The organism is Ketobacter sp., from assembly GCF_003671495.1.
GTDB lineage: Bacteria > Pseudomonadota > Gammaproteobacteria > Pseudomonadales > Ketobacteraceae > Ketobacter.
Genome location: NZ_RCHN01000009.1, coordinates 173015 through 219341 on the forward strand (window position 1 = coordinate 173015; position 46327 = coordinate 219341).

Annotated in this window: 37 protein-coding genes and 1 pseudogene (1 of these 38 only partly in view); 26 read left to right on the forward strand and 12 right to left on the reverse strand. The window is 54.3% G+C overall.

Annotation, left to right across the window (positions count from 1 at the left end; translation table 11 throughout):
* The 14 genes from D9N14_RS04225 to D9N14_RS04290 form a co-directional block, all read left to right on the forward strand.
* Positions 1-1945: the end of a filamentous haemagglutinin family protein gene (locus D9N14_RS04225; protein WP_290577250.1), read on the forward strand. 9503 nt of this gene lie to the left of the window's left edge; the window shows 1945 of its 11448 coding nt (coding positions 9504-11448); its start codon lies off the left edge, out of view; its stop codon occupies positions 1943-1945.
* Between the two features lie 127 nt (positions 1946-2072).
* Complete coding sequence (locus tag D9N14_RS04230; RefSeq protein ID WP_290577252.1) at positions 2073-3950, forward strand: DUF2341 domain-containing protein; 1878 nt, start codon at positions 2073-2075, stop codon at positions 3948-3950.
* Positions 3951-3954: 4 nt separating this feature from the next.
* Positions 3955-4359, forward strand: a complete 405-nt coding sequence (locus tag D9N14_RS04235) for an ExbD/TolR family protein (protein WP_290577254.1) — start codon at positions 3955-3957, stop codon at positions 4357-4359.
* Between the two features lie 21 nt (positions 4360-4380).
* Positions 4381-5019 (forward strand): hypothetical protein, encoded by a 639-nt coding sequence (locus tag D9N14_RS04240; protein WP_290577256.1) that lies wholly within the window; start codon positions 4381-4383, stop codon positions 5017-5019.
* Between the two features lie 15 nt (positions 5020-5034).
* On the forward strand, positions 5035-6846 hold the full coding sequence (locus D9N14_RS04245) for a putative porin (RefSeq protein WP_290577258.1): 1812 nt from the start codon (positions 5035-5037) through the stop codon (positions 6844-6846).
* A 36-nt stretch (positions 6847-6882) separates the two neighbouring features.
* Positions 6883-7482 carry a hypothetical protein gene (locus D9N14_RS04250; protein WP_290577260.1) on the forward strand — a complete coding sequence of 200 codons (600 nt, stop codon included), beginning with the start codon at positions 6883-6885 and terminating at the stop codon, positions 7480-7482.
* A gap of 76 nt (positions 7483-7558) precedes the next feature.
* Positions 7559-8170, forward strand: coding sequence for a hypothetical protein (locus D9N14_RS04255; protein WP_290577262.1), 612 nt, complete (start codon positions 7559-7561; stop codon positions 8168-8170).
* A gap of 337 nt (positions 8171-8507) precedes the next feature.
* A complete protein-coding gene (locus D9N14_RS04260) occupies positions 8508-9014 on the forward strand; it encodes a hypothetical protein (RefSeq protein WP_290577264.1) in 507 nt (168 codons plus the stop codon).
* On the forward strand, positions 9004-9630 hold the full coding sequence (locus tag D9N14_RS04265) for a hypothetical protein (protein ID WP_290577265.1): 627 nt from the start codon (positions 9004-9006) through the stop codon (positions 9628-9630). Before D9N14_RS04260 ends, D9N14_RS04265 begins: the two co-directional genes overlap by 11 nt.
* A gap of 179 nt (positions 9631-9809) precedes the next feature.
* A complete protein-coding gene (locus tag D9N14_RS04270) occupies positions 9810-10379 on the forward strand; it encodes a polysaccharide biosynthesis/export family protein (RefSeq protein WP_290577267.1) in 570 nt (189 codons plus the stop codon).
* Between the two features lie 103 nt (positions 10380-10482).
* Positions 10483-11601: a hypothetical protein gene (locus D9N14_RS04275; protein WP_290577269.1), complete on the forward strand. Its 1119-nt coding sequence runs from the start codon at positions 10483-10485 to the stop codon at positions 11599-11601.
* Positions 11602-11638: 37 nt separating this feature from the next.
* Positions 11639-13384, forward strand: a complete 1746-nt coding sequence (locus D9N14_RS04280; RefSeq protein ID WP_290577271.1) for a GumC family protein — start codon at positions 11639-11641, stop codon at positions 13382-13384.
* 47 nt (positions 13385-13431) lie between these two features.
* A complete protein-coding gene (locus D9N14_RS04285) occupies positions 13432-14205 on the forward strand; it encodes a CpsD/CapB family tyrosine-protein kinase (RefSeq protein ID WP_290577273.1) in 774 nt (257 codons plus the stop codon).
* Positions 14202-15287: a TIGR03790 family protein gene (locus D9N14_RS04290; protein WP_290577275.1), complete on the forward strand. Its 1086-nt coding sequence runs from the start codon at positions 14202-14204 to the stop codon at positions 15285-15287. The genes D9N14_RS04285 and D9N14_RS04290 overlap by 4 nt, the downstream gene beginning before the upstream one ends.
* A gap of 2 nt (positions 15288-15289) precedes the next feature.
* Here the strand turns inward: D9N14_RS04290 and D9N14_RS04295 are convergent, their stop codons facing one another.
* Positions 15290-16465, reverse strand: a complete 1176-nt coding sequence (locus D9N14_RS04295; protein ID WP_290577277.1) for a glycosyltransferase family 4 protein — start codon at positions 16463-16465, stop codon at positions 15290-15292.
* Positions 16466-16542: 77 nt separating this feature from the next.
* Here D9N14_RS04295 and D9N14_RS04300 point away from each other — a divergent pair, with 77 nt between their 5' ends.
* Positions 16543-18090: an asparagine synthase-related protein gene (locus D9N14_RS04300; RefSeq protein ID WP_290577278.1), complete on the forward strand. Its 1548-nt coding sequence runs from the start codon at positions 16543-16545 to the stop codon at positions 18088-18090.
* A 35-nt stretch (positions 18091-18125) separates the two neighbouring features.
* On the opposite strand, the gene D9N14_RS04305 is transcribed toward D9N14_RS04300, so the two are convergent.
* Complete coding sequence (locus D9N14_RS04305; protein ID WP_290577284.1) at positions 18126-20072, reverse strand: hypothetical protein; 1947 nt, start codon at positions 20070-20072, stop codon at positions 18126-18128.
* 142 nt (positions 20073-20214) lie between these two features.
* On the opposite strand from D9N14_RS04305, the gene D9N14_RS04310 reads away from it, so the two are divergent.
* The gene (locus tag D9N14_RS04310) at positions 20215-21300 is read left to right on the forward strand and encodes an EpsG family protein (RefSeq protein ID WP_290577286.1); all 1086 of its coding nucleotides are present in this window, start codon (positions 20215-20217) and stop codon (positions 21298-21300) included.
* A gap of 19 nt (positions 21301-21319) precedes the next feature.
* Here D9N14_RS04310 and D9N14_RS04315 read toward each other — a convergent pair whose 3' ends face one another.
* From D9N14_RS04315 to D9N14_RS04335, 5 genes are all read right to left on the reverse strand, one after another.
* Positions 21320-21994, reverse strand: a complete 675-nt coding sequence (locus tag D9N14_RS04315) for a sulfotransferase family 2 domain-containing protein (RefSeq protein WP_290577288.1) — start codon at positions 21992-21994, stop codon at positions 21320-21322.
* The gene (locus D9N14_RS04320; protein ID WP_290577290.1) at positions 21991-23136 is read right to left on the reverse strand and encodes a glycosyltransferase; all 1146 of its coding nucleotides are present in this window, start codon (positions 23134-23136) and stop codon (positions 21991-21993) included. Before D9N14_RS04320 ends, D9N14_RS04315 begins: the two co-directional genes overlap by 4 nt.
* Positions 23137-24288 carry a glycosyltransferase gene (locus tag D9N14_RS04325; protein ID WP_317622571.1) on the reverse strand — a complete coding sequence of 384 codons (1152 nt, stop codon included), beginning with the start codon at positions 24286-24288 and terminating at the stop codon, positions 23137-23139.
* Positions 24289-24488: 200 nt separating this feature from the next.
* Positions 24489-25718: an oligosaccharide flippase family protein gene (locus D9N14_RS04330; RefSeq protein ID WP_290577292.1), complete on the reverse strand. Its 1230-nt coding sequence runs from the start codon at positions 25716-25718 to the stop codon at positions 24489-24491.
* Positions 25684-27036, reverse strand: a complete 1353-nt coding sequence (locus D9N14_RS04335) for an ArnT family glycosyltransferase (protein WP_290577294.1) — start codon at positions 27034-27036, stop codon at positions 25684-25686. Before D9N14_RS04335 ends, D9N14_RS04330 begins: the two co-directional genes overlap by 35 nt.
* 187 nt (positions 27037-27223) lie before the next feature.
* On the opposite strand from D9N14_RS04335, the gene xrtD reads away from it, so the two are divergent.
* The 4 genes from xrtD to D9N14_RS04355 all read left to right on the forward strand — a co-directional run bounded on the left by xrtD (position 27224) and on the right by D9N14_RS04355 (position 34829).
* Positions 27224-28825, forward strand: coding sequence for a VPLPA-CTERM-specific exosortase XrtD (gene xrtD / locus D9N14_RS04340; RefSeq protein WP_290577296.1), 1602 nt, complete (start codon positions 27224-27226; stop codon positions 28823-28825).
* Between the two features lie 31 nt (positions 28826-28856).
* On the forward strand, positions 28857-30500 hold the full coding sequence (locus D9N14_RS04345; RefSeq protein ID WP_290577299.1) for a glycosyltransferase family 4 protein: 1644 nt from the start codon (positions 28857-28859) through the stop codon (positions 30498-30500).
* A gap of 76 nt (positions 30501-30576) precedes the next feature.
* On the forward strand, positions 30577-32970 hold the full coding sequence (locus D9N14_RS04350) for a tetratricopeptide repeat protein (protein WP_290577301.1): 2394 nt from the start codon (positions 30577-30579) through the stop codon (positions 32968-32970).
* Between the two features lie 89 nt (positions 32971-33059).
* A complete protein-coding gene (locus tag D9N14_RS04355) occupies positions 33060-34829 on the forward strand; it encodes a hypothetical protein (protein ID WP_290577303.1) in 1770 nt (589 codons plus the stop codon).
* 80 nt (positions 34830-34909) lie between these two features.
* Here the strand turns inward: D9N14_RS04355 and D9N14_RS04360 are convergent, their stop codons facing one another.
* On the reverse strand, positions 34910-35707 hold the full coding sequence (locus tag D9N14_RS04360; protein WP_290577305.1) for a sterol desaturase family protein: 798 nt from the start codon (positions 35705-35707) through the stop codon (positions 34910-34912).
* Between the two features lie 195 nt (positions 35708-35902).
* On the opposite strand from D9N14_RS04360, the gene D9N14_RS04365 reads away from it, so the two are divergent.
* Positions 35903-36622, forward strand: a complete 720-nt coding sequence (locus tag D9N14_RS04365; RefSeq protein ID WP_290577307.1) for a TetR/AcrR family transcriptional regulator — start codon at positions 35903-35905, stop codon at positions 36620-36622.
* Positions 36623-36629: 7 nt separating this feature from the next.
* Here D9N14_RS04365 and D9N14_RS04370 read toward each other — a convergent pair whose 3' ends face one another.
* Positions 36630-37970: a DEAD/DEAH box helicase gene (locus tag D9N14_RS04370; protein ID WP_290577309.1), complete on the reverse strand. Its 1341-nt coding sequence runs from the start codon at positions 37968-37970 to the stop codon at positions 36630-36632.
* 183 nt (positions 37971-38153) lie between these two features.
* Between D9N14_RS04370 and D9N14_RS04375 the strand changes: the two genes are divergently transcribed.
* Positions 38154-39662 carry a flavin-containing monooxygenase gene (locus D9N14_RS04375; protein ID WP_290577311.1) on the forward strand — a complete coding sequence of 503 codons (1509 nt, stop codon included), beginning with the start codon at positions 38154-38156 and terminating at the stop codon, positions 39660-39662.
* Positions 39663-39707: 45 nt separating this feature from the next.
* Positions 39708-41612, forward strand: a complete 1905-nt coding sequence (locus D9N14_RS04380) for a DUF3892 domain-containing protein (RefSeq protein ID WP_290577313.1) — start codon at positions 39708-39710, stop codon at positions 41610-41612.
* A gap of 18 nt (positions 41613-41630) precedes the next feature.
* On the opposite strand, the gene D9N14_RS04385 is transcribed toward D9N14_RS04380, so the two are convergent.
* Positions 41631-42731 carry an SGNH/GDSL hydrolase family protein gene (locus tag D9N14_RS04385; protein WP_290577315.1) on the reverse strand — a complete coding sequence of 367 codons (1101 nt, stop codon included), beginning with the start codon at positions 42729-42731 and terminating at the stop codon, positions 41631-41633.
* A gap of 154 nt (positions 42732-42885) precedes the next feature.
* Here D9N14_RS04385 and D9N14_RS04390 point away from each other — a divergent pair.
* Positions 42886-43410 (forward strand): annotated as a pseudogene (locus D9N14_RS04390) (type II toxin-antitoxin system death-on-curing family toxin); the annotation flags it as partial.
* A gap of 48 nt (positions 43411-43458) precedes the next feature.
* On the opposite strand, the gene D9N14_RS04395 reads toward D9N14_RS04390, so the two are convergent.
* Positions 43459-44070 (reverse strand): hypothetical protein, encoded by a 612-nt coding sequence (locus tag D9N14_RS04395; RefSeq protein ID WP_290577318.1) that lies wholly within the window; start codon positions 44068-44070, stop codon positions 43459-43461.
* Between D9N14_RS04395 and D9N14_RS04400 the strand changes: the two genes are divergently transcribed.
* Entirely contained in the window at positions 44069-45157 is a 1089-nt protein-coding gene (locus D9N14_RS04400) for a peptidase M42 (RefSeq protein ID WP_290577320.1), read from the forward strand. The two genes, D9N14_RS04395 and D9N14_RS04400, sit on opposite strands and share 2 nt — an antisense overlap.
* A 21-nt stretch (positions 45158-45178) precedes the next feature.
* Here D9N14_RS04400 and yeiP read toward each other — a convergent pair whose 3' ends face one another.
* Positions 45179-45745, reverse strand: a complete 567-nt coding sequence (gene yeiP, locus D9N14_RS04405; protein WP_290577322.1) for an elongation factor P-like protein YeiP — start codon at positions 45743-45745, stop codon at positions 45179-45181.
* Between the two features lie 218 nt (positions 45746-45963).
* On the opposite strand from yeiP, the gene D9N14_RS04410 reads away from it, so the two are divergent.
* The gene (locus D9N14_RS04410) at positions 45964-46173 is read left to right on the forward strand and encodes a helix-turn-helix domain-containing protein (protein ID WP_290577325.1); all 210 of its coding nucleotides are present in this window, start codon (positions 45964-45966) and stop codon (positions 46171-46173) included.
* Positions 46174-46327: the final 154 nt, after the last annotated feature.

The window sequence follows — 46327 nt, forward strand, 5'->3', positions numbered from 1 at the left end:
CCGCGGCATCCTCTCCATCGGTAACGAAGAGAACCGCAACCTGTCCACCAGCGGTACCTCTGTTCATGTATATGCAGGTACCGGCAACACCATTTACTCCGATACCTATAACCAGGACGGCTACGACACCCTGGTGGGCGGCGCAGTGGACTCCAACCGTAACATTGCGCTGTTCAATCAGTTGCTGGGGTCCCAGAACCTGGAGAACGCCAGCTTCATCGATCTGGCGTACCGATTGCTGCGTTCCGGTGGCGACGATCTGGATGCCGGTTTGTATAAAACCTTCGCGGACGTGCTGAGCAGTGCCACCGGCAACCGCTATGGGGCGGGCCCGTCCCAAGCCAGCCTGAACGCCATGCTGCGGGATTATTCTGCACTGGAGACGTCGTTGCAGCAGCGGTTGGCGGTGAACTATGTGAAGCAGGTGGTCATGAAGAACCCCGACCAGTTGCTGGCCGGTGCCGGTGGCCTGTTCACGGTACCGGAAATCGGTGATGCCGGTTTGCAAACCGGGGCACAGCGCAGTGAAATGTTCCAGGCCTATTTCGATCAGGTGGGCAGTTTCATCGCGCTGGATTATCTGCAGGGTGCCAACCGGACTCCAGATTTTCTCGCCACCAATGGCAACCTGAGCCTGGAGCAGATTGCTCAGCTGCCGGCCAGTGAGCAATTGCAGTTGGCGGTCAGTTCGTATCAGCAACTGGATCATGCCAGACAGTTGCTGGTGGCCGAGTCCATCATGCTGCAGCACAATGCCACATCGGCGGAAGAGGGGGCTGCCGCGGGCAGCGCGGTGGCGAATTTCGAACGTGGCTATGTGGCACAGCGCAGGTTCTTTGGTTCGGACTTCGACCTGGCTCTGCGCGGAATGACACTCAAGTCATCGTTGATCGGCATTGGGCAGAATCAACCGGGCACCCTGCGTCGGATGATCACGCTGTTGGAAGATTATCGAAGGGGCCTGCTGGATCGGGGAACCCTCGATCAGCAGCTCAACCGTATCAGTCAGTTGGATTTTTCCGGGCTGGACGATCAGCAGGTGAGTAATCTGCTGCTGGGTACCGAGCAGATTGAGGATTTCAATTTGGGTGGCCCAGGCTCCGCCACAGTGGCATCTCTGAATGCATTGCTGCAGAGCTGGCAGCAGGACAGCGGAGTCAGTTTCGCCTATCCGGCCGCTGTGACCTCCGGCGGCAATATCGATATGCGCTTCTCCACCATTCAAACCCGTTCCGGGGGTGACATCGCACTGTTCACCCCCGCCGGTAGCACCGATGTGGGGGTGTCACAATCCCTGGTGGATGCGTTGGGCTTCGATAAATCCAATGGTGAGCTGGGCGTATTCTCCCTGGCCAAGGGCAACATCGGTGCGGTGGTGGCGGATGCCTTCAACGTCAACGAATCCCGGGTGATTCCCGCAGCCGGTGGTGACATCAACCTGTGGTCGGTATTTGGTGATATTGATGCCGGTCGCGGAGCGAAGACCGCGGTGGCGGCACCGGCCACTACGTTCGATGTGAACCGGGAAACCGGGGCCGTCACCTTTATTGTGCCACCTACGGTGGCCGGTAGTGGTATCCAGACCCGGGCCAGTCGCGCTTCCACCAGTAGCGAACTCAGCAACACCGAGCGTTACTTCACCATTGCCGAAGGGGTGGGGTCCATCGCCCTGGCAACGCCGTTGGGTATTGTGGATGCCGGCGAAGCGGGCATTCAATCCGCTGGTGACCTGTTCCTGGGGGCGGCCAAGGTGAGTGGGGCGGACAACATCAGTGTGGGCGGGATCTCCACCGGTGTTCCCACCTCCACCAGCATCAGTTCTGACGTGGGTGGGCTTGGTTCGGCAGTGGATGCTGCCACCAATGCCATTCAGGAAAGTGCGGAAAAAGCGGCGGCGGCCCAGGCGGCACAAAGCACCGCCTTTGTGACCATTGAGTTGCTCTGATCATCGGGGCAGCTCAATTCTGTTTGATCAGTCAATTTTGTTCAATTAATCAACTTTAGCGGAAACCCTGTAACCATTTTGTTACAGGGCGCTGGTTAAATGAGGCGCTCGCAAATTCGGGGGATTTATGCGCTCAGTCGTTCTGATGTTTTTGTTGTTTATGTTGCCTGGAATGGCGTCCGCCTGGTGGAATGAGGAGTGGCCTTACCGGGTGGGCTTCACTGTGGACAGCGCCACATTGTCGGATACCGGTGTGGGGTCTGAGGTTGAGGCGGCGGCGCTTCCCGGCGATGGCGTGCCTGTATTGATTAGGCTGCATTCCGCCAATTTCGGAGATTTCTTTCTGGTGAAAGAAGACCTGTCGGATCTGCGCTTTGTTGCCCAGGATGACAAAACACCCTTGAAATTCCATGTGGAATCCTTTGACTTGCTGAACCAGTTGGCGTTCATCTGGGTGAAAATGCCTGTGCCCCAGGGCGCCGCAGCCACGCCACAAAAAATCTGGATGTATTACGGTAATACCCAGGCAGTAGCCGGGCAGGACGCCGCCGGTACTTACGGGGTCAACAAGGTAGGGGTCTACCATTTTAATCCGCTGAACCCGGCGCCGGTGGATATGTCCGCCTACCAGAATTCGGCGGTGACCGGTGATGCCCTGGTGGTGCCCGCATCATTGATAGCGGGTGGTTTGTCGTTGTCCGGCAGCGGCGCGCTAACCATCGGCCAGTCCGCCACCCTGGCCATTGATTCTGCCCAGGGCCACAGCTGGTCCCTCTGGATCAAACCCACCGGGGATCTTGCTGCGGGTAAGCGTGCTGTCATTGTCAGTCAGTCCGATGGCAATAATACCCTGGAGCTTGCCTTAAATGGTGCGTTGCCGGAAGTGACGGTCATTCGTGCCGGCACCGTCGCCACCCTGAATTCTTCACTGCCTGTGAGTGCGGATCGTTGGCAGCATCTCAGCCTGGTGATGTCTGCCACCAGTATCAGCCTGTACCTGGATGGGGAGACGGCTGCAAGCCAACCCCTGACCGCACCGTTCACCCTGGGCGGACCGCTGTTGCTCGGTGCCAAAGCCGACAACAGCCAGGGCCTGGTGGCCGAGCTGGATGAGCTACAGATTGATCGCACCGCGTTATCCCAGTCGTTGCTGCGCTTTGCCGCCAAATCACAGGGTGTGATGAGCACCCTGGTCGCGGCCAGCAAAGCCGAACAGCTGGGCAATGCGGCTGGCACCTCTTACTTCATGACCATTTTCCAAAGCACCGGCGACGAAGGCTGGGTGGTGATCTTCCTGTTGATGGTGATGGCGGTGATCAGTTGGGGCGTCATGTTCCTCAAAGCCCTGTTCATCAGCCGGGCCAAGAAAGACAACGAAGCATTCCTGCAACAGTATCGGCAACTGGATAATCGCCATTTCGATTCCCTGGATGTGGTGGACGATGATTCTGCGGATGTGGCCAATGAGTCCCAGGTGTTGTCGTTGTTCGGCAAGCACGATCACTTCCAATCTTCGCCGCTCTATCACATTTACCACAAAGCACTATCGGAAGTGCGTAACCGGGTGGCGAGAAGTCGTGAACAACGGGTGGCCCTGAGTGCGGACGTCAATGCCGACGCCAATCTGTATCTGGCAGAGAGCGCAGTGAACTCCATCCGCTCCGGGCTGGAAGCCTATGTGGTGCGGGAAATACAAGCGTTGAACCGTAATATGGTGTTGCTCACCATCGCCGTATCCGGTGGACCTTTCCTGGGGCTGCTGGGGACTGTGCTGGGGGTCATGATTACGTTTGCTGCCATCGCTGCCAGCGGTGACGTGAACATTGCGGCCATTGCTCCGGGGGTGGCGGCGGCGTTGCTGACCACGGTGGCGGGTCTGGTGGTGGCGATACCGGCCCTGTTTGGCTACAACTGGCTGGCCACCCGCATCAAGGACATGGTGGCGGATATGCACATGTTCACCGATGAGCTGGTGACCCGGCTGGCGGAAAAATACAGCGAGTGACGCCATGAAATATCTTGATGACAGTAAGATTTATGATGAAGTCAACGTCACGCCGATGTTGGACCTGTCCTACGTGCTGCTGGTGATTTTTATCATTCTGACCACCGCTACCGTGCAGGGCATTAAAGTCAATCTGCCCAAAGCCAGTGCGGCGCCCAGTCTTGCGGAATCCAAAACCAAGGCCATCACCATCACTGAGGACGGAACCATTTATCTGGATACCTATCCGGTCAGTATGGGAGAACTGGAATCCCTGCTGCGTCAGTACAAAGCGGTGACACCGGATCTGCCGGTGATCATCAAGGCGGATGCCATGATCCAGTACCAGAAGGTGGTGGATGTTCTGGACCTGATGGGAAGGTTGGAAATTTACCAGCTGGGCCTGGTCACGAAAAAGGTCGTCAAATGACGAGTCGACGACTTTAGTCCGATGAATAAGCGCGTTGTTAAATACGTTCCCGTGTTGATCGGGCTGGTGCTGGTGTTGCTGTTGGTGGCCATTGGCTATCACTTTGTGTCCGGGCTGAAAGGCCCCGGCGAACAGAAAAAAGTGGTGCAACAGATCACCGTCATCAAACCGCCACCGCCGCCTCCTGAACCGCCACCACCACCGGAAGAAGAACCGGAACCGGTGGAAGAGGAGCTGGAGGAGGAGATTCCGGATGATCCGGAGCCGTTGCCGGACCAGCCGTCGGATCAACCCGCCGGTGAGAACCTGGGGCTGGACGCAGACGGCGTGGCCGGAGGCGATTCCTTCGGCCTGGCGGCCCGTAAAGGGGGCCGGGGACTGTTGAGCGGCGGCGGTTTTGGTGCCTATCTCAAATCAGAACTCAATAAAGCCGTTACCGCAGACGAAGAGCTCAAATATCTGGATTACGTTGCCGTGGTGAGCCTGGATCTGGCGGAGGATGGCCGCTTCAAAACCGTGGATGTGAAGTTGGAGCGTGGCTCGGAGCGGGCCAAATCAGTGTTGCTCAGCCTGTTCCAAAAAATGGGTGGGCTGGGGCGCCCGGTACCACTGGAAGAACGGGACAAAATGTTCAAGCTAAGAATCAGCTCAGAGCTGTAATGTAAAGAGATCATCATGAGCCAGTTACGAAGTTTCAAAAGACAGTCTAAATTTTCCCGTTTACTGCCGCTGTTGGGGGTGGTGGGGTTGCTGCAGGGCGCTACGCTCACAGCCGGTGAACTCACCGAAACCGATTTGCTCAATATGCTGTTGGACAATGACATCATTACCCGGGAACAGGCCCAGCAGCTGGTGGATAAGGTACATCAACGACGGGGTGCACCGCCGACTGCAAAGACCGGGATGGCCGGGATGGAAAGTCGGATCAAAGCAGCGGACATTATGGATATGTTGCGGGATGAAGGCCTGATCAGCGAGCAGAGTTACCAGCAGATGCAGGAGCGCTTGCGTCAGCGTGAGACCGCCATCAAGGCCGGTAAGGGTGACGACGCAGCCGCCGGTGATGTGCGGGTGCCTTACCTGCCGGACTACATCCGTGAGGATATGGAGCAGAGTATCCGCCAGCGGGTGGAAGTGGATGTAGTGGAGAAGGTGAAGGACGAGGCGGTTCGCACAGCCCGCGTCTACGGTTGGGGCATCAAGGAAGCGCCATCCTGGGTACACAAAGTCAAAATTTCCGGAGACGGTCGTCTGCGCTACCAGGCGGATATGTTCCCCGACGACAATGCCATGTACGGCTACCCGGATTACGTGGCCATCAATGAAAGTGGTGAAGAAGTCTATGACAACGTCAATGACAACCGCTACCGCTTTCTCACCCGTTTCCGCCTGATGGTGAAGGCCCAGGCGACGGATCGCATCGAACTGGGTATGCGCATCACCACCGGCAACGAAGGCAACCCTGTTTCCTCCAACCAGACCCTGGGGGACTTTTCCTCCAAGTGGGATGCCAATTTTGATCTGGGGTATCTGAAATACACTTCCCTTGAAGAGGAAGTGGAGCTGTTGGGCGGGCGTTTCAAAAATCCGTTCCTGCATACGGATCTCGTCTACGACAGTGACATGACCTTTGAGGGTATCAGCGGAAGTTATTACTTCCTGCGGGAAAGTTCGCCTTTCAGTGATGAAAACAGTTGGGACCCGTTCGTGACCATCGGTGCCTTCCCCCTGCAGGAGATTCACTCTTCCATCGCGAACCTGAGTGAAGATGCTGCCAAGCTGGTTTCGGAAACCAATGATCGGGATAAATACTTGTATGCAATCCAGTTGGGTACCCACTATGAGTTTTTGAACACCAGCAAACTCTCGATGGCGTTGAGTTATTACCACTACGATCAGATTGAAGGCAAACGAAACCCATATGAAGGTACCGACGCCACCTATGAAACGGCCTCGCCGTACTACCAGGTGGGGAACTCGGTATTCAACATCAATCACCCTAACGATGACCCACAGATCGGGTTGGCGGCCAGCTACAAGCTGGTCAACGCTACGGTGAAGTACACGATGGCGGATTTCTTTCCCACCTATGTGTTCCTGCAAGCGGACTATGTGAAGAATATCGCCTTTGATCAGGAGGAGGTCTCAGCCTTGGTGGGGCGTGAAGTGCCAGACCGGGATACCGGGTATCAGTTCGGCATTGCGGCGGGAACGGCTACCCTGAGTTACATCCGTGATTGGCGCGTTTCTTTCACCTATCGACACCTGGAAGGGGATGCTGTATTGGACGCCTTTGCCGATTCCGATTTTTTGTTAGGGGGGACGGATGCGGAAGGCTACATACTGGAAGCCAACTATCTGCTCTATGACAACCTGGTGAGTTCCCTGAAATGGATCAGTGCCGATTCCATTGATACGGACCCCGATGATCAGCTTTATAACATCAGCGTGGATACCCTGCAGCTGAGTCTGCAGGCGTCGTTCTGATTGAGTAACGTTGCTTAAGACGAGTGAGAGTGTGTTATGAAAATACGGATCACAGTGGTGATGTTGGCAGCATTGACAGTAGCTGCCTGTGCCGGACTGGGCACACCGAAAGGCGACCGCAGTCTGGAACGCAATGGTGAGGCGTTCGTGCAACTGCAGGAATTGAAATCCCAGTTGCAGGCGCAGGGCAAAATGAATCCTGAGCTGATGAGCAAAACGCAACAGCAGCTGCAGGAACAGGAGAGTTGGTTGGGATTGGGTGATTACTACTATTTGGAAGGCACCCAGTACTTTCTCTCCATGGCAGCCGGTGGTACGGACCAGGCCAACTATGAGAAAGCCCAACACAGCCTTAGTCTTAGTGCCCAATACTACCAAGATCTGGATGAGGAGTGGTTGGAAGCACAAAGCATCTGGATGTTAGCACTCACTAATATGCGAGCCGGAAAGCCGGAGGAAACCTGCGGCTATTACCACAAAACACTCAAGTTGCTGAAAAAGCCCAGTGGCCAGTTGTCGGAGTTCAACTACGAACGCGATAAGTTCCAGGCACCCCAGGAGTATGTGCAGGGGGTAATGGGGGAAGCTTGTGCGATCTACCAGGCGCAACAGGCTGTCGCAAAAAATTCACAATAAATTTTCAACACCGAGTGATAGGGTGGTCAACGGCATAGCCGGTGGCCGGAGATGCCCAATCAGGGGGGAGTAAACCATGCTCAGAATGATGTTGGTCTTTAGTCTGTTACTGTCGGGCTGGGCCAGTCCGGTGCAGGCAGAGGATCGGGCTCTGCAAAATGCGCTGGCGAAGGCGCAATATATGCTGCGTCAGACCACTGCCGAAAAGCAGGAACTGCAGCAACAGCTGGACGCCGTCCGCAAAGAACTGGAACAGCAAAAAGAGCAGGCGGCCAGCGCCCTGGCGGCGAAAGAAAAATCCACAAGGAAGCTCGGGGATAAGCTGGATCTGTACAATGAGAAGTATACCGAACTGCAAACCCAGTATCTGGATCTGCTCAGTTTGTTGCGGGAACAGCAATCCATCAATGCGGACCTGGACGAGAAATTGGCCACGGAGGTGGCGCGGTTTGATCAGTGCCGCAATCACAACCTGGAGCTGTTTACCCTGAACCAGGAAATCCTGGGCAAATATAAGGACAAAGGCTTCTGGGATGTGGTGGCAAAAAGTGAGCCGGTCACCGGATTCAAACAGGTGGAGATCGAGAATATTATCCAGGAATACCGGTTTGAGAACGAGGATCTGTTGATCGATGGGACCCTGATCTCGAAGAAGACCAATCCCGCCCTTGACCGTGCAGATAACTGATCGGCTGCGGCCAATACATTAACTTATCCTTCATAATCAGAACGCCGACGACCGTCGGCGTTTTGCGTTTCTGACTGTCAATTTCTGCCCTTCCTTTTTCATCCAACCTGCTCTGAAAACCACCCGATGCTGAACTGAATCCGGTGCAGTGATCTGATTCTGCTCAGTGCATCATTTTGGTCACAAATAGGGAATCACTTTGTAATCGTTTTGTATTCGAAAATTAACCTATCACGCCGGGAAAATTGCTACCTTATGTGTGCGCTTGGTGCGGGGGAAACACCAGCATTAACGACGCATTTGAGACCACGTTTTAGTTGCTGAGGATATTAAAATAATGAGTCAGAAGAAGAGCGTATCGTTGAGGTTGAGTGAGTCAGACATTGGCAAGTTAAAAGAGATTTCTGCCCGATTGGGAGTGAAGGAAGCGGATCTGCTCCGATTTACCGTGAAGCAGACCCTGGAGAAATTGTTACCTTTCCGGGACAGTGAGGCCAAGGGCGTCGACCTGATCCCCACGTTGATCGAATGTGGCAGCGAGCTTACCTATTACCTCGACCTGGACAGTGCCGACCTTGAGCGTATCGTCAACGGTGACCTTGAACAGTTGGATCGCCGGGTTGACCCCGAGGATTTTGATATTCTGGCGGCGGCCGGTGTGCCGTCACCGTACTTCACTTACAAAGTGTCTGAGTTGAAACAGATCAAGGCAGACACATCAAAATTGATCAATTCGCTCAAAGCTTATCTTTACGACAAATATTTGGGCGAAAAGATCATGGGTTACCAGGAAGAACCGGTCGAACGTTCAGTGTGTTTAGGAGACAATCAGTATGTACTTTAATGCAAGAATTCAGGGCTGCGTGCTGGCGCTGTCCATGCTTTTGTCCAGCGCTATTCAGGCATCCACGCTCACCATTTCCAGTCACGAGCCTGCCATGTTCAACTCCGGCTTGTCAGTAATATCCCTGGGTGGGCAGTCCGGATCGAAAATCGAACTGGCAAGTTCACCCCAGGTTGCCCCGGCGGCAGTACAGGCAGGGCAGGTGGTCTATGAAAGCGTGGAGTTTGTGGATGGCTACGATTACAGCGTGGTGCGGTTGGATGATCTGGCCCAGGGCACCTATCAGTTGACCTTAACAGACTTTGCGTTCCCGGAAGCATTGACCCAGTTGGGCGTCACTTTCACCACCGCGACGGAAACCCTGGGGAGTATGATGTTGGGTGGCGGCAGTATCCTGCAGGATTCCATTACCTTCGATATCACCGAGCATGATTCCTATTATCTGGCGGTATTCGGTCGTGCCAACGGTGCCTCGGCATTGGGGCTCTACGGCGTGGAGCTGAAGAATCTGGTGTCACATGTACCGCTTCCTGCTTCTCTGGTGTTTCTGTTGTCCGGCCTGGCAGTGCTCTCCTTCAGCCGGTTGAAAAACAAATCGTTCCGAAAGCCCATCTAGAAAAGCCCAGCCTACTGGAACAGTGACTGCGTTCGATTTCTGTTTCAGTAGGTTACCTGTCCATTTCCTGCAAGCTAACCGAAACATAAACTTCATATTAGGCCGGTACAGTAGGCTACCTTGGCAAACACCTGCCAACCTAGGCAGGTCTGATAGTAGGCTTTGAGAGTAGGCTTAATGTGTTAGTTCATCGTATACAAATGCTGGGATTTCTGGTTCTGGCACTGATTTCATATTCTGTAAATGCGGACACCGCCTCCGCACCGGCGAGCCCGGCGTATCAGGTCCAGCCTGGCGATATTCTGGAGATCTCCGTCTGGAAGGAACCGGATCTTTCCAAGGAGTTGCTGGTGCCGCCGGATGGTAATCTGGCCTTCCCCCTGATCGGCCATCTGCAAGCGCAGGGTGCCACCATCAAACAGTTGCAGGCAGACATCGCAGAAAAGCTGTCCCGTTACATTCCCGACCCCAGCGTCACCGTCTCACTGCTGAAGGCGGCGGGCAATCTCTATTATGTGGTGGGCAAGGTGAATCGACCCGGACAGTATCCCATGGTGGGGCCGACATCGGTGTTGCAGGCCTTGAGTATGGCGGGTGGTATGACCACCTACGCCAGTGAGAACGGTATCAAGATTATCCGCAATGGCAAAAAGGAAGCCATTGCTTTTCGTTATGGTGACATTGAAGACGGGGAACAACTTCAGCAGAACATTTTGTTAGAAAGTGGTGATGTTGTTCTGGTGCCATAGCAGGAGGCTCATCCGCGTTGTTCCGTTCGTACTGTTGGCGCTAGGACTGAATAAGGCCTATGGGGCAGCCCAGTATTACGGAGGTGATATTGGTGTCTCCGCATTGAGCGACGACAATTACGGGCTCAGCACCTTCGCCAAGAACGACGTATCGGGCACCAGTGTCCAGGCGCGGGGCAGGGTGCGCTGGGAGACGGAACTGAGTGAACTGGACCTCAGTGGTCGCCTGGTGGATGAGAACCTGAATGAAGACGATGTCGACGAGAATGACGTACTGCAGGTGATTCTGCAGGGAAACCGCAGGTTGGAACGGGGGAGAATCACGTCCCGGGCTGCGGTGATTCAGGACACGACTCTGGCGGACGATGCACTGAGCTCGGGCGTCACGCTGGTGGATGTGGGTCGTGATCGCTACAGCCTGGCGCTGTCCGGCGAGTACTTTTTTACCGAAACCCAGGGCGCCAGTGTATCCGCTTATGGTGAGGCGGTGCGGTTTGAGGAGTATTCGCCAACGTTGTCCGAATACGACTATACCTCGCTGGATGCCCGCTATCTGTGGGCCATGCACGAAACCCTGACCGCCTACATCAGTGGGGTATGGAGCCGAATTGAATACGAAGACAATGTGCGCCTGGATCTGGTGTTGAACGGAAGCTTTGTACCCGACCGGACGAATATCGAAAGCGGCAGTCTGGGCGTGAACTGGACCCTGGCGGACAAGTGGTCCCTGGATGCGAGCCTGGGTTATCGGCAAACGGATTATTTCGGCCGCTACTATTTCATCCTGTTCCCGGCAACGGTGTACACGCTGGAAACGGAAGAGGAAGGTGACGGCAGGATCAGCAATCTGTCGTTACAGTACCAGGGGGAACGCACCCTCTACACACTGAGTTACTATCAGGAGATTCTGCCCAACACCTCCGGCCTGCTCATTGATGAGCGCCGCTTGGAAATGGTGGCAAATACCCGCCTGAGCGAGAATGTCCGCCTCAATGTGCGTGCCTACGCCAGTGAGCAGAGAAGCGAGATTGACACGGATAATCGGGACAACATTGACGTGGCCTATGGCCTGATGGGGTTCGATTGGCGGTTTCGGAAATCCCTCAGTGTGCGGGGAAGCTATCGCTACATTTATCGGCGCTACATCACGAGCAGTAATGACACTGAGTCGAACCGGGTGACCCTGGGACTGTATTGGACACCAACACCATTTGAATGGTAGCGGATTTCAGGAAAACTGAACAACAGGTAGAGAGACATTGGAAGCAGCAACGGACAATCAGCTGGATCTGGATGAACTGATACGCATAATTCGGCGCCGCATGAAGCCGGCGCTGATTGCTCTGTGTGTGGTATTCGCACTGAGTGTGGCTTATGCCATCATCGCGGAGCCCACCTATCGCTCTGAATCCACCATCCTGATCGAGCAGCAGGAAATTCCCCAGGATCTGGTGCGTTCCACCGTCACCAGCTTCGCGGACCAGCGCATCCAGATGATCATCCAACGGGTGATGACTTATTCCAAGCTGGTGGTCCTGATCAAGAAATACGATCTTTATGCCGAAGAGCGGGAAAAGGAACCATTAGAGTCGGTGATTGAGCAAATGCGGGACGACATCCATCACCGGATGATCAGTGCCGACGTGGTGGACCCCCGCAGTGGGCGGCCCATTGAGGCCACCATCGCCTTCAATATCGGTTACGAAAGTCACAGCGCCAAAACCGCCCAGCTGGTGGCCAACGAACTGACCTCCCTATTCTTGAGTGAAAACATCAAGACCCGGCAGGAAATGGCGGATGATGCTGAGGCGTTCCTGGCGGAAGAGGTGAAGCGGCTGGAGCAAAAAAGCCGTGAGCTGGAAGCCAAACTGGCGGAATTCAAGGAGTTGAATCTGCGTAAATTGCCTGAGATGACTTCCCTCAATATGAGTTTGATGGACCGCACGGAACGGGAGTACTTTGACCTGAGCCGCCAGATCCAGTCGTTGGAAGAGCGTCGCGTGTTTCTGGAAGCCAGTCTGGCCCAGCAGGAACCCAATGCCGCGGTGGTGGGGGCGGGGGAACAGTCAGCATTGACCCCGGCAGCCCGGGCGCGACTGCTGCAAAACCAGTACATATCCTATCTGGCCATGTATTCCGAAAATCATCCGGATGTGATCCGCGTCAAACGGGAACTGGAGAATCTGGTGGGGGATGGGGATTTCCCCAACGAATCCGCGTTCATCGAAAAACAGCTGGATCTGTACGAGGCAGAGCTGGCAACTGCGCGTAACAAGTATGGTGAGGAGTATCCGGACGTGCGCCGTCTGGAATCCGTCATTGCGGCATTCAATGCCAAATTGAAAAAGCTTCCTGCCGACAAAGGTACTGATCTGCGCAATGCGGATAACCCGTCTTATGTGCAACTGGCGACGTCCCTGAAAACCGTGGATGTGGAATTGAGCCACCTGAAGTCCAGCCGGGCCAAACTGCGGGAAAAACTCGACGAGTTGGAAGTGTCACTGTTACAGGCCCCCACCGTGGAGCGGGAGTACCGGTCCCTGTCCCGGGATTATGAAAACACCACCCGCAAGTACCAGGAATTGAAAGCCAAGCAGTTGGAAGCCGGGTTGGCCAAATCCCTTGAGGACGAGAGTAAGGGGGAGCGCTTTACCCTGATCGAGCCGCCCTTGATGCCGGAAAAACCCATCCGGCCGAATCGCATGCTGATCGTGATGGCCGGGTTTATCCTTGCAGTGGCCAGCGCTGTGGGTATGCTGTTTATACTGGAAAAGCTGGACCGCACGCTGCGTTCACCCAACGCTGTATCCAGGCATCTGGGGCGGGCGCCATTGGCTGTGATTCCGCATATCATTACCTACAGTGAGGCCAAAGCGGTCAAGCGGGGGCGTCTGTATCTGGCCGGGGGCCTGGTGATGGCGGGGATGATGTTGGCCACCGCCATTCATCTGGCCTGGATGCCGTTGGATGTGCTTTGGTACGCCGCGTTGCGCAAGCTGGGTTAATCACCGGTTAACAGAAGTCCCCCAGGAACCTTTGTGAGGAGAAATGTATGGCCTATGTTCAGGAAAAGACGACCCTTGACATCAAGGGCAGTCGTGTCGAGATGCCGGAAAACCGTGAGGTTGCCACCTTGACTTACCCTATTCGGTATCAGCATACCCATATTCACAAGGTCTCCCGGGAATGGCTCAACGAGCAGCGCATTCTGTGCAAGGGGGCGGACCGCCAGGTAGTCCAGGCCTATAAATTGCTGCGTACCCAGGTTCTGAACAAGCTGCACCAGCATCATTGGAACAGCATCGGCGTGATGGCAGCCCGTGCCGGGCAGGGCTCCACCCTGACAGCGATCAATCTGGCCATCAGCATTGCATTGGATCACCGCTGTACCGCATTGCTGGTGGATTTCAATCTGCGGGACCCGTCCATTCATCGCTATTTTGACTTCCAGCCTGCCTTGGGTGTCAGTGACTACCTGATCAGTGAGGCCAGTATCTCCGATATGCTGTTCACACCGAATATTGAGAGTCTGGTGGTGTTGCCGGGGCGGGAGCCCATTGAGGATTCCGCGGAAAGTCTGGTGACACCGGGGATGCGCAGCCTGGTGTCTGAGATCACCGGGCGTTATTCCCAGCGTATTATCATTTACGATCTGCCCCCGGTACTGGAGTCGGACGATGCCCTGGCGTTTCTCGATCAGTTTGATGCGGGGTTGCTGGTGATTGAAGAGGGGGTAACCAAAAAATCCGACATCAACAGAATGGCGGAACTGTTGGGGGACAAACCGATTCTGGGCACCGTACTCAATAATTCCCGGGTTGCATGAGGCCAGCAATACTGCGTTTTTTCCTGATGTTTATGCTGGGCAGCCTGGGGCTTTGGCCCGGGTCGCTGTGGAGTGCGCCGCTGGAAGCCAGCATTTCATTACCGTCTGAGCAGTTAAAGCCTGAACAGGTGGCCATCGTCATCAATGAGGTGGACCCACAAAGTGTTGCGGTGGGCAAGTACTACCAACGTGCCCGGGGCATTCCCGATGAAAATGTTATCCATGTCAGCTTCTTTGCCGAAGGCGCGAACATTCCGGCACAGGAGTTTGCACCGATACGCCGGGTGATTGGTGCGAACACCCTGCACCGGATTCGAGCGTACGCGGTTACCTGGACCACACCCTACCGGGTGGATTGTATGTCGTTGACCAGCGCAATCACCTTGGGGCTCGATCAGCGCCTGTGCGCCGCCGACTGCAGCGCCACTCTGGAATCACCCTACTATGGCACCCAGGGGCAGATGGACCACTCCGCTCTTCGCAAGGCCGGTGGTTTGCCTCCGTCCATGATGCTGGCCGGTGCCTCGGAAAAACAGGTGTTTGAGTTGATTGATCGTGGCGTCCGTTCGGATTACTCGCAACCCAAAACCGCAAACGCATTTCTGTTAAAGACCTCGGATGCCAGGCGCAGCGTGCGTGCTGCCGCCTACGAGGAGGATTTCAGGCATTTTAACGATGAACGGGTGTCCACCCACTTCGTGGAAACAGACTACCTGACCAACCAGACCGAGATCATGTTTTACTTCACCGGTTCAAAGACTGTGCGTTACCTGGGCAAGAATCGCTTTCTGCCCGGGGCAGCCGCCGATCACCTCACCTCTGCTGGTGGCATGCTGACGGACAGTTTCCAGATGAGTGTGCTGCGTTGGCTGGAGGCCGGTGCCACCGGCAGCTACGGTACTGTGGTGGAGCCCTGCAATCACACCGGAAAATTCCCCGACCCAATCATCCTCATGCGCAGACGTCTATCCGGCGCATCATTGATTGACGCCTACTGGTCCAGCGTCAAGATGCCAGGGCAGGGTGTGTTCGTAGGGGAACCCATGTCAGTACCCTATGGTTCGCCTGCAAACCGGCCCTGAATTTACCCGCTCCGGCCGGGGGTGGAAACCGGGTGTGGGCTCAGCTCCGTGTGGTTGATCACCTGAAGGGTTCTCTCGATTACCGACTGTTGCTCGAACTCCGACATAAAGTGACGGCGGCTGGATTCCGCCAGATTTTTATAGTGCTCCTGGGAACTGAACACTTTTGCGATGGCATGATTGAGGGCAGACTGGTTGCCCCGTGCCACCAGATAACCGTTGCTGCCATCGAGGACGATCTCCCGGCACCCGGGCATGTCAAAGGCCACCAGGGGAATACCGCTGGCGGCGGCCTCGATCAGGATGCGCGGAACCCCCTCTCCGTACTCCGAGGGCAGCACTACCAGATCGACGTCGGCAAGCAAATCAGGCATGTCGTCCACGTGCCCCAGAAAGCGGATTCCAGTGGTGTTGGCTACCTGTTTCAGCTCGGAATCCTGTACCGACTCAGGATTGCCCGGGTCCGGCTCACCGGCAACCAGGAACTCGAATTGCTCCCCCAGGGCGGTGGCGGCGTTAAAAAAATAATAGATGCCTTTGGATTTCAACAGGCGTGATGCGAACAGAATCCTGGCCGGTCGGGTGTTCATGCCCTGTGACAGCATGCCTTTCGACAGGTTGGGCAGAAAGCGGCTGCCGTCCACTCCGGAACCTTTGATCAGGTTAACCTGTTGACGCTGGATGATCCCGTTGTCGAGAAACAGTTGTTCATCGTCAGGGTTCTGCACGATGCATTGGGCCTGAGGGCCGGACAAACTGGCTTTCAAAAGCCACTTGACCACCGGACGGAGTAACGTCAGTGTCATGCTTTGGCCGGAGAATACACTGCCCAGACCGGCGACGGCATTGACGCGGCGCTTGACCCCTGCCAACTTCGCCACCAGGGAACCATAGACTACACACTTGACGGTGAAATTCATAATGACGTGGGGTTTTTCGTCGTTGAGGATCGCGTACAGTTCTGTGAGCAGAAGAAATTCCTGAATGGGATTGAGACTGCGACGCTGCAGGTTCAATTCGATAAACGCAAAGCCCAGCTCCACCAGCCGATCCGCGTAGGGGTCATGGGGCGCCACCAGCACCACCTGCCAGCCCTGCTGTTGTAAGGTCTGGGCCAGCGGAAGCCGGAAGTTGTACAAGTACCAGGCGGTATTGGAAAATAGAATGATCTTTTTCATGTTTAGCAATTCGATATTGAATGTGTGTTTCGCTGGTGTCTCACAGTGCAAGCTGATGCAGCGAAGAGACCGATAGAATGAAGGGCCAGGTCAACGCCATACTGCCGGGCACGGAGGAAATCGAGCTGACGTCCGACCCGGCTGCTGAACATCCGCTGTATCTCTACATCAAACCGGATCAGGTACTCTACTCCACCAGCATTAAAAACCTGTTACGTGACGAACGTGTGTCGGTTGACGTTTGCCCGCAGGGGATTTCGTTTCTGTTGCAATGCAGCGTGGTGCCACCACCGAACACCGTCTATCGCAACCTCTATGTGTTAGGGGTGGGGGATTGCGCGCGAATTCGCACCCAGACTAATCCTGATCGGCCGTTGACGGTGGAGTTCAAACATCGGTTTCCCTTTTTTGGGTCCGGGATGGGGTCCGGGATGGACCCCGCCACGGAATCGACGGTTCCTACCGCAGACCAGGTGCTGGATGCATTGAAGCAGGCGTTGGAATACCGCTTTGACAGGCAGAAAGCGGGCTTTTTGTTTCACAGTGCGGGTAAAGACAGCAACATGGTTGCCCTGGCGGCGGCCCGTTCCGGTGTACGGGAACAGATCACCTGCATTACGCACAAATCCAAAGGTAAGGCCGACGAAAGTGAGATCAGTGCCGCCATTGCCAGAAAACTGGGTTTGAAACATCAAGTGCTACATGAAGTGGATCAATTGGGCGGGGAGCATATTGATGCCATTGAGCGGTTCTTCCGGGAAGCCCCGTTCCCCGGGGTGGACCCCGTCACGCTGGCGTACCCCGTGTATACCACCCAGGTGGAAGCGCTGGTGGGTGCCAATATCATCGACGGCGGCGGTAACGACAGCTACATGATGACGCCGCTTTCCAGCAAGGAGCGTAAACTGCTGCCGCTACTGAACCTGAGTTGCCAGCTGCCGGGGCTAGCCCTGTTGCGCAACTCGGTGAAGACAGAGAGCCTGGCGGGGCCGTTGCTGAAAACCCCGGCGGAATTTTACGGCATGAGTGGCCTCAGCTATGCCGATGCGAAAAGCGTTTACGCCCATGCGGATGACCACCAGGCATTTTGGCAGCAACGTTCATTAACGACCGCCTGGCCCGGTGGAGAGCTGGATTGGGTGCGGCATAAAACCGATATCCATACCACCATCACCGCGGCGGAGGTGCACATACGCAAGGCACGCAACTTTGCCGACAGCATTGATGCCAACTTGATTCTGCCCTTTGCCCATCATCAGGTGGCAGCCCTGTTCGCCGGATTGCCTGAACACCTGTTGTTTGACCGGAACACCGGCAAGAATAAACTGCTTATCCGCCGCATGCTGCTGGACCAGCTTGACCTGGATTCCGATGCAGTCGGGAAAATGGGTTACAGCTACGATTTCGGTTCGGTGATTCAACAGAACCGGGATTTTGTGTATTCACACATCCGCGCCTGCAGCCTCTGGAATCAGGAGAATATGTTGGCACTGTTGGCCCGGTTTGAGGCGGTGTCCCAGGCCCGGCATAAATACGCAAAAATGTGTGGGCGCCTGATTTATCGGATTTTTTTGATCTCTGCCTGGCATCTGAACTGTCGGTATCTTGCAGTCAGGGAAGGGTAAAGCGTTAGTGCGTTAAGTTATTGATTCAAGCATTATTAAGGTAGTACATAAAATATAGGGATAACTCCGGCTTCGATTTTAATGCTGTAGTCTTCGAATGGTAATGAATCCAGTGGTGCAGGGATAACTTTCCATAACCCTGATTGTGAATGGTTTTGGAGTTTGTTGCGCCATATCGTTGCGTGGCTGCCTTTTGACATGTAAGTTGAGTGTTGGCTAATATCGACACCATAGGCATTTTGCAATGTGAATTTCGCTTGCTCACGTCCACTACCTTTAATAGTCAGTACGATATCGCTCGTACTCGTTGTAACTGCTAAATGTAACGGTTCTTGGTTTTGATAGAATCTCACTGGTTTTCCGGCATAAATGCCATAGGGTCCGGTCGAGCTGTCTACAGAAACTGATCTTTGGCCTGATGCACACGTAAGAATTAGGTCGCTTTCTGTATTTGTTTTCTGACTAAAAAATTCCATCGGTTTATCGGATAATTGAAAATGGTGAACCACTTTATCTGGATCGTCTCGCAGACGAAGTTCGCAGACGGCTGGTGTCGTATTTCTATTACCTAATTTTCGGGAGGAAACGGTGAATTCGATTAGTTCGGATTCAGATGAAGGGAAAATAAATATGGCATCGCCTCTAAGCCAAATCCTTTTGCTTCGTGCGTTTTTTCTAACCTTTGTAGGGGATGTGGTTGGTTGATGCTCTGGGGCTGGGAGTGACCAAGCAGGCAATTTACTGAAATAGCTACTCCAATCATATGCGCCGTTGATAGGTGTATACGCAGCCTGCCAACGACGCTGTCGAATCTGTGAGTTGGCCCAGGCAAAGGATGAGAGATATTTCTTGTTAAGTGAATCCTGAAAATTAAGGCCCTCATAGAAAACCCAATATCCATCGGCTATTTCTGACATGGCAATTGCCGCATTGGGTATATAAAATGGCTCGTGGTTTCTACCTAGCTCTTTGTCTCTGTCTGCAAGTGGATTTAAGCCGCCAAGAGTTAGCGCGAGGGGAGATTCTCTTTTAGCAGAGGTGACGCTTTCCAGGGTGTTGTCTTTCACCGTGCTTATTATTGAATTGGCTCCATGAATGGGTGAGAGCGGGCGTGAGTAGCTCCGGGTTTCCGCATATATGATCGGCGCTGCCTCTGTTCCGAGGTGTGCTATCGGTGCTGGAAGCCCCAGATCACCATTCCCAACAATAAATGGAGCTGATTTATTTCGAGATGGGTTGAATGGATAGACCAGGAATTGAAACTTAGGGTTAATGCTATCTACGGTTTTACGCAGTAGTGTCATCCGTTGCTGCCAACTTTCGTGTTGAAACCGAATGAAACTCTCTTTCAGCTTTATATTCTCAGATCGCGACAGCCATTGTTTCCTGATGAGTGAATTTTTTCTGCCCAAAAGGGATGTATGCTGGGTACTAAAAGATTGTACGATTTCATCCTCATAGGAGTAGTGAAAGGCAGTAGCATTAATATGGCGAGGCTCGTAATCCTCAAAGTCAAGGAAAACCCCCTCTAACGCAGGGTGTGTAAGGCTTAACTTAGCAGCTTGAGTGATATCAGACGTTAGTTTATTCCAGTACTCGTTCGAATTAGGGCTGAGTAGTTGTTCCGTAAAATTGCCCGGCGTGTAGGTGTTCTTGTTCTTGTTGGTTTTTATTGTTCCACGCATCCAGTAGTAAGTTTTAATTCCCTTTTTCTGGCAAAGAATGGACAGCTTCTTTAATTGTTCCTCTGGGATGGATTCATTATTGCTTGCCACTAATCTCCGTGGTATGTACGCATTAAATCCGGCGTCCACAACATCATCGATTATCCAGGGTTCTACATTCCAGCCAGTAGATGCAATCAACACCTTATCTACCAATATCGATAACTTGTTGGATTTGTCTGTAGAGGCTTCTGATCTGACTTCTGAAGACAATAAGAGAGCAGGAACTAGAAAACAACAAAGAATAAGTGTACGCATTCAATTATCTGGGCGAGTTGTCTGGAGGCGAAGTTAGTTTAACTCCATGTGACTACGCAAATGTTACCCATTCGCGAAATCTAATTGAAATATGTTTGTATGAAAATTGAAAGATTACTCGAGCTTTCACAAAATATAGACTATGGCTGAATCAAAAATGTCTCTGGCAGAGATGCTGGAGGCTTCCTCAATAAGGGATCGGAAGAAAGAAAGTCGTATTTCAGAAAACTGTATGCGTACAAAGCAGGGCGTCTACCCAATCAAGATCATCGATATCCTGGTCGCTCTAGCTATGGCAACAGTGGCTGTTCTTGTTCCTTGGGAGGAGCTTCGCCAGTTCGAGTTCATCGACCGAGCGAACTATTTACACTATTTCAAGTATGGGGAAAACATACTTGAATACACTAAACTCGCTCATTGGTATAGTTATCTGACGAATGAGGTGTTGTGGCATATTTCCATTCCCTATCTTATTGACCAATTGAATATTGCCCCGATTTTTGTTTTCAACACTATCTCTTTTATCACCGTTTTTACATTTACGTTATTTGTCGCTCGGTATAGCAACCTGTATGCCGTTTTACTTCTAGTCAATCCGCTTCTAGTTACATTGGCTTTCGATCAAATGCGTTCTGCATTAGCGTATTGTCTTTTATTGTGGGCTTATATGTTGCCACGAAAGCTATTGATTTTGTCACTGGCAATGATATTGGTTGCTCCATTAGTACACACAGCTTCCGTGCTGTTTGCCTTACTCTTCGCCGGTATTTTGTCACTGAGACTTTTGCATACAAGGAGGGTGTTTAATACAACAGCTGTGGTGCTAATTCTTCTTGGAACAGGGTTTTTAATGTCATTGTCATTCGGGCAGCTTATGCAGCAGGTACTTGATGCCGTGGGTGATCGGCGCGCTGATAGAGTAGTTAATGATGCATCATCTGGTATAAAGTACACATTGTTTTGGATTTTCATGTTAATTGTCTGTTTGGTTCAGAGCAAAGACTACTATCGAAATATTAGCTGTCAGTACTCGTTGATTATCCTTTCATTTGTGTGCTTCAACCTTATATTCGGCGGCTACTCTTTGCGCTTTCTTGCAACGGGGTTGCCGGTGTTGGTAGTCGCTATGTATGAGCTGAAATCGTTACATAGAGCTCTGGTTATAGCAGCGTTTGTGCCATATGCTGTCTTACAGTGGTACTACTGGTACCATGTTGGTAATGTTTGATGAATATGTAACGCTTAAATCAAAATTGATACCCAAACAGATCGATCTCTTCCCGATAAACGCTCTCAACCAAGGCCCTGGCTTCTTCATCATATCGATCACGGTACCCATTTGCTTCCCCTTTGACCTTGTGTGGCAGGGCCTGATCAGCAACACCCAGCTGCTCACACACATAGGAAAAATCCGCTGCAAGATTTTCAAACCGACCGATGTAATCCATAGGAATGTTGCCTTTTGAGTCCTGCAGCCAGTAAAGCTGGGAGGCCAGCATGCCATGGCCCGATTCCTGTTGTAGAAACTGATTGAAATCGACGCGGCGGGAAAGGCCTGACTTCTCGTGTTCTGGATCGCGCACGTAGTTGTTATACCAGGAGTAGGCGCGATCCCAGGGGTCGCGAACGATGGTGAACTTGAAATAGCTGAGGTACTGTTGGCGGGTGAGGGTGATTTTGTTGTTCGGGTTGGTAACATTGGGCGATAGATGGTGTTTGATGCGCCGATACAGCTCCATGATATTGTCACGACGAGTAAAGGTGTCAGTACTCACTGCAGGTTGCTGAATCATGCGCATGCTGCGGTGGTCCTGGCCACCGCGCCCGTTGTGGCCGTCCAGATGGCCCAGGGCTGACTCGATGCTGGTGCCTGCGCATTTGGGGATGTGAATGAAAATACATTTGAGTTCATGGGAGATCATTGCTTCACACCATCGGACAGTCGATTGCGTATGAGGAGGGAATACAGGTCAATCCAACGCTTGGCCGCCGATGCAATACCATAGCCTTTGACAATGTGACGTCGACCATAATCCTGTAGCGAGCACAAACGTTCTGCGGGCAGTTGCATAAGCTGTTTCATGGCTTTAGCCAGCTCCTTGTGTGAAGCCGGTGGAACCACAAATCCGTTCTCACCTGATACGACCAGATCGCGGTTGCCCCCTACATCGGTGACCACGCAGGGCAGTGAACAGCTCAATGCTTCCAGCAGTACAATGGGCAAGCCTTCCCAGGACGAGGACATCACAAAGCCGTCAGCCATCGCATAGAGGCTCACGGTATCTTTTCGGTTGCCCAACAGAGTTACGTTAGGCGCTAGATCGAGCTTGCCGACCAATTGCTTCACGGCCTCGCGCTCTGGCCCATCGCCTGCGATAAACAGATGGCTTGCCGGATTGGAATTGAGAACATCCTGGAACCCATGCAGCATATTGGGGAAATCTTTCTGTCGCGTGAGGCTGGCCACCGACAACCAGACGAATTTGTCCTCGACCCCGAGTTCCCGGCGATATTGATCACGAGCACCCACGTCTGCTGAAAAGCGTTCGGTATCGATGCCGTTTTCGATCAACAGGCAGGCATTGTTTTTAACCAAACCGTCTTCATTGTAACGGCGTACGGCAGCCTGGCTTACATTGGTGGTAACATCGCATAATCCGTCGGTAAGGCGATACAGCCGATCCCGGTGTTTGCTGCCTTCCTTGATGTTATGCGCAGTGCATACAAAAACCGGCTTACGCATAAAAGGGTAGAGAATACGCGCTACCATGTTGGAGTGGAACATATGGGAATGGACCACATCCGGTTGGTAACGTTGTAATAGTCGATGGATTTCAAAGACCGTTGTTGGTAAGTGAAACGGGCTGTCGAAACGATGGCAGTGGACCGGTATGCCCGCGTGCTCCATGTCCTGAATGAACGCTGGCTCAGCCTGTTGCAACGTCATGATCACCACCTGGTGACCGTTGCGCACCTGTTCCCTGGCCACGGTCATAAGCTGCATCTCTGCACCACCGTATTCCAGCTTCTTGATCAAGTAAGCGATTCTCAATGGCGTGTTCATCTAAAGCCCTGTCAGTGCATTCAGGTATTGATTGGCAACCGGCTGTATGCCGAATTCCAGGCGACAATAGGTGCGGGCAGTGTCCGTTCTCGGCCTAACGGGGTCAGCCTTCGTTGCCAGCACATCGCGTAGTGCCAGGGTCAGTGTCTCAGGCGAATTGACGGGAACCAAAGTGCCATACTTGCCGGCTTTCAGGATGTCGCGGGACCCACCCGGACAGTCAGTGGAAATCACCGGGACCCCCAGTGCCAGGGCCTGTATCAATGCATTGGGCTGCCCTTCCCACAGGGATGACAACACAAACACATCGGACTGTTTCATAAAGCAAAACGGATTGCTGACGAATCCCGGCAGGGAGACAAAGTCGGTTAATCCCAATTCAGCCACCAGGCCTTCCAGGCTGGCCCGTTCTTCGCCTTCCCCAAGGATAATCAGCCTGGCACTGTGACTTTTTCGGTAGTCGGAAAACGCTCTGATCAATGAGGCAAAATCCTTTTGCCGGGTCAGTCTACCCACTGATAAAACAACGGGTTCGGATTTCTCATCCAACCAGGGGTGCCCGGTGCTGGCTTCACTCAGTTCATAGAAGGCATCGCTGACCACCGGATTGTTGATCACCACGATGTTGTCACCCTGCATCTTGATACAGGACATCAAGTCAGACTTGACGTCGTTGGATACGGCAATCACTACATCGGCCCGGTTGTAAAAGCATTTCATCAAAAACGGCAATATTCTTTCTTTGGTACTCTGATCATTTTCCAGATGTGCCTTGATGGTATTGGCTTCGCGAACCCCCAGAACAAAGCGGTGTTTGCTCACCAGCTTCGCCAGGATGGCAATGATGTTGGCGTGTCGCAGAGTTGACAGCAGGCAATCAGGCTTGGTGGAATTGAGGTAGCGGTTCAAAGCCGGCAATGCAAAGGCAATACGGCTGGCATTGAGGTCAACAACATTGACGCTCGCCGGTACGTCCTCAAGATAGGGGCCTTCCGCTTTGGCCAGCACCAGATCGACTTTCATGCCTTGTCTGCTGAGCTCTGTCGCCAGTGCGACCATGACGCGTTCTGCGCCGCCGCCTCTCATGGAGGGAGCAAAAAGGCTGATTTGTTTCATGGTGCTGTCACACTTCAGACACGTTAGCCACCGCATTATGGCCAGAAAGCGGTGTTTACTTTAAATTCGGGAGAGACATTCTGTTAAAACTTTATTTCAATAAGATGTCGCGCGTCGATTGTCCAGCAGCTGTGTTGAGGGCAATAGGGTTGATTGCTGCACTTATGCTTTCATTCCCGAGCGCAAGGTAAAGCCGGTATTGAAACGCGCCTATCCGGATGTTGCGGTGCCAGCGTTCAGGCCGAAAGTCCGCGATAGCGCCGGTAGTAACCGTAGCTGAACGTAGCCATGGCAGCGCGGTTCAGTGTGACTACCAACAGCGCTGCCAGATAACTGTAGAGCGGCACCAGGATCAATAATAGCCCCAGGCCCAGGATCGAGATCACCAGGGTAAAATTTTTCACCACGTGCTGTTTGCCCATCAGCATCAAAAAATTGATGCCGAACGTGGTATGGCAATAGACAAAAAATACGGAGCAGGCGAGCACCTTCAGGCTAAGAGTCAGTTCTTCTGATGTGGTTTGCAGCAGCAGGGATGTGATGACGTCTGCTCTGGCGAACAGCAGGATCGACAACCCCAGACCAGCGCCACACATCACCAGGCTGAACAGGCGGTGGTTGCTCATGTTTCTGGACAAAATCGGCATCGCCGCAGCGGACAGGATCTGGGCACCGCTGATGGCCACCTCCACCAGTTTCAGTGCTGCACTGTAGGCGCCCACCAGGGCCTCATGGGTAAAAATCCCCAGAATGAAGATGGAGGCGTTTTTATAAAGGTTGGGGGCAAACTGGGCCAGGAAGATATCCCTGCCTTGTTGGAGTGCAGAGTGGATGTCGGCCCAGGCAATGCTGACCAAACCCACTCCCAAAAAGCTACGGCAGGCAATCAGTGCCGCAATCAGAGCGATCAAGGTGGCGATCATGTTAAGCGCCGGCACATACACCACGTCGGTGGATTCAGTCACCAGCAACAGCATACTGCCGAGAAATATAAAACGTGACGTCAGATGAATGCACGTGATGTACTGCATCTTCTCCAGACCCTGGAACAGCCACACTGGGGTGATGGCCTGTAGTGCCAGATACAGCCCGGAAAACAGAAACACCCAGAAGTGCTCCCTGAACATGGGCACCAGCAGGATGGTCAGCAGATAGAGGCTGAATGTCAGCAGGGCGAGCAATAGTGAGGTGCTGAGTACGACGGTGTAGTGACGATTCACCAACACAGGGTCGTGGCGATCGCGGGCGATATCCCGGGTGGCCGAAATGTTGAAGCCGTATTGCACGCACACTGCCACAAACTGGGCCAGAGACAGGGCAAAGCTGATGGTGCCGTAGCCCTCCAAGCCCAATACCCGCACCAGATAGGGCAGGGTAATCAAAGGGATGATAAAGTTACTGCCTTTGACGACGGTGAGCGCGACGATATTCTTAGCGAGTCGAATATACTGGGGCGTCAGCGTCATGGTGGTCAGGTTGTGGCGGGAGGAGTGAACGCGTAAATCGCTTTTCTGCCAGGCAGGCCAGGCAATAAGCCGTGGGAATCAGGGTGAATGCCATCAGTGAGGACTGGTAGCGAAAGCCGATGATGATCAGGTAATAGGGAATGGGCAAAAAATACATGTACACCCACACCAACCAGAGCCGATCAGCCTGCTGTCTCAACATCCACGTGCCCCACAGGGCAAAGACAGTGGTTAGGGTGCCGGCGATTGTCAGCACCACACCGAACAGAAACTTTCGGGTATCGCCCACCGCGTACCATTTGCGCAACACATCAACATCGCCGCTCCACCACATACCAATGCGGGTCACCACCAATTTTGCAAAGTGCCCCGGATCGGATTGGATGCGCTCCATTGCCTGCTGCTTCATCCACTGGTCGTAGGCGGTTTCGCCCATTTCCCGGTAAATTTCCTGCTCGGATGGGCTTTTGTAGATCCAGAAATCGTGAAAGCCAACCCCATGCCCACCGCCGGCATACTCATGGTTGCCCTTGAACATCTCCGGCCCGGCCATGTTGCGGACGTACATGAGCTGGCCGGTGCTTTGGTAGTTGCGCACCAGCCAGGGGGCGACCACGCCGAGGTAGCTGGTGAAGATAATGAGCAGGGCCACCAGCGATGTGTGCCAACGAAAGTCTTTCTGCCCACCTTGCTTTAGCCCCGCCCACACCAGCACCAGGCAGATGATGGGATAACAGAGGGTCCAGGCCGGGTTGCTGAGTGCAGTCAGGCCCATGAGCAGGCCCAGGATAACGCTGTGGTGAAATGAGTCCAGGGAAAATCGCAGGCTGGCGTACCACAGAATGCTGCTCAGCAACATCAGGCTGAGCCCGGTCTCCCAGATGCTTCCGGTGATGAGCAGAATATGAGGATGCAAGGCAAACAGGAGGGCGAAACAGCGTGCTGTGAGTTCATTGAGCCGAGCTTGGCACACCCGGTACAGCAATACCAGGGTGACTGAGTTGAACAGGATGTTCAGTAATTGCAGCAGGCCATGGGCCCACTCGGATTTGACCCCTAACAGACTGTAAAGCCCCGACATCAGCCATACGTACAAAGGCGGAGAGACGCTGGTCGGGCCACCTTCACCCACCGGCAGGTACGGCGAGCTGAATCCGTAACCCAGTACTATCCGTTCGGCGATGTCGGCCATCTCGAGCCCCCCCATGCTGCCCAGCAAACCGCTCAGGGTGAGGTAGGCCAGTTCTACACAGACCAGAAGACCCAGCGCAAAGGCGAGGAACGGTATCCGGTTGATGGCCTGGGTTACAAGGTTCATAGGGCTCTGCATCTTGGACGTTAGGCGGTTGCGGCGGTCAACCTTAGCCAAAAAGCATTGCTGAATGATGACGGCTGTGTGACAGGATCGTCGTGGGACACTCGACCCCGGGCGTTAATACAAATTAAATACTTCTGAAATACTATGGCCCGCCAGCATCCCGTAAGTGGAAATCAGGAGTATTCGCTTGTATCCGTCCTATACCAATAACAGCACCGCGACAAGAGTGCGTTGGAACCTGACACCGAGCTTCGTGGCAGCGGCCTGCGTCGGGTTCGGATTATTGACATTGATGTTCTGGTCGGTGCTGAACTCACTGTACAACACCTGGAGCGGGCAGGAGGAGTACAGCCACGGGTTTTTCATCCCGGTGATCAGTGCTTATCTGATCTATCAGCGCATCGGGGTGCTGCAAAGGCTGCCGTTTACCGGGTCGTGGATAGGGGTCGCCATTCTGCTGCTGGGCGGAGTTTTGTTGGTGGGCGGGCGCCTGGCGGTGATTTCCACCATGGGTCAGTATGCGTTGGTGATCTGCATCTGGGGTTTCTGTTTGTCTGTCATGGGGTGGCGCGCCTTTCGGGTAATCTGGCCGGCGCTGTTGATGCTGGTGTTTATGGTGAAGCTGCCCACCTTTCTTTACAACAATCTATCCAGCCAGTTGCAATTGATCTCAACCCAAATCGGGGTTTGGTTTATTCAGTTGTTCGGGATCGATGTCTATTATGAAGGCAACGTCATCGACCTGGGCGTCATGCAGTTGCAGGTGGTTGAAGCCTGTAATGGTTTGCGCTATTTGTTCCCGCTGATGGCCCTCAGCATGATCATCGCCATTCTATATCGTGCACCGCTGTGGCGGCGGGCCCTGATCGTGCTGTCCAGCATGCCTATTTCCGTGTTGATGAACAGTTTTCGCATCGGCGCCATCGGCGTTACCGTGGAGTACTGGGGGCAGGAGATGGCCGAAGGCGTACTCCATGATTTTGAAGGCTGGGTAGTGTTCATGGGGGCGCTGGCATTGTTGATCGCGGAGATCAAGCTGATCAGCTGGCTGGTGGGGGATCGCCGATCATTTGCCGATGCCCTGGCTCTCGATCCTCCCCCGTTGCCAGAAGAGGCAGTGACCGATGAACGCAAGCGGGATCTGCCCATCACCTTGTACGCTGCTGTTGTCATCCTGGTGGTGGTGGCGCTGATCAACACCCGCCTGCAGGTGGCAGAGACCGTGTTTCCCGAGCGCGAGCGCTTCAGTGCCTTTTCGATGGTGCAGGGGGATTGGTACGGCCGGCCTGGTGTGATTGAGTCCCGCTTTCTGGACGAATTGAAACTGGATGACTATCTGCTTGCGGATTTTCAGGCCCCTTACAGCACCACTGTCAACTTCTACGCCGCCTATTACGAGGTGCAAGCAGAAGGTGAGGGCACTATTCATTCGCCACGTTCCTGCTTGCCAGGTTCCGGCTGGCAGATTAACTCCCTGCAACAAACCGAAATCGCCGGGGTGATGATCGATGGCAAGCCGTTACTGGCTAATCGGGCGCTGATCTCCAAGGGTGGATCGAAAATTCTGGCTTATTACTGGTTGCAGGGGCGCAACCGGGTTATCACCAATGAGTTTATGGCGAAATGGTGGATCTTCTGGGATCGCCTGACGCAAGGCCGATCCGATGGTGCGCTCATCCGCGTCATGACCGAGATAGATGAGTTTGATAATGCTGAGCAGGCGGAACAGCAGCTTCTGGCGTTTATCCGGGAAGTGGCGGACGACCTGCCCACCTACATTCCGAACTAACCAGAAGCGGCGCTGAGAAGGGAGTCCCGCAATGACATTTTACGCCTCGTTGATCATGGCCATGCTGTTGACCCTGGTGTTGATACCACCTTTGATCCGATATGCTTTTCTGATCGGTGCGGTGGACAAGCCGGACCCGCGCAAGGTCCACGTCAATGTGGTGCCCCGTATCGGGGGTATCGCCATGATCTTTGGCGCGCTGGTGCCGCTGGTGATCTGGCTTCCCTACGAAAAGCAATACGTCGCCATTGCCTTGGGTACCTTGGTGATTGTGGCGTTCGGCATCTGGGATGACCGCAAGGACATCTCCTACCGTTACAAATTCCTGGGGCAGATCCTGGCCAGCGCGCTGGTGGTGCTGGGTGGTGACATCTATATCATGTATGCGCCGTTCATGGACGGGCAGCCCCTGCCGTTGATGGTATCCTACGCCTTCTCCATATTCTGTTTGCTGGCCATCACCAATGCACTCAATCTGGCGGACGGGCTGGACGGTTTGGCCGGCGGTACCACCTTGCTCAGCTTCGGCCTGATTGCCATTCTGTCCTATAAAGCCGGTGCCAGCGGCATATTGATTGTCACCATGTCCGTGGTGGGCGGGGTCATCGGTTTTCTGCGTTTCAACTCCCACCCGGCCTCCATTTTTATGGGGGATACCGGCAGCCAGTTCCTGGGCTTTATCTTGGGCGTGGAACTTATCATGTTGACACAGTTTGCTGACCTGGCACTGTCCAAGTCCATTCCCCTGTTAATTTTGGGGTTGCCCCTGGTAGACACCCTGACTGTGATGTCGAAGCGCATCCTGCGGGGTGTTTCCCCGTTTTCTGCGGATAAAAATCATATCCACCATCGGCTGTTGGCGCTGAAGTTCAGTCACTATGAAACGGTGGTGATCCTCTATCTGATCCAGTCCGTGTTTGTGATCTCCGCGTTCCTCACCTGTTACAGCCAGGACTGGTTACCCACCACCTTGTTTGTGGTTTACACGTTATTGCTCACCACCATCCTCAGTGCGATGGAAAGCGAAAAACTGAATTTTTACTACAACGGTTGGATTCGTAAATGGAGCAAGGCCCGGGTGTTGGGGTGGCGGCGATCCCTGCGGGCGATTAACCTGGATCGATACCTGCCCTATTATGTGTTGGGGTTGGTGCCGCTGATGATTCTGTTTGCCGGCGCTGATGACATCCATGTCAGCCTGGACGTGGCCGTGTTGTCTGTGTTGCTGGCCGCCTTGCTGGTGTTTGGCATACGCCGGGCGCATCAAAACGAATGGCTGGATCGATTGGGTGCCTACACGTTCTGCGCCTTGCTGTGTTACCTGGGTTACAAGAATCAGAACCACGATGGAACATTTTATATCGTGGAGTGGTTGCTCATTGTGGTGGCCGGTCTCTGGGTGTTCATGACCATATCGGTTCAGCGCAAGAGCCGGCGCTTTGAAACCAGTCCCTTCGATATCCTGCTGATATTGCTGGCCTTGCTGATTCCCCTGTTCGCGGATTCTGCATCAGCAGTGGATCACCTGCCGTTGGATGTGTTTAAGTTTGTCGTGCTTTTGTATCTGTTCGAATACATTATCAATAGTGGCATCTATTACCGTTTCCGTTTATTGCCTTACTCACTGACCGCCGGAGCACTTTTTATCGCCGGAAAGGGCCTATTGTTTGCGTGACTTTTCTGTCACGTTTCTGCCTTGAAAGTGTGACATTCTCCGCTATCAGAATTGGAAACCGATGGCGAGTTTGCTCATGAAATTCAAAAACACGTTCGTAATGCTGCTGGTGGCGCTGACTTTGGTGGCCTGTGATGGCGTCGAGGGGCGCAAGCAGAAGTACCTGGATCAGGCCCAGCAAAGTTTTGCAGAAAAGGACTACGACAAGGCCCGGGTGAACTACAAAAACGTGCTCAAAATCGATCCCAAATCCATTGAAGGATTGATCGGTTATGCTGAGACATTGGAAAAAATGGCGGATTGGCGGGGAGCGGTTGGCAAGTATCGGGCAGTCATCGAAATTGAGCCGGATAATGCCAAGGCCAAGGTGAAACTGGGTCAACTTTATCTGCTGGCGAACGAAGCGCAGATGGCGCTGGACCTCGCGGACGAAGTGCTGTTGCTGGACCCCAAGCACAGTGGCGGCCTGACGTTGAAAGCCGGTGCAGTGGCCAAATCCGGCCAACCTGCTGAGGCACTGCTGATCGTGGAGCAAGCCTACAAACTTAACCCCAAAGAATTGGACACCCTGGTGCTGTATTCCACCATGCTGGTGGCCAATGGCCGCGAACAGCAGGGGCTGGATCTGCTCGAGTCGGCGCTGAAAGAATGGCCGGACAGTGTCACCCTTCATTCCATGTTGGCCAACTATTACCTGTCCCGCAATCAATTGCTGCTGGCGGAGGAGGAGCTGAAGGCCCTGATCACCATCGAGCCACAGAACGTCGGGTTTAAACACCGATTGGTGGAGTTCTATGAGAAGACCGGGCGTACCCAAGAAGCCGAAGACGTATACCAGCAGATCATCAGCAGTGAAGAAGACAAAACCGATGCCATCATCGCTTTGCACAACCTGCATGCATCCCGGGGTGACCTGGAGCAGGCGGAAGCCGTTCTGACCCGCTATATAGAACAGGACCCGGACGATTTTGACCTGAAATTTCAGTTGGCCGGATTCTATGTGCGGACCGAGCGTGAAACCCAGGCCGAGGAAATGTATCGGGATTACCTGAACGAAAACGATGCCGTATCGGTGAAGGCCCAGACTCGCCTGGCTTACCTGCTGGAAAAGCAAGGCAAACTGAACGAGGCCGAAGAATTGTTGGCGGCGGTGTTGAAGGATCACCCCGGTAATATTGATGCTCTGTCACTGCGCGGTAAAATGCACCTGGAGCAGGAAGACGCGCTGAATGCGATTCCGGATTTGCGGGCGGTGGTGAACGCTAACCCTGAAAATATCCAGGCGTTGAAATGGCTGGGGCTCGCCTACATCATGAATGGCGACGCAGAGTTGGCCATTCAGATGTTGAAAGCGGTGGTGAATCTGCAACCCCGGGACCTGCCGGCGCGGATGCAGTTGGCCAGTCTGTACCACGACAATGAACAAACGGCTAAAGCCATTGAGCAATATCAGTTGTGCGAGAAGATCGCGCCGGATGACCAGGTTGTTAAGCAAAAACTGGTGAGCGTCTATCTGGCCGCGGACAACAGCCACAATGCCCGGGCCTACTCCGAGAAGCTGGTGGCGATGGACCCGAATAATCCGCTTTATCCATTGTACCTGGGGTTGGCCTCGCAGTTGGATGCTGATCACCAGATGGCGATCACTTACTTCGATCAGTCCCTGCAATTGAAGCCCGGTGCACTGGAGCCCATGTCGGCCAAAGTACGCAGCCTGATTGCGCTGAATCAACTGGACGAAGCTTCCCGCTGGCTGGACAGCGTGGTCAACAGCGTTGAGAACAATTCCCCGGCGTATAACTTCAAGGGTGAAATCCATCTGGCGAAAAAAGAATATCAGAGTGCCAACCAGGCCTTTGCGAAAGCACTGGATATTTACCCGGGCTGGTGGCTGCCTTATCGCAATCTCATGCTGAGTGCCCTGGCTCAGGGCGACAAGACCAAGGCGATTCAAGTACTGGAACAGGGTGTAGAAGCCAGTAAAGGCTCAGCCCGTCTGCGTCTGGAGTTGGCCCGCCTGTATGAAAGTGAATCCCGGGTGGACGATGCCATCGAGCAGTATGAAAAAGTGATGCGGGATGACAGCGGCAATGCATTAGCCATCAACAATCTGGTGATGTTATTGGTCAATAACCGCAGTGACGATCAGGCGCAGTTGGAACGCGCTGACCGTTTGAGCAAACCGCTTCTGGAAAAAGACAACCCCCTGTATCAGGACACCGTGGGCTGGCTTTACTACACCAAGGGTGAATACGACAAGGCCCTTGCCCTGATCAAGCGCGCACAGGTGGCCTATCCTGCTAATCCGGAAATCAACTATCACCTGGGTATGACCTACTACCGGATTTCGGAGTTCGAGAAAGCACGCCAGTATCTGACGGCCTCTGTGCAGGGGACCACGCCTTTCCGCGGGCGCGAATCTGCAGAAGACACGTTGCTGAAACTGGAAGATAAATTGTCTGCCCGTTGATGGGTAATGTGTGGAAGACAGTCTGGATTTTCTTTGGGGATGCCATTGAGATGACAGCGGGGTTATTGCTACCGGTGGGGGGTAGGACGATGTGTATTTATTTTGTGAAGCGCAGTGCAGTGGGGTTGTGTTTGATGCTCAGCCTGCTCTGTTCCTGGAGCAGTGTCGCAGCCGTTACCAGTGGCCTGGTGTTCGTCAACGGCAGTACGCCGGCGCACACCCATGAAGTGGTATTGGAGCAGGCGACCACCGTCAGCCTGGCGTTTTCACAGTTGCCCATCGGTGGCAACATCGTTGCCGGGCAGGCTTTACTGGCCCAGGGAGCCAGCCGGCTGTTGGCGGTGGACCTGAACGCCACCACCCCGGCCGAAGTGGCGCTGGCCCCCGGTCGCTACAGCCTGCTGGCCTACGTGGACCTGGGCGGGGAAACCGTTGCAGAGGTGGTGCTCTCCCTCAGTCGCGTTGGCGGGGCATCCCTTTACAACGAACAATTGACGGTCAGCAAAAGTGAAACCGAGCAGGGTGCGCAGCGGGTTACAGTGTTGCAGGATTTTACCCTGGACACGGCCACGGATGTCATATTCAGCTACACCAGTTTTGAACACTTCGATGTGGCGGATTATTTTGCCGACACAGCGACGGCTCCGGCAGTGTTGATTTCCAGCAGTGACGGCGCATTCAACCAGGCCGTGGTCATAACGGAGCAGGTGCAAACCCAGATTGTATCCCTGCCGGCAGACCGTTATACCCTGACCCTGCTGGCCACCATTCCCACTCAGGCGGTGGCGGGCTTTTTCTGGAGCTTGCAGGCAGGTACTCAACAGTTTGGCGATAAAGTGTTGCTGAACGGCACCGGTTCTGATCCAGTGGCAGATGTGCTGGCGTTGGGTTCCACTGGGGCCTTGCCTGCTGGGCAATATGGCTTGACGTCCGGCTGGCTCATGAATGGGGCTGACCCAGAGTATGCGCTGTTTTTGACCCGTGAAAACGAACAGTGGAGCCTGTCTGCTGATAACCAGTTTGAACACATGGCTTCGCTGAGCGGCGACTACCGTATCTATCTGGTACACAACGGGCAGACAGACGCGGCGGTTGGACTGCAGATACGCGAACAGGGCAGTGGCGTGGTGCGGTTTGCCGAGGCGTACCCATTGGGTGACGTGCAGAAGCTGGATGCATTTGATCTTGCCACTGCCAAATCACTGTTCATCGACACCCGCGACTACCGTTTTGTCAGTGCCTTCGCCAGCGCTCAATATGCGATTACCGACGGCAGCTCGGTGCTGAACAGTCCGCTTGTTATGGATGAGGGCAGTGTGGACATGGGGTCGCTGTCGCCGGGCCGTTACTTCCTGCTGGGGCGTGCCAGCGCTCATGTGGGTGGCAATTCTTTAGTTGAAGTCACGCTGCGTGACAGTGCAGGTGCAGCTCTCAGTCGTCGCTTACTGACGGCAGGCCAGGGCGTTGTAGCTGCCCGGCAGGTGTCTGTCTCGGCCGGTCGTTTCGAATTGTCCATGACCGATATGATGTTCCCTGGGCCGGCAGCACAAATTGCACTGGGTTTGTTTGGCCAGGACAACGACCACCGTTATGTTCGTTATCTGCCCGTCAGCGCCGGTGGCGTGGAAGTGGATACCCTTGATCTGCAGAGCGGGGATTATCTGTTGACGTTTCTGATCGTACCGGATGATCAGCAATCTGCATTATTCGGTTTTCAGTTGGATAGCATTAACAGCACACCACCGACCAATTCCGGCAGCAGGGGCTCAAATGGCTCCGGAGGTGGCGGTGGCGGTGGAACTCTGGCCTGGTTCGGGCTGCTGTGCCTGTCGTTCCTGCTGGCTCGCCGCTTTGTGTAAGCACTGCAAAAGCCTGTAGCGATTCCAAACGTAAACAGGGGCCACCAGGCCCCTGTTGTGTGTCTTGATGTTGGCCCGATTTACGCTTGATTTGCTGACTGTGCCGGCTTGCCGGTGCTGGGCTCCCGCTTATTCTTGCCCCAACCGTTGCCCGTGTCGTAGGTGCCGAACAGCCAATCATAGAACAGCGAGATGGTGGCGAAGTTGCCGCCGGTGAAACGGGCGTGATGTACGTGATGCATCTTCGATGCGTAATTCAGATATTTGTAGGGAAAGCGATCTTCTTCCCACAGGTCGTGGTTGTGGTTGTTGATTTCCGAAAACGCGACCCAGGTCACTACGATGGTGGCCACATGAAACTCGCCCATCAACAGGGACAGCGCCAGAATGCTGCCCGCATACAGGCCCAAACCGATGGCCACTTCCAGGGGATGAATGTAGCTGGAATCTCCACGGCAGGGATTTTTTTGCTGGTGATGCACTGCGTGCACCCACTGCAGGGGGCCATTCCGATCGTTGGTGCCGTGGAACACAAAGCGGTGGGTCAGATAATAGAAGAAATCGTAGAACATCAGGATGATGACCACATCCAAAGCCATCTTCCAAATGGGCTGGGATTCAGATGTGACGCAGAAAGGGATGATCAGGAAGAAAATCACCAGGGTATCCACCAGGCCCCATTTGCGGTTCAGCTTCTGGTTATCCGCGTAGATCTTGCGTTCCATCTTTTTGTCGTAGGTTTCCTTGTTCAATTTTGCCGCGCGGCCAAACACGGGAATGAACTTGCCCAGGCTGCGACTGGCGATCTGAAAAACAATGATGCTGGCAAAGGCGATTAGGGAAAGCCCCAAATGATAGTTATCCGGCAAAAATGACATAGCGTAAGACTCCAAAGCGGAAAATCAGTCCCCATTAAACAGTTGCTGAGAACAGCGTTCTCAGAGAATTAAACCGCTATTTGGCACTTTAGTCAACTTAAATGAACAGGTTGCGCTGGGCTGAGTTGACATGCCTCGTGAAAAAAGGCGAAATAGAGGAACAGAGTTCTCGCAGAATCCGCTCCCCAAAGGCCCATGAACAAACCCGCCTCCAGTAAAAACAACGACTTAAAACAGACCGACGAACTTCGCCCCGCGCACTGGGAACAGCGTTCCGCACAGCGGGTCATGGAGGTGGGCCAGGATCAGATCCTGGAGCGCAGCCGCAAAATCGTGGAGGCGGCCTATGATTTGCTGGACGAAGCGGGTTTGGAAGGTCTGACCATTCGCGCGGTGCTGACCCGCACCGGCCTGTCACGGCGGGCATTTTACGAACGTTTTGAGGGCAAGGATGACCTGGTGCTGGCGGTGTTCGAAGAGACCATCCGCAAGGCGGTGCGCTTCTTTACCGAGCGGGTGGCATCCATGGAGAACCCCCTGGATCGGTTACGCCTGATTGTGACCTTCATTGTATTGGGGCGGGGTATTCAGGGTGAAGCCTACACCGATCGCCGGGGTGCGGCCCTCAGCCGGGAGCATTTACGATTGGCGGAGTCGCGGCCGGCGGACTTGAAGGGCGCCCTGCAACCCCTGATCGCATTGATCGAACAGATTCTTGCGGATGGCATGGCGTCCGGTGTGGTACGGCAGGATGATCCCCAGCGTTTGGCCACCCTGCTGTACAACCTGGTCTCCACCACGGTGCATTCTGAATTGCTGACTTCGGAAAACGGCCAGGTGGATCAGGCCACAAAAAAACAACTGGCCAACGACATTTGGGAATTCTGTCGTCGCGCGATCTCCGAAAACCCCTAGCCCGGGCTCAGCCGGTTTGAGCTGAGGCCGTTTTTCTGGGACGGCGTCTGCGGGGGCGGCCCGTTTTCTTTGCTGGGTTGCCGCTGTTTGTTTTGAGCTTGGGTTTGGGGGCGGCAGGTCCACTCTTCTTTACGGCGCCCTGTTTGGGCTTTTTCGGCTTGTTGGAGGTCCTGCTGCGCCCCGAGCTGCGCAGGGGTGGGGAGTCGCCAATGGGGTGGACGGGCTCAAACCCCGCCATGGGCTTGCGATCCAGGTGACGATTAATCAAGCGCTCAATGGCGAACAACAGGTCCGCCTCATCGGCACACACCAACGAAATGGCATGGCCCACCGCTCCGGCCCGTCCGGTGCGGCCAATCCGATGCACATAGTCCTCTGGCACATTGGGCAACTCAAAATTCACCACCTGGGGCAGGCGGTCGATGTCCAGGCCGCGGGCGGCGATGTCGGTGGCCACCAACACCCGGATGCGGCCCTCTTTGAAATTGGTCAACGCCTTGGTCCGGGCGCCCTGGCTTTTATTGCCATGAATAGGCAGCGCCGAGACGCCTTCGGCCTCCAGAAATGCCGCCAGCTGATTGGCGCCGCGCTTGGTCTTGGTGAATACCAGCACCTGTTCCCATTGTTGCTCACGAATCAACTCCAACAGCAGGCGGGCTTTCGGTTTCTTATCCACCGGATACACCCACTGCTCCACCGTGTTGGCAGTGGCGTTGGGCGGGCTCACCGAAATCTCCACCGGGTCCTGCACAATGCCCTTGGCCAACTGGCGAATCTCGTCAGAGAACGTGGCCGAGAACATCAGGTTCTGGCGCTGGCGCGGCAGCAGGTTGAGGATCTTGCGGATGTCGTGGATGAAACCCATGTCCAGCATGCGGTCTGCCTCATCCAGCACCAATACCTCCAGCTGATTGAAACGAATGGCATTTTGCTGGTACAGGTCCAGCAGGCGGCCGGGGGTGGCCACCAGCACATCCACACCGCCACGCAGCTTCTTCATCTGGGGATTGATCTTCACGCCCCCGAACACCACCGCGGAGCGCAGGGGCAGGTACTTGCCATAGGTTTCCACGCTGGCCCCCACCTGGGCCGCCAGCTCCCGGGTGGGGGTCAGCACCAGCACCCGGGCCTGATTGGCCTTGGCGCTGCTGCCTTTTATAAGCCGTTCCAGAATCGGCAGGGTAAAGCCTGCGGTTTTGCCGGTGCCGGTCTGGGCTGCGGCCATCACATCCCGCCCCTGCAGCACCGCCGGGATCGCCTGGGCCTGAATGGGGGAGGGCTCGGTATAACCCTCTTCGGCAACCGCTTTTAAAATGGGGTCAGACAAACCCAATAAGGCAAAACTCATATATCGATTCGAATCCTGTAGATGTAAGCCAGGCTGACAGCGTGGCGGCGGTGCAGACTACAGGATCTGGCCAACTTTCGCCATAGGGGTTGGTAAGAGACACCCAATTTTGTGTTGTTTCTGGCCAATGTGTGTCATTCGGTGACTGGTTAACCTAACTGCATTACAGAAAAAGGGAGCACCATGAACCAGCCTGACCCAGCGCACCAGCCGAACCGAACCCGCAGAAGAAAGATCGTCATCATCGGCGCCGGCATGTCCGGTATGCTGGTGGCCATCCGCCTGCAGCAGGCGGGCATCACCGATTTTGAAATTCTGGAGAAGGCCGCCAGCGCCGGGGGTACCTGGCGCGATAACACCTATCCCGGCCTGGCCTGCGATGTGCCCGGCTATCTGTATACCTATTCTTTTGAACCCAACCCGGAATGCTCCCACCGCTACGCCCACGGGGATGAGATCCAGGCGTACTTTCTGCGGGTGTTTGAGAAATATGGCCTGCGCCAATACGTGCGCTTCAACCAGGAAGTGGACGCTGCGGAGTATGACCAACACCGCTGGCGCATTACCACCAAAAGCGGCGAGCAGATCGAGGCGGACATCCTGATCTCCGCTGTGGGCGTGCTGCATCAACCCAACTATCCAGACATTCCCGGCCTGGATCGCTTTCGCGGTGATCTGTTCCACAGCGCGCGCTGGGATCACAATGCGCCGCTGCAGGGTAAGCGGGTGGTGGTGATCGGCACCGGCTCCACCGCTGTGCAAATCGTCTGTGGCCTGGTGGATCAGGTGGCCCGGCTGAAACTGTTCCAGCGCACCGCCCAATGGGTGCTGCCCGCCTTCGACACCCCCTACGCCGAGTGGCCGAAATGGATCATGCGGCGACTGCCTTTCACCGCCAAATGGCTGCACCAACGCTATGATGATCTGTACCACGGCATCCTGGGTGGTGGCTTTGGTAAAGAGCGCGTGCTGTTCATCAATACTTTCCGCCTCATCGCTGAACGCCATCTACGCACAGTGCAAGATCCGGATTTACGACGCCGGTTGACCCCGGATTTCCCCTTTGGCTGCAAGCGCTTCATCCTGTCCGACGGCTTTTATAAAGCCATGCAGCAACCGCAAACCGAACTGGTCACAGACGGCATTGAAGGCATCGAAGAAAACGGCATCCGCACGCGGGATGGCACCCTGCACGAAGTGGACGTAATCGTGCTGGCCACCGGCTTCAAGGCGCAGAACTACGTTCGCCCCATCAAACTGGTGGGCGAGCAGGGCATCACCCTGGATCAGTACTGGGCGGATGGCCTCAAAGCCTACAAAACCATGGCGTTGCCGGGGTTCCCCAACTTTTTCATGGTGCAGGGCCCCCACAGTCCCATTGGCAACTTCTCGCTGATCAAAATTGCCGAAATGCAATGCGACTACCTGCTGCAACTGGTGCAACATATTGTGGCGGGGCAGGCCGCATCCCTGGCGCCCAAAGCCACCGCCACCGATGCCTATAATGCCGAACTGCAGCGCCATGCCCAGAACACCCTCTGGATGGGCAACGGCTGCCAGAGCTGGTATATCGACTCCCGGGGCCGCCTCACCATCTGGCCCTTGTCCATTGGCCGGTTTCAAGCGCTGATGAAGCAGCCCAAATGGGAGGACTTTGAGATTTCCATTGCGCGTTCAAAGCGCCGGGTATAGAGTGGCGTCAGTTGTTGTTTAAATCTTTTTTAGGCGTCAACTTCCATGACCCTGGCCACGAATGGCGACTACGATCGCACCCTCGAAATATCCCGCACTCTACTCACCACGATTGCTCGCGAAACCATGGCGCTGTCATCGCCACCCGAACCCTTGCCGCCGCGCCCGGATCTGACCGGTACGGTACAGGCTAAAGCCACCCTGCAGGAGATCTGGTTTCGCGAGCGCCCCCAAGGTTGGGCTGCCGTCAGTGGCCTGGGCAGTAGCTCGCGTTCCACCCGGGATATGGTTACCTTTGCCCTGCGCCTGGACGTGGTCATCAATGTGCAGACGATTCAGACTGTGCTGGGCGGCCAGGTGGTGACGGCCGATGTCACCAGCGACCCGGCCTATCGCGCATTGCGCACTCTGGCATTCACCGCCTTTGTGGAAATTCACGACCATTTCGAAACCCAGGCGTTGAACGTGGCCACCCAACGGGCCACCCCCGCCAACAAAACCAATGCACTTTGCCTGGTGGTGGATTTTCGCGAGTCTCTGGGTACGCCAACCCCTTTTCCCCGGGTGAATGTGGTGATCCCACCCGCGTCGGTTGCCGCCAATCCCATTGTGCAGTTGATGCAGGCCGCGGCCGTCATCAGCAACGGCAATGGCGCCGACGTGCTCGCCCTTAATCAACTGCTGGCGGATCTGACCAGCACACTCATGCCTGCCGTGCGACAGCAGCTCCAAACATTGGCGGACTGGCGCTTGGACGAACCGGGCATCGCCATCATTTTTGCCGAAGTCACCAACCCCAATATCAAACGACTGCAGGCCGTGACATTGGATGAATCGTTGATGATCGGCATCGACGAACTGGCGCCGCGGGGGCAATCCTACCTGATGACCAGCAGCGGGCTGAATCCCGGGCAGGCGTTGTCGGTGGCCATGGCAAACCGGTTTTTCCTGCGGGGTCTGATCCGGCCGGTGTTGATCGGCGTATTCAATCCGCAGCGCAGCGCGGGGGGGCTCGCCAGCAGCCATTTTGTTGCCGCGGAATTCTGTGCGTTGGTCACGCCGGTGGCCAATGTGGTTTTGCCGGGTAACCGCATGGGCACCCTGAACTCGCTGGAGGCGTTCGTCGATGCCGGCTCGCATCTGCGGGTATTATTGTCATTCGATACCGAGGTAGTGGCCGGTGTCACCCTGCATGCCAGCCTGGATCTGCAGTTTTCCTTTACCGTGCAACGCATCGTGAGTTCCACCTCACAGGCACTCTCCGTCACCCCCGCCCTGGCCAACCCCCAGACCGCGGTGTTGTCGACGTCGGTGGACCTGGCTTGGTATTACTACCTGGTGGGTGCGCTGGTGGGGGAACTGCTGGGCCTGATTGCCGCCGCCATCGTCGATGGCATCGTGCTGGAATTGATGGCGAAGAACATGATGAACAGCGCGGTAAAGGGCTTTTCCGGCATTCCCGGGGTGACCGCAGCCGCGGCGTTTCCGGTGGTGCTGACGCAACCCAGGGTGAACCTGAATGATGGCCCCGGCACGCCCCCGCAAGCCACACCCCGGGGCAGCCTGCCGGTTTTGTTGTTGCTGGGTGCTGGCGGCCACGACCTGCGGGTCAGCACCGGCTTTGCCAATTTACCCAATCCACTCAACGTCAGTTTCCAGATCCCCGATGGCCCGGACCCCGGCAAACGCATCGACGGCATTGGCGGACCTTTGCCGGATCAGGCCGGTGAACCCGCTGGCCGGGAGTGGGCGTTACCCATCGACGATGCCATTGCACTGGTGGAAGCCGGGCATGTTCTGCAGGTGGTGGTGCCCAACGCCGAGCCGGCCCGGATCATCGTGGCCCGCGACAAAGCAGTGCCCTACCTTAGAACCGTGGCCGATAACAGTGCTGAGAACAATCTTTCCAACCTGCCCATGCGGATTCCGGCGATTCCCGCTACGTTGTGAGGCTGCGTGATGATGTAATCAGTTGATCACTTGGCTTTTAGCCCAAAACGCCATTTGCTCACCAATGACTTTGTGCCCGGCATCATTGATGGCATTGCTGTATTTATGAAAGATTGGCTCATCGTGGGAACGAACATACTCGCGCAGGGCAGGCAGCATATCCAAATATGGAATGGCATGATGTTGGGCAAACTCTTCTACATACCATTGCGGATAATGAATATCATAAACGCTGGTTTCCTCGGCGTTTACATAGATCTGCTCCTTGTAAGGCAGGCTAACAATGGCAAATTGAACTCCCGCCTGCTGCAGCTTGTCTGAAATACTGTTAAGGGTTTGAATGGACAGGTCTCGCGCTTTGATGGCCAATTCAGGGTACTCTTTCTGCGACCAGAAGTTTTCCGCCAGGAAGTCCGGTTCAATGGTCAGCTCATCGAAAAACTCCCCCTGCTTTATCGGGTCGAAGAAATCCTCAAGCGTCCTCACCAGCGAAAACCGTTCAACAATGGAGTGCTTCTTCTGAGGAAAATACTGTTCCGGGATCTTCTCTTTCAGCACCTCGTCATTCCAAACAAAATCATTGTTCACGATTTTGTACTTTTGCAAACCCAGATAAGTATCCCTGAAATCATTGCCATCATAGGAGGCCAGGATCACCACGTCCGGATCATAGGCAAGCACATCTTCCACAATCTGCAGCTCGATATCATCAAAGCCATACCCACCCACACCAAAATTCATCACCTCAATTTCGGTCGGGTCGAGCAGGGATTCAAACACCCCGGCAAAGCTGCTTTTATAGGTGGATGACCAGCATCCCAGGGTAAAGGAATCGCCCACAATGGCGATGCGCTTTCGTACCTTGGTTTGATCGACCTCATGCCAATTCATCCCATCTGAATTCAGGTTGATTTCGATGGGATTGCCGGAAACATCCAAATGAAAGATCTTGTTTGACATGAGCCGGTGTGACCCAGTCCCATGAGGGTTCTCAATTTTGGCGTGCAACATCTTGCCCCGATAAAAATTCTCGTACTGGCGGCTTGCTATTTCACCGGTTACCAACAAAAAACCTATTGCGATTAGCAATAACACCGCTTTTCTGCTTTTCAACTGCATTGTACCTGTTCCTGGGGGCTGTCATGGCTCAATAAAATAGCATAGTATTTTTTGAGCTTCTTTAAAGAAAGCCTTCAATATCATCATCGCGCTGTACATTCCCCTGTCGGAACCAGTAAAGTCTTACCTCATTGATTGTCATCACGTTTTGAAGGGGAGCGCCATGGCGGACCTGATTACACGCTACAGTCGGGCGTTCCATTGGCTGCAGCGCTACGACGACGGGCAGCTGGAAGCACCTGCGGGGCAACCCGGGGGGCACCTGCCCAGCGAAGCAGAGGCCATGTCGGCCCTGGGGGAACTCAAACGCGTACTGATCGAGCGCGGCGAGGCCACCAACCTGTTTGCCAGTGTGCGTGGCACCGGGCTGGGCGCCATCTTCGGCAACCTGGATCAAAGCGTTTTTGGTGAACCCGCTTACCCCTCCGTTGAAAGCAAAGCCGCCCACCTGCTGTACTTTGTTGTGAAAAACCATCCCTTTGTTGACGGCAACAAGCGCAGCGGGGCATTTCTGTTTGTGGATTTTTTACAGCGTAATGAGCACCTGCTGAATGAGGCTGGCGAGCCCATTATCAATGAAGCCGGCCTGACGGCGTTGACCCTGTTGGTGGCAGAGTCGGACCCGAAACAGAAGGAGGTGTTGATTCGGTTGATTATGTGTATGTTGGGTAGGGGTTAGAGATTGGGTGTTTGTGTAATCATGGTCTTATGGCGAACACAATTACACTCATCCGATTTCTTCCGTTTTGTTCACCTTTGAGGTGAATACACTCCAAGGGCTCTGAATGTAGGCTGATGGGCTGAGCTCGGTGATGGGTTGTGCCATTACGGGATTCAACAATACTCTATTGTTCGGCGTTTTAGAATCGCTAAAAATGCGACAGACGATGATGCTCTGGATCAACCCCATCAGGTTGGTATTAAGAAATAGATTAAATAACGCCCGGTTTGTTGTCGGGAATGTGCGCTTGACCAAGCGCAATGGATTTGGTTTTCGGGGCGCATTTTGGAGTAACCCAGTGTCGACCGGAAGTGATTCCATAGCATCTGAACTTGCTGAGGTAACACGGCAGATTGAGCTTCGATTCACTATGTTCTTCCCATCCTTCAGCAAGGCACCCAAAGGTAGCGGCGTACTGAAACGGTGCGCCTGCTTGGTGCCCAAGGCAGCCTGATGCTCCTCCTCCTGATGCCCCTCTTTAGTCCATAAATGCTCTCCTGGCCCCCTCGGCAACACAACTTGCCTATCAACAAATCCAACGCGCGGTGTTTGGAACGCTAATTGCTCGAATACATCGTTCGCCCCCATTCCGGTGGGATCATCCAGAGACACAGCCATGGACTACGTCGATCCAAACAGCAGATACACCGTTGATCCGCAGATAAACCAGTACCCAGGAATGCACGAGTTCCTGGATATCCTCAAACCCCTAATTCGGGAACCTTCTGTTGTTGGGCACGAGCATTCTTTTTTTCGTGTGCTGCGCAGGGAGCTCGAGGAGCTCGGAGTGGCCGTCACCTATTACAATGGGGTGCTGGCCGCCCAGGGAAATCGGCCGAATGAACTGTTTCTGTCAGCCCATATCGATCGCCATGGCCTGCTTTGTACAGGACCGAACGAGTTTGAATATGCTGCCTTTATTGCCGGCAATCAGGGCGAAGTCATGGGGGAATCGGTCTCCGCCCATATGCTGGGTCAGATTGAAGACCGCTTTCAGGGGCAAAGGGTACAGGCCCATATGCCCTATACGGGCACCTATCTCGGACAAGGTAGAATAAGGCGTTCGTTTGTCTGCCCACAACGTAAAAACCTGATATTTGAAGTGGATGGACTGGACTTCCTGCAACCTGGCACCCCGGTATCCTTCCTGGATCGCCTGCGCATCGAGAATGGCCTGATATCCTGCCAATTGGACAATGTGGTCAGCGCTGCTCTGATTATCTATCTGTTTCAGAAAGGCTTTCAAGGCACCGGGCTATTCACGGCTCAGGAAGAATCCGGCCGCAGCTGGCGTTACACCCTGTCCTGGTTTCAACGACATCAGATCACTACACAACGTTTGGTCGTCCTGGACACCAGCCCCTACGCCACCAGGGAAGACGCCGAAGCGCAACAGATCGCGTTGCGAAATAAAGACGCTAACGGGCATTTTTCTTCATGGATGACTCAGGAGCTGGTGACCGCCTGCCAGTCACTGGGACTGAGTTACGGCTTTAAAGACGAATACATCGAACAGCAGAACCAGACCCGTGCCCGGCCTTATCCTTTAGGCCGAACCGAGCTGGGGCGTGTCGCGGTAGCCACCAACGGCGAGATCAACGGCACCACTTTGCAGATCCCGACAACGGAGTACCACACGGCGAGTGAAACAGCGTCGTTGTTTGCGATCTCGGGTGCGATTCAATTGTTGATGAGTTATGTCTGAGAACGTCGAAAATGAGCGCGGTTAAGCCCGGCCCGAGAACTTCCTCTCTTCCACGTTGATCCTAATCCGATCACCCGTGGCAATGTGTTCCGGCACGTTGATGGTAACCCCGGTGGAGAGTTTCGCCGGCTTGGATCTGGAGGTTGCGGAAGCCCCTTTCATGGACGGGTCGGTCTCCACCACTTCCAGCTCAACGGTGGTGGGCATATCGAGCGCCACCGGCACGTCATTGACCAGAATCACCAGAATGCCACGAGTTTCCTCATTAATAAACAGCATTTCCTCTGCAATGGCGTCTTTATTCAGATTGTAAGGGGTGTAATCTTCTTCATCCATAAAGACGAATTCGTCGCCATCGGCGTAGGAATACATCGCATGCCGGCGCACAAGATCCGCCATATCGAGCATATCGGAATCTTTGAAGGTTTCGTCCAGTTTGCTGCCCGTGACGACATCGTACATGCGCATCCGATACAGGCTGCCTCCGGCTCTGCCCTGGGGAACGGAACGTTCGATATCCCGCACGATATAGGTATTGCCATTGTAATTGACTGCTGAGTTTCTTTTTATCTCACCGGCTTTTGGCATGTTGCTCATCCTGGAAAAAGGGCCATTGTTAAAAAGATGGAGCGTGAAGCGCCGCTATTCTACTCTCAGCGCTGTCCTCCCACCACCAGGATTTCAACCCGAGGGGGCTGTTCCCGTCCGGGCTTAATAGTAGATCAAATGTCCAGAAAATGAGCGATATAATCCGTGGTGCTATAATCATCAGTTGGTGATAGTTCTGACTTTTAGTCAGAGTTATCATGAAAGATCAACGATTAATCGCTTTTGGGGAAAAAGTGAGGAAGGTTAGAAAAGAGAAAGGGTTATCCCAGGAGGCGCTTGCGGACTTAGCAGGGGTCGATCGGAGCTACATGGGGCATATAGAGCGGGGTGAGCAGAACATATCGCTTACCAAAATCTACCAGATTGCTGATGCGTTGGGGGTTCCTGCCAGGGTGCTATTGCCCTGAATTGAATAGGGGCACAATTTAAACGGCTAGAGTTATGAAGGCATTATGCAACTCTAAAAAGTACACCGGATATCCAATCAATAGCATCTTTGACTGATATGAAATGTGGCATGTCATCTTCTCTTCGGCTATCTAACTTTTGGTTTGCTAATCT

Excerpts from the sequence above, each read along its gene's own strand:
- D9N14_RS04230 (WP_290577252.1), top strand. The coding sequence starts at position 2,073 with ATGCGCTCAGTCGTTCTGATGTTTTTGTTGTTTATGTTGCCTGGAATG.
- D9N14_RS04235 (WP_290577254.1), top strand. The coding sequence starts at position 3,955 with ATGAAATATCTTGATGACAGTAAGATTTATGATGAAGTCAACGTCACG.
- D9N14_RS04240 (WP_290577256.1), top strand. The coding sequence starts at position 4,381 with ATGAATAAGCGCGTTGTTAAATACGTTCCCGTGTTGATCGGGCTGGTG.
- D9N14_RS04245 (WP_290577258.1), top strand. The coding sequence starts at position 5,035 with ATGAGCCAGTTACGAAGTTTCAAAAGACAGTCTAAATTTTCCCGTTTA.
- D9N14_RS04250 (WP_290577260.1), top strand. The coding sequence starts at position 6,883 with ATGAAAATACGGATCACAGTGGTGATGTTGGCAGCATTGACAGTAGCT.
- D9N14_RS04255 (WP_290577262.1), top strand. The coding sequence starts at position 7,559 with ATGCTCAGAATGATGTTGGTCTTTAGTCTGTTACTGTCGGGCTGGGCC.
- D9N14_RS04260 (WP_290577264.1), top strand. The coding sequence starts at position 8,508 with ATGAGTCAGAAGAAGAGCGTATCGTTGAGGTTGAGTGAGTCAGACATT.
- D9N14_RS04265 (WP_290577265.1), top strand. The coding sequence starts at position 9,004 with ATGTACTTTAATGCAAGAATTCAGGGCTGCGTGCTGGCGCTGTCCATG.
- D9N14_RS04285 (WP_290577273.1), top strand. The coding sequence starts at position 13,432 with ATGGCCTATGTTCAGGAAAAGACGACCCTTGACATCAAGGGCAGTCGT.
- D9N14_RS04290 (WP_290577275.1), top strand. The coding sequence starts at position 14,202 with ATGAGGCCAGCAATACTGCGTTTTTTCCTGATGTTTATGCTGGGCAGC.
- D9N14_RS04295 (WP_290577277.1), bottom strand. The coding sequence starts at position 16,465 with ATGAAAAAGATCATTCTATTTTCCAATACCGCCTGGTACTTGTACAAC.
- D9N14_RS04300 (WP_290577278.1), top strand. The coding sequence starts at position 16,543 with ATGAAGGGCCAGGTCAACGCCATACTGCCGGGCACGGAGGAAATCGAG.
- D9N14_RS04305 (WP_290577284.1), bottom strand. The coding sequence starts at position 20,072 with ATGCGTACACTTATTCTTTGTTGTTTTCTAGTTCCTGCTCTCTTATTG.
- D9N14_RS04310 (WP_290577286.1), top strand. The coding sequence starts at position 20,215 with ATGGCTGAATCAAAAATGTCTCTGGCAGAGATGCTGGAGGCTTCCTCA.
- D9N14_RS04315 (WP_290577288.1), bottom strand. The coding sequence starts at position 21,994 with ATGATCTCCCATGAACTCAAATGTATTTTCATTCACATCCCCAAATGC.
- D9N14_RS04320 (WP_290577290.1), bottom strand. The coding sequence starts at position 23,136 with ATGAACACGCCATTGAGAATCGCTTACTTGATCAAGAAGCTGGAATAC.
- D9N14_RS04325 (WP_317622571.1), bottom strand. The coding sequence starts at position 24,288 with ATGCGGTGGCTAACGTGTCTGAAGTGTGACAGCACCATGAAACAAATC.
- D9N14_RS04330 (WP_290577292.1), bottom strand. The coding sequence starts at position 25,718 with ATGACGCTGACGCCCCAGTATATTCGACTCGCTAAGAATATCGTCGCG.
- D9N14_RS04335 (WP_290577294.1), bottom strand. The coding sequence starts at position 27,036 with ATGAACCTTGTAACCCAGGCCATCAACCGGATACCGTTCCTCGCCTTT.
- D9N14_RS04345 (WP_290577299.1), top strand. The coding sequence starts at position 28,857 with ATGACATTTTACGCCTCGTTGATCATGGCCATGCTGTTGACCCTGGTG.
- D9N14_RS04350 (WP_290577301.1), top strand. The coding sequence starts at position 30,577 with ATGAAATTCAAAAACACGTTCGTAATGCTGCTGGTGGCGCTGACTTTG.
- D9N14_RS04355 (WP_290577303.1), top strand. The coding sequence starts at position 33,060 with ATGTGTATTTATTTTGTGAAGCGCAGTGCAGTGGGGTTGTGTTTGATG.
- D9N14_RS04360 (WP_290577305.1), bottom strand. The coding sequence starts at position 35,707 with ATGTCATTTTTGCCGGATAACTATCATTTGGGGCTTTCCCTAATCGCC.
- D9N14_RS04365 (WP_290577307.1), top strand. The coding sequence starts at position 35,903 with ATGAACAAACCCGCCTCCAGTAAAAACAACGACTTAAAACAGACCGAC.
- D9N14_RS04370 (WP_290577309.1), bottom strand. The coding sequence starts at position 37,970 with ATGAGTTTTGCCTTATTGGGTTTGTCTGACCCCATTTTAAAAGCGGTT.
- D9N14_RS04375 (WP_290577311.1), top strand. The coding sequence starts at position 38,154 with ATGAACCAGCCTGACCCAGCGCACCAGCCGAACCGAACCCGCAGAAGA.
- D9N14_RS04380 (WP_290577313.1), top strand. The coding sequence starts at position 39,708 with ATGACCCTGGCCACGAATGGCGACTACGATCGCACCCTCGAAATATCC.
- D9N14_RS04385 (WP_290577315.1), bottom strand. The coding sequence starts at position 42,731 with ATGCAGTTGAAAAGCAGAAAAGCGGTGTTATTGCTAATCGCAATAGGT.
- D9N14_RS04400 (WP_290577320.1), top strand. The coding sequence starts at position 44,069 with ATGGACTACGTCGATCCAAACAGCAGATACACCGTTGATCCGCAGATA.
- D9N14_RS04395 (WP_290577318.1), bottom strand. The coding sequence starts at position 44,070 with ATGGCTGTGTCTCTGGATGATCCCACCGGAATGGGGGCGAACGATGTA.
- yeiP (WP_290577322.1), bottom strand. The coding sequence starts at position 45,745 with ATGCCAAAAGCCGGTGAGATAAAAAGAAACTCAGCAGTCAATTACAAT.
- D9N14_RS04410 (WP_290577325.1), top strand. The coding sequence starts at position 45,964 with ATGAAAGATCAACGATTAATCGCTTTTGGGGAAAAAGTGAGGAAGGTT.